The organism is Citrobacter sp. Cb031 (assembly GCF_030336725.1).
GTDB lineage: Bacteria > Pseudomonadota > Gammaproteobacteria > Enterobacterales > Enterobacteriaceae > Citrobacter > Citrobacter braakii.
The window spans coordinates 1,031,859-1,073,121 of record NZ_JAOWDA010000034.1 but is presented as its reverse complement, the minus strand read 5'-3'; the positions used below and the strand labels follow the sequence as shown (position 1 = coordinate 1,073,121).

Annotated in this window: 36 protein-coding genes, 2 tRNA genes and 2 pseudogenes (1 of these 40 running past the window's edge); 26 read left to right on the top strand and 14 right to left on the bottom strand. The window is 50.5% G+C overall.

Going from position 1 to position 41,263, the window contains the following annotated elements:
- Positions 1-79: 79 nt before the first annotated feature.
- The 3 genes and pseudogenes from OGV93_RS21790 to OGV93_RS21780 form a co-directional block, all read right to left on the bottom strand.
- Positions 80-172, bottom strand: a pseudogene (locus tag OGV93_RS21790) (Arm DNA-binding domain-containing protein); the annotation flags it as partial.
- 180 nt (positions 173-352) lie between these two features.
- Positions 353-428, bottom strand: a tRNA-Asn gene (locus OGV93_RS21785).
- A gap of 117 nt (positions 429-545) precedes the next feature.
- Positions 546-2,015, bottom strand: coding sequence for an EmmdR/YeeO family multidrug/toxin efflux MATE transporter (locus OGV93_RS21780; RefSeq protein WP_278249402.1), 1,470 nt, complete (start codon positions 2,013-2,015; stop codon positions 546-548).
- 160 nt (positions 2,016-2,175) lie between these two features.
- Between OGV93_RS21780 and OGV93_RS21775 the strand changes: the two genes are divergently transcribed.
- Positions 2,176-2,251: transfer RNA gene (locus OGV93_RS21775), tRNA-Asn, on the top strand.
- A gap of 98 nt (positions 2,252-2,349) precedes the next feature.
- Here OGV93_RS21775 and fhuE read toward each other — a convergent pair.
- Complete coding sequence (gene fhuE, locus OGV93_RS21770; RefSeq protein WP_287110134.1) at positions 2,350-4,536, bottom strand: ferric-rhodotorulic acid/ferric-coprogen receptor FhuE; 2,187 nt, start codon at positions 4,534-4,536, stop codon at positions 2,350-2,352.
- A 347-nt stretch (positions 4,537-4,883) separates the two neighbouring features.
- Between fhuE and hinT the strand changes: the two genes are divergently transcribed.
- From hinT to OGV93_RS21730, 8 genes are all read left to right on the top strand, one after another.
- Positions 4,884-5,243, top strand: a complete 360-nt coding sequence (gene hinT / locus OGV93_RS21765) for a purine nucleoside phosphoramidase (RefSeq protein ID WP_016156204.1) — start codon at positions 4,884-4,886, stop codon at positions 5,241-5,243.
- A 2-nt stretch (positions 5,244-5,245) separates the two neighbouring features.
- Positions 5,246-5,620, top strand: a complete 375-nt coding sequence (locus tag OGV93_RS21760; protein ID WP_019076489.1) for a YcfL family putative periplasmic lipoprotein — start codon at positions 5,246-5,248, stop codon at positions 5,618-5,620.
- A gap of 13 nt (positions 5,621-5,633) precedes the next feature.
- Complete coding sequence (gene lpoB, locus OGV93_RS21755; protein ID WP_016152673.1) at positions 5,634-6,275, top strand: penicillin-binding protein activator LpoB; 642 nt, start codon at positions 5,634-5,636, stop codon at positions 6,273-6,275.
- The gene (gene thiK / locus OGV93_RS21750; RefSeq protein ID WP_287110132.1) at positions 6,256-7,080 is read left to right on the top strand and encodes a thiamine kinase; all 825 of its coding nucleotides are present in this window, start codon (positions 6,256-6,258) and stop codon (positions 7,078-7,080) included. The genes lpoB and thiK overlap by 20 nt, the downstream gene beginning before the upstream one ends.
- A 10-nt stretch (positions 7,081-7,090) precedes the next feature.
- Complete coding sequence (nagZ, locus tag OGV93_RS21745; protein WP_016152675.1) at positions 7,091-8,116, top strand: beta-N-acetylhexosaminidase; 1,026 nt, start codon at positions 7,091-7,093, stop codon at positions 8,114-8,116.
- Positions 8,117-8,137: 21 nt separating this feature from the next.
- A complete protein-coding gene (ycfP, locus tag OGV93_RS21740; protein WP_003030817.1) occupies positions 8,138-8,680 on the top strand; it encodes an alpha/beta hydrolase YcfP in 543 nt (180 codons plus the stop codon).
- A gap of 236 nt (positions 8,681-8,916) precedes the next feature.
- Positions 8,917-10,221 (top strand): NADH-quinone dehydrogenase, encoded by a 1,305-nt coding sequence (ndh, locus tag OGV93_RS21735; RefSeq protein ID WP_016152676.1) that lies wholly within the window; start codon positions 8,917-8,919, stop codon positions 10,219-10,221.
- Positions 10,222-10,388: 167 nt separating this feature from the next.
- Complete coding sequence (locus OGV93_RS21730) at positions 10,389-10,928, top strand: glycine zipper 2TM domain-containing protein (RefSeq protein ID WP_003030814.1); 540 nt, start codon at positions 10,389-10,391, stop codon at positions 10,926-10,928.
- 57 nt (positions 10,929-10,985) lie between these two features.
- Here OGV93_RS21730 and OGV93_RS21725 read toward each other — a convergent pair whose 3' ends face one another.
- Together OGV93_RS21725 and comR are read right to left on the bottom strand one after the other, a co-directional pair.
- Positions 10,986-13,166 carry a TonB-dependent siderophore receptor gene (locus OGV93_RS21725; protein WP_287110130.1) on the bottom strand — a complete coding sequence of 727 codons (2,181 nt, stop codon included), beginning with the start codon at positions 13,164-13,166 and terminating at the stop codon, positions 10,986-10,988.
- 254 nt (positions 13,167-13,420) lie between these two features.
- Positions 13,421-14,056 (bottom strand): TetR family copper-responsive transcriptional repressor ComR, encoded by a 636-nt coding sequence (comR, locus tag OGV93_RS21720; RefSeq protein ID WP_016156207.1) that lies wholly within the window; start codon positions 14,054-14,056, stop codon positions 13,421-13,423.
- A 243-nt stretch (positions 14,057-14,299) separates the two neighbouring features.
- Here comR and bhsA point away from each other — a divergent pair, with 243 nt between their 5' ends.
- The gene (gene bhsA / locus OGV93_RS21715) at positions 14,300-14,557 is read left to right on the top strand and encodes a multiple stress resistance protein BhsA (RefSeq protein ID WP_029139491.1); all 258 of its coding nucleotides are present in this window, start codon (positions 14,300-14,302) and stop codon (positions 14,555-14,557) included.
- Between the two features lie 85 nt (positions 14,558-14,642).
- On the opposite strand, the gene ldtC is transcribed toward bhsA, so the two are convergent.
- The 3 genes from ldtC to OGV93_RS21700 all read right to left on the bottom strand — a co-directional run bounded on the left by ldtC (position 14,643) and on the right by OGV93_RS21700 (position 20,386).
- Positions 14,643-15,608, bottom strand: coding sequence for a L,D-transpeptidase LdtC (gene ldtC, locus OGV93_RS21710; RefSeq protein ID WP_049041343.1), 966 nt, complete (start codon positions 15,606-15,608; stop codon positions 14,643-14,645).
- Positions 15,609-15,756: 148 nt separating this feature from the next.
- Complete coding sequence (gene mfd / locus OGV93_RS21705; protein WP_016152681.1) at positions 15,757-19,203, bottom strand: transcription-repair coupling factor; 3,447 nt, start codon at positions 19,201-19,203, stop codon at positions 15,757-15,759.
- A gap of 118 nt (positions 19,204-19,321) precedes the next feature.
- Positions 19,322-20,386 carry an acyltransferase family protein gene (locus OGV93_RS21700; protein ID WP_287110128.1) on the bottom strand — a complete coding sequence of 355 codons (1,065 nt, stop codon included), beginning with the start codon at positions 20,384-20,386 and terminating at the stop codon, positions 19,322-19,324.
- Positions 20,387-20,647: 261 nt separating this feature from the next.
- Between OGV93_RS21700 and lolC the strand changes: the two genes are divergently transcribed.
- The 5 genes from lolC (at position 20,648) to cobB (ending at position 25,675) form a co-directional block, all read left to right on the top strand.
- Entirely contained in the window at positions 20,648-21,847 is a 1,200-nt protein-coding gene (gene lolC / locus OGV93_RS21695) for a lipoprotein-releasing ABC transporter permease subunit LolC (protein ID WP_003030806.1), read from the top strand.
- Positions 21,840-22,541 (top strand): lipoprotein-releasing ABC transporter ATP-binding protein LolD, encoded by a 702-nt coding sequence (lolD, locus tag OGV93_RS21690; RefSeq protein WP_003832278.1) that lies wholly within the window; start codon positions 21,840-21,842, stop codon positions 22,539-22,541. Before lolC ends, lolD begins: the two co-directional genes overlap by 8 nt.
- Positions 22,541-23,785: a lipoprotein-releasing ABC transporter permease subunit LolE gene (gene lolE, locus OGV93_RS21685; protein ID WP_016152683.1), complete on the top strand. Its 1,245-nt coding sequence runs from the start codon at positions 22,541-22,543 to the stop codon at positions 23,783-23,785. Before lolD ends, lolE begins: the two co-directional genes overlap by 1 nt.
- A gap of 141 nt (positions 23,786-23,926) precedes the next feature.
- Positions 23,927-24,838: an N-acetylglucosamine kinase gene (nagK, locus tag OGV93_RS21680; protein WP_016152684.1), complete on the top strand. Its 912-nt coding sequence runs from the start codon at positions 23,927-23,929 to the stop codon at positions 24,836-24,838.
- Between the two features lie 15 nt (positions 24,839-24,853).
- Positions 24,854-25,675 (top strand): Sir2 family NAD+-dependent deacetylase, encoded by an 822-nt coding sequence (gene cobB, locus OGV93_RS21675; RefSeq protein WP_016152685.1) that lies wholly within the window; start codon positions 24,854-24,856, stop codon positions 25,673-25,675.
- Between the two features lie 51 nt (positions 25,676-25,726).
- Here cobB and potD read toward each other — a convergent pair whose 3' ends face one another.
- Both potD and potC read right to left on the bottom strand, forming a co-directional pair.
- The gene (potD, locus tag OGV93_RS21670) at positions 25,727-26,773 is read right to left on the bottom strand and encodes a spermidine/putrescine ABC transporter substrate-binding protein PotD (protein WP_029139492.1); all 1,047 of its coding nucleotides are present in this window, start codon (positions 26,771-26,773) and stop codon (positions 25,727-25,729) included.
- Positions 26,774-26,800: 27 nt separating this feature from the next.
- Positions 26,801-27,580, bottom strand: coding sequence for a spermidine/putrescine ABC transporter permease PotC (gene potC / locus OGV93_RS21665; RefSeq protein ID WP_003030794.1), 780 nt, complete (start codon positions 27,578-27,580; stop codon positions 26,801-26,803).
- 238 nt (positions 27,581-27,818) lie between these two features.
- On the opposite strand from potC, the pseudogene OGV93_RS21660 reads away from it, so the two are divergent.
- Positions 27,819-27,926 (top strand): annotated as a pseudogene (locus OGV93_RS21660) (antitermination protein Q); the annotation flags it as partial.
- Between the two features lie 139 nt (positions 27,927-28,065).
- Here the strand turns inward: OGV93_RS21660 and OGV93_RS21655 are convergent.
- Positions 28,066-28,278 (bottom strand): KTSC domain-containing protein, encoded by a 213-nt coding sequence (locus OGV93_RS21655; RefSeq protein WP_016152687.1) that lies wholly within the window; start codon positions 28,276-28,278, stop codon positions 28,066-28,068.
- A gap of 552 nt (positions 28,279-28,830) precedes the next feature.
- Between OGV93_RS21655 and cspE the strand changes: the two genes are divergently transcribed.
- The 3 genes from cspE (at position 28,831) to OGV93_RS21640 (ending at position 30,173) form a co-directional block, all read left to right on the top strand.
- Positions 28,831-29,043, top strand: coding sequence for a transcription antiterminator/RNA stability regulator CspE (cspE, locus tag OGV93_RS21650; RefSeq protein ID WP_005127641.1), 213 nt, complete (start codon positions 28,831-28,833; stop codon positions 29,041-29,043).
- Positions 29,044-29,471: 428 nt separating this feature from the next.
- On the top strand, positions 29,472-29,660 hold the full coding sequence (gene ymcF / locus OGV93_RS21645) for a cold shock small protein YmcF (protein ID WP_071600303.1): 189 nt from the start codon (positions 29,472-29,474) through the stop codon (positions 29,658-29,660).
- A 342-nt stretch (positions 29,661-30,002) separates the two neighbouring features.
- Complete coding sequence (locus OGV93_RS21640) at positions 30,003-30,173, top strand: hypothetical protein (RefSeq protein ID WP_223307937.1); 171 nt, start codon at positions 30,003-30,005, stop codon at positions 30,171-30,173.
- 203 nt (positions 30,174-30,376) lie between these two features.
- Here OGV93_RS21640 and OGV93_RS21635 read toward each other — a convergent pair whose 3' ends face one another.
- The gene (locus tag OGV93_RS21635) at positions 30,377-31,462 is read right to left on the bottom strand and encodes an FUSC family protein (RefSeq protein ID WP_047359316.1); all 1,086 of its coding nucleotides are present in this window, start codon (positions 31,460-31,462) and stop codon (positions 30,377-30,379) included.
- 826 nt (positions 31,463-32,288) lie between these two features.
- Here OGV93_RS21635 and OGV93_RS21630 point away from each other — a divergent pair.
- The 5 genes from OGV93_RS21630 to OGV93_RS21610 all read left to right on the top strand — a co-directional run bounded on the left by OGV93_RS21630 (position 32,289) and on the right by OGV93_RS21610 (position 33,898).
- Positions 32,289-32,519, top strand: coding sequence for a DUF2514 family protein (locus tag OGV93_RS21630; RefSeq protein WP_146086843.1), 231 nt, complete (start codon positions 32,289-32,291; stop codon positions 32,517-32,519).
- 283 nt (positions 32,520-32,802) lie between these two features.
- On the top strand, positions 32,803-33,015 hold the full coding sequence (cspG, locus tag OGV93_RS21625; RefSeq protein ID WP_016152690.1) for a cold shock protein CspG: 213 nt from the start codon (positions 32,803-32,805) through the stop codon (positions 33,013-33,015).
- 10 nt (positions 33,016-33,025) lie between these two features.
- Positions 33,026-33,214 (top strand): cold shock small protein YmcF, encoded by a 189-nt coding sequence (gene ymcF, locus OGV93_RS21620; RefSeq protein WP_100250067.1) that lies wholly within the window; start codon positions 33,026-33,028, stop codon positions 33,212-33,214.
- Positions 33,215-33,287: 73 nt separating this feature from the next.
- Positions 33,288-33,518, top strand: coding sequence for a hypothetical protein (locus tag OGV93_RS21615; RefSeq protein WP_019076503.1), 231 nt, complete (start codon positions 33,288-33,290; stop codon positions 33,516-33,518).
- Positions 33,519-33,724: 206 nt separating this feature from the next.
- Positions 33,725-33,898 carry a GnsA/GnsB family addiction module toxin gene (locus OGV93_RS21610; RefSeq protein WP_016152691.1) on the top strand — a complete coding sequence of 58 codons (174 nt, stop codon included), beginning with the start codon at positions 33,725-33,727 and terminating at the stop codon, positions 33,896-33,898.
- A 261-nt stretch (positions 33,899-34,159) separates the two neighbouring features.
- On the opposite strand, the gene OGV93_RS23880 is transcribed toward OGV93_RS21610, so the two are convergent.
- On the bottom strand, positions 34,160-34,276 hold the full coding sequence (locus tag OGV93_RS23880; RefSeq protein ID WP_350185928.1) for a YnaM/YnfT family protein: 117 nt from the start codon (positions 34,274-34,276) through the stop codon (positions 34,160-34,162).
- A gap of 318 nt (positions 34,277-34,594) precedes the next feature.
- On the opposite strand from OGV93_RS23880, the gene OGV93_RS21605 reads away from it, so the two are divergent.
- Together OGV93_RS21605 and OGV93_RS21600 are read left to right on the top strand one after the other, a co-directional pair.
- Complete coding sequence (locus OGV93_RS21605; protein ID WP_175299807.1) at positions 34,595-34,759, top strand: YnfU family zinc-binding protein; 165 nt, start codon at positions 34,595-34,597, stop codon at positions 34,757-34,759.
- Between the two features lie 156 nt (positions 34,760-34,915).
- Positions 34,916-41,263, top strand: the 5' portion of a protein-coding gene (locus OGV93_RS21600; RefSeq protein ID WP_287110125.1) for a GH36-type glycosyl hydrolase domain-containing protein. Its footprint extends 2,235 nt past the window's final position; 6,348 of the gene's 8,583 nt are visible here — the first part of the coding sequence; its start codon is at positions 34,916-34,918; its stop codon lies beyond the right edge, outside the window.

The window sequence follows — 41,263 nt, the reverse complement described above, 5'->3', positions numbered from 1 at the left end:
TAGCGATCTCCTTCGTTGGCAGATTGATTATGCCGGATGATCTCTAAATGTGGATGGCACGATTATGCGGGATACTTACAGTAACACGGAGGAACATACCAAAGCCATCGGTTAGTTTATATTCCTTCTCAAGGGGTTTTGCATTTTTTGCTTTAATATCAGTTAGTGACATGAAAACACCCCCTCGATTGTTGGTAAAAGGCAAATCGAACCAGCATTACCAGCATTTTTACCATCAAAATGATATGGCTTCGAGTGGTTTTTAGTGAACGAGGGTGAACGTGAAAGAAGGGATAACCAACTGATAGAAATGCAGAAAGCAGACGTCAGTGAACGTCTGCTTCCCTTAAATTGGCTCCTCTGACTGGACTCGAACCAGTGACATACGGATTAACAGTCCGCCGTTCTACCGACTGAACTACAGAGGAATCGTGTGAACGAGGCGAATATTAGCGATGCCACTCAGCGTTGTCAAAGCCTGAATAGATAAATGCGATCGTTTGCTGAAATATTCCCCATTTCGCCGCTTATTCAGACGCAACCGGTTATTTTATGCACTTTTCACGCTCGGGACGAGGGTATTTCCATAACCAGCGGCCTGTAACCATACGCCAGTAAAATAACGCGGCGCGCACGGCCCAGTCGAAGAACATCCCTAACCAAACGCCGACTACGCCCCATCCTAATACAATTCCCAAGGTGTAACCCGCCACAACGCGACAGCCCCACATGCCCAACATCGATACCCACATCGCAAAACGCACATCACGTGCGCCCTTAAACCCTGATGGTAGCACCCAGGATGCTGCCCATATCGGCATAAACGCTGCGTTGAGCCAAATTAGGATGACTATGACCTCTTTTACATCCTGATCGTGGGTATAAAATGAGGCCATAACGCCGGCAAAAGGGGCGGTTAGCCAGGCGATGGCGGTTAAGCCGATTGTTGATAGCCAGAATATATGGCGTAACTGGATTTCCGCTTGGGCAATCTGACCATTTCCCAGACGCCTGCCGGTAATGATTGTCGACGCGGAGCCTAAAGCATTCCCCGGCAGGTTGATGAGCGCGGCGATAGAAAAGGCAATGAAGTTTCCGGCAATTACGCTGGTTCCCATGCCGGAGACAAACATTTGCGTTAACAGTTTACCGCCATTAAATAGCACTGACTCAATACTTGCCGGAATACCGATCCCCATAACTTCCCAGATAATGGCGAGATTGAGCGGCTTAAAATAGCTTTTGAAGGGAATTCGCAGCGCCGGATTAAAACCAATCATCAGCACCCAGATAATGGCGAACGCACCGATGTAGCGTGAAATGGTCAGCCCGAGTCCTGCCCCCACAAATCCCAGCCCTTGCCAGGAAAAGACCCCGTAAATCAGGATGCTACTGATGATGATATTTAGAATATTCATACCGCCATTAATCAACAGCGGAATTTTGGTATTTCCGGCTCCGCGGAGTGCGCCGCTACCGATCAAAGCAATGGCTGCCGCCGGGTAGCTGAGCACCGTTAGTTCCAGATAGGTGAGTGCCAAAGCCTTAACATCGGGGGTTGCTTCACCGGCGACAACGTCAATAATCTGTTCACCAAAATAGTGAATGACCGCTGCCAGCGCGGTAGCAAAAATCGTCATGATCACCAGCGATTGTCTGGCTGCTGCCCTTGCCCGTCGACGATCACGTTTTCCCAGGCTAAATGCTACCACCACCGTTGTTCCCAGATCGATGGCGGCAAAAAACGCCATGATGACCATGTTGAAACTGTCGGCGAGACCAACGCCAGCCATTGCTTCTTTTCCCAACCAGCTAACAAGGAAGGTACTCAGTACGCCCATCAACAGTACACAGGTGTTTTCCAGAAAAATGGGGACCGCAAGCGGAGTGATTTCGCGCCAAAAGAGAACCTTATAACTCTTGCGTTTGGCATACCAGGGCGTGCGGGAAGCGACCTGGCGTAAGGCAGCGGAGACGTTCAAAGTGGACCTTAAAGAAGAAAGTTGAAACCTCATTTCAAATGATGAGGGAGAATCCAAAAAGCTGCAAAGTTTTTTCCATTTAAAATGTCTGGAAATGCAACAAACTGTCGAGAGAAGCATCAATTGAAACTTATTCGGGGAAATGGGGTTTGACAAAAATTTTTTCGCCGCTAAGATAAGCCTCCACAACGATTCCTCTGTAGTTCAGTCGGTAGAACGGCGGACTGTTAATCCGTATGTCACTGGTTCGAGTCCAGTCAGAGGAGCCATATTTAAGAAGCCCGCTTAAGGAAACTTAAGTGGGCTTTTTGTGTTCTCAGTCCAATGCATCCACCTGACGAGCAGGTGGAGCGTGATGTGTTTCGAATCAGAACTGATAGCTGGCGGTGACGCTGACGTTGCGCGGCTCGCCATAGACGATAGATCCGTCGACATTGGTGTCGTAGGTTTTATCGAACAGGTTATTGAGGTTACCCTGCACAGAGAAATTTTTCGTCACCTGATAGCGAGTGAATAAATCGACCAGGGCGTAGCTTCCCTGTTCCGCACGGAATGTGCCAAACGGCGTGACCGTATCGCTATAAACACGATTCTGCCAGTTAACCCCACCGCCCACGGTCAGTTCCGGCATGGCTGGCAGGCGATAACGGGTAAACAGTTTTACTGTGGTACGCGGTAGGTTCGGGTTTACCGCATTGCCTTCGTTGTCTTCAGCAACATAGCGTGTCGCGCCGAACGTCATCTGCCAGTTATCGGTGATCGCACCGTTAACTTCGAATTCGACCCCTTTGCTGACCGTTCCATCCATCGCTCTATAGGCCGTGTCGCCATTGCTACCGGCAATTGGTACGCCGGTTGATTGGCCCACGTTATCCTGTTCAATGCGGAACACCGCGAGGGTGGTGGTTAAACGGCTGTTCATCCAGTCGGACTTCAGGCCAAGTTCATAGTTATTGCCGGTAATTGGGGAGAGATATTTACCGGAACTGTCGCGCTTGTTCTGCGGCTGGAAGATTGAGGTATAGCTGGCGTACGTAGACCAGTTATCGTCAATGTCATACACCAGGCCCGCATACGGCGTGGTATGGTTTTGTTCCATGCTGTAGGCGAGGGTGTCGATACGCCAGTTGGTATAACGCGCGCCGACAATCAAATGCAGTGGGTCGGCCAGCGAAATACGTGTTGCGGCGTAGAGCGATTTCATGTGCGTGGTATCGTCCTGGGCCAATGACTGCGGGTTCCAGTTGGTTTCCGGGAAGTTACCATCGAAGGTATAGAAGCTGCCGATTTCGTTGGGGAATACGTTCGCCCACGCGCTTTCGTAACGGTTATTCTGTTTACTGTAGCTGCCGCCCAGCATCAGATTATGCTGACGACCAAACAGGTCGTAACCGCCGTCGGCGAACAGATCGACGGCATCTACCTTACGCTTGCCGCTGTTCCAGCCGGTACCTCCGACGTAGTCATAGCCCGGACCATAGCTGCCATACGGGCCAATCAGCGTACCATCGGCTTTATTGACATAGGCATCGACGTACATCATTTTACTGTCAAACTTGACCTCGGAGTGGGTGGCATTCATTGTCGCCTGCCAGGTATCGGCAAAACGTTGCTTGATGGTGACAAACACTTTGTTGAAGTCTTTATCGTTGTACGCCCAGTCCGGCGCAGTGCTGCGCGAGCGGTCATAGTTGTTTTTGCTGCCGTCGGTATTCCAGCGCGGCAATCCACCCCAGGTTGGGCTGTTGATATCAATGCGCTGGTATTCATAACCCGCAGACAGGCTGGTGGTGTCGCCCAGATCGGCATCGACAATCCCGGAGAAGAACATTTTTTCGCTATTGTAGCGATCAAGCCAGGCGTCGTTATTCTGGTAGCCCGCCACGATGCGCCCGCGCACGTTGCCGTCTGCCGTGAGCGGGCTTTGCAGATCGGTCACATATCGTTGTTTATTCCAACTGCCATATTCCGCAGAAACATTACCGGTGAACTCGCGGCTGGTGGCATGCTTACGGATCATATTAATCGACGCTGAGGGGTTACCCGTCCCGGTCATTAGCCCGTTTGCGCCACGGACAACTTCGACACGCTCAAAAAGGGCCGTGTCGGAAAGGGCATCACCGAGATTCCAGCGGGATTCAAAATAGGTCGGAATCCCATCGACCATATAGTTATCAATCTGAAATCCGCGAGAGTAATAGCTACTGCGATCTGAATCCGCCTGACTTCTGCTTATCCCCAACGTGTTGTCCATCACATCGCCCAGCGTTTGCAGTTGCTGATCTTCCATGCGCTGCTGACTGATAATACTGACTGATTGCGGAATATCGCGCTGCGTCATCTGCATTTTGGTGCCAGCAGTCGTTGATTTGATGCTGTAATCCTGCTCCTCGCTGGATGTAGTTGGAGCAGAGCCCTCAACGATAACCGTCTCTTCAGCAGGGGCTGCGAGGCTGGTGGAAGGCAATAGTGCTAACGTGATGCAGGCTGCCAGTACAGAAGGGGCAAGCCCAGGTTGGCGTTGGTCATCCCCGTTGTGTGTTGTGAAAGACATCGAAAAGTCCTTGATAATTATTAATATTAAGTTCGAATCACTGAGGTTGCGATGAACTTTTTGGTTGTAAATTATTAAGTTTACATTGAATGCAAATGCGAAATATACGCATTCACATTCAATGTGTAAACAGATGCTACGGCATAAATGAAATGTTGTTTCAGTACTATGCTTAAGCAATAGCGACGGGAAATGGTTATAAGAACAACAGTGGCAGGGCTTTTTGCTTAAAAAATCGAGGGTTAAAGTTGAAAGAGCGTGAGTAACTCGCTCATACTCTATACTCGCAGAGTGACCCGGCGTAGCATGGCATAACGCTTGGGCTGTTAATGAAAAAGGAAAACGTCGTGGCAGAAGAAACTATATTCAGCAAAATTATCCGTCGTGAAATTCCGTCAGATATCGTGTACCAGGATGAACTGGTCACTGCGTTTCGTGATATTTCCCCTCAGGCACCTACGCACATTCTGATCATTCCTAACGTCCTGATCCCGACCGTCAACGATGTGACGGCGGAACACGAGCAGGCGTTGGGTCGCATGATCACCGTAGCGGCGAAAATCGCCGAGCAGGAAGGCATTGCTGCGGATGGGTATCGTTTAATTATGAATACCAATCGTCACGGCGGTCAGGAGGTGTATCACATTCATATGCACCTGCTGGGTGGACGTGCGCTGGGTCCAATGCTTGCGCATAAAGGTCTGTAAGCATGACCAGAGGATGCATTGCACTTTCACTGAGCTTGCTGCTACTGGCTGGCTGTCGGGCACATCCTGAAATTCCGGTAAGTGATGAACAGTCGCTGGTGATGGAATCAACGATTCTGGCGTCGGGCATTACAGCAGAACAACCGACGTTAACCACGTCTGATATTCAGGCCTCAGCATCCTCGCGACTTTATAACGAAAGACAAGAACCCGTTACCGTTCATTATCGGTTTTACTGGTATGACGCCAGAGGACTGGAAATGCATCCTCTGGAAGCGCCACGCAGCGTGACTATCCCGGCTCATTCGTCGGTGACGCTGTACGGCAGCGCCAATTTTTTGGGGGCGCACAAGGTTAGACTTTATCTTTATTTGTAAGGGGTGAATCTTGATGATCAAAATGAATCGCTACGCACTGATTGCCGCGCTGGCGATGTTTCTCTCTGGCTGTGTGGCGCAACGTGAGCCCGCCCCCGTAGAGGAAGTGAAGCCGGTGCCGGAACAGCCCGCGCAGCCGCAACAACCGGTGCCGGTTGTACCAACGGTGCCAAGCATACCGCAGCAGCCGGGTCCGATTGAGCACGAGGACCAAACGGCGCAGCCGACGCCACGTCAACGTCACTATGACTGGAACGGAGCTATGCAACCGATGGTCGGCAAAATGCTGCAGGCTGACGGTGTCAAAGCGGGAGGCGTTCTGCTTGTTGATAGCGTGAATAACCGGACCAACGGCTCGTTGAATGCCGGTGAAGCTACCGAGACCTTGAGGAACGCGTTGGCGAATAACGGCAAGTTTACCCTGGTTTCCGCCCAGCAGTTGGCTGTCGCCAAACAGCAGTTAGGTTTGTCGCCGAACGACAGTCTGGGAACGCGCAGCAAAGCGATTGGTATCGCCCGTAACGTTGGCGCACAGTATGTGCTCTATTCCAGCGCCTCCGGCAACGTCAATTCGCCGGCCCTGCAAATGCAATTAATGCTGGTACAAACTGGCGAGATAATCTGGTCAGGTAAAGGTGCCGTACAGCAACAATAACCGGCTAACGCGCGACGAGGTGTTGTCGCGCTATTTCCCGCAGTATCATCCCGTCGTAGCCAACCAGAGCGGCCTGAGCGGCGGGAGCTGCATCATCGAACACGATACCCACCGCTTAGTGTTGCGCTGTCATCACGACCCTGACGCGCCGGAATCGCATTTCTTACGCCACTATCACGCGTTAAAGCATCTGCCTGAAAGCCTTGCGCCGCGCCCCCGCTTTTATATACGAGGGTGGATGGCGGTCGACTATTTTCACGGTAAGGTTGAATCCATATTACCGGACGCCGACGAACTCGCTGGCTTATTGTATCATCTGCACCAACAACCCCAATTGGGCTGGCGAATCAGTCTGCTGCCGCTACTCGAACAGTACTGGCAGTGTGGCGATCCGGCGCGTCGCACGCCATGCTGGTTGCGAGCGTTGAAGCGGCTCAGGAAAAGCGGTGAGCCTCGACCTTTGCGTCTGGGGCCTCTGCATATGGATGTCCACGGTGACAACATCGTACGTACAGTATCAGGACTGCGGCTGATTGACTGGGAATATGCCGGAGACGGTGATATCGCTCTGGAACTGGCGGCGGTTTGGGTCAACGACGAATCTCAGCACCAACGGCTGGTTAGCGCCTACGCCCAACGAGCGCACATTGAACAAAACGCGCTGTGGCGGCAGGTCAGACGATGGCGGCCCTGGGTCATAATGCTGAAAGCGGGGTGGTTTGAGTATCGCTGGCGACAAACTGGCGATCGACAATTTATCAGGCTGGCCGATGAAACCTGGCGGCAGCTAATAATGAAAGGATAAGGAGAGCAGTGTGGGCCCAGTAATGTTGGATGTCGAAGGGTATGAGCTGGACGCTGAAGAGCGTGAGATTCTGGCGCATCCGCTGGTAGGTGGGTTGATCCTCTTTACCCGAAATTATCATGACCCGGAACAGTTGCGTGAATTAGTGCGCCAGATTCGCGCGGCATCACGCAATCATCTGGTGGTGGCGGTAGATCAGGAAGGCGGCAGGGTACAGCGTTTTCGCGAAGGATTTACGCGTCTGCCTGCGGCCCAATCCTTTGCTGCGCTGCACGGTCTGGAAGACGGCGGCAATCTGGCTCAGGACGCAGGATGGCTAATGGCAAGCGAAATGATCGCAATGGATATAGATATCAGTTTTGCGCCGGTGCTGGATGTGGGGCATATCAGCGCGGCGATTGGGGAACGCTCTTACCATGCCGATCCGCGGAAAGCGCTGGCTATGGCGACCCGCTTCATTGACGGTATGCATGCTGCTGGCATGAAAACTACCGGTAAACATTTCCCCGGGCATGGGGCTGTGACGGCGGATTCGCATAAAGAAACCCCAACCGATCCACGTTCAGAAGCCGAAATTCGTGCAAAAGATATGTCCGTGTTCCAGACATTGATTACGGAAAACAAACTCGATGCCATTATGCCTGCGCATGTCATCTACAGTGACGTGGACCCGCGTCCGGCGAGCGGTTCGCCACACTGGCTGAAAACGGTGCTGCGTCAGGAGCTTGGTTTCGATGGCGTCATTTTCTCCGATGATTTGTCGATGGAAGGGGCGGCGATTATGGGAAGCTATGCGGAGCGTGGTCAGGCATCGCTGGATGCGGGTTGCGATATGATCCTGGTCTGCAATAATCGTAAAGGCGCGGTCAGTGTGTTAGATAATCTGTCGCCGATCAATGCAGAACGTGTTACACGTTTGTATCATAAAGGTTCATTTTCACGTCAGGAACTGATGGACTCGGCACGCTGGAAGACGGTAAGCGCCCAGCTCAACCAGCTTCATGAGCGCTGGCAGGAAGAGAAAGCAGGTCATTAACGCAAGTTTGGCGAGGATGCGATGATTATCTATTTACACGGTTTTGACTCTAACAGCCCGGGCAACCACGAAAAGGTGTTGCAGCTGCAGTTCATCGACCCGGATGTCAGGCTGATTAGCTACAGTACGCGGCATCCTAAACATGACATGCAGCATCTACTGAAAGAAGTGGACAAAATGCTGCAGCTTAATGTGGACGACCGTCCGCTGATTTGTGGCGTGGGGCTCGGGGGATATTGGGCTGAACGGATTGGTTTCCTGTGTGATATTCGTCAGGTAGTGTTTAATCCCAACCTGTTCCCGTATGAGAACATGGAAGGAAAAATCGACAGGCCTGAAGAGTATGCCGATATCGCGACAAAATGCGTGACCAATTTCCGCGAAAAGAATCGCGATCGCTGCCTGGTGATCCTGTCACGTCATGATGAAGCGCTCAATAGTCAGCGTTCGTCAGAAGAGCTGCATCATTTTTACGAGATAGTCTGGGACGAAGAGCAGACGCACAAGTTTAAGAATATCTCCCCGCATTTGCAGCGCATCAAAGCGTTCAAGACGTTAGGTTAATCCTCAATGAACGTGTAAAAAACCAGCCTTCGGGCTGGTTTTTTTGTTCTTAAAGTTCGTGTTGTCTATCTTTTCAGCATCAAAACTTGATACACATCAATTTTGGTATGACCAATGCACCGTTCGTGTTATTCTCACTCTCGAAGAACATTTTCATTATCGTAACTTGTTGTTAATTAAAGGCTATGCTTATAACTTTTAATTAACAATTGGTTAATAAATTTAAGGGGGTCACGTTGACTACACCATTAAAAAGAATCGTGATTGTCGGCGGCGGTGCTGGCGGACTGGAAATGGCGACACAGCTGGGTAAAAAGCTGGGACGCAAGAAAAAGGCCAAAATCACGCTGGTGGACAGAAACCACAGCCATTTATGGAAACCGTTACTGCATGAAGTCGCGACGGGTTCCCTGGACGAAGGCGTGGATGCACTGAGCTATCTGGCGCATGCCCGTAACCACGGTTTCCAGTTTCAGTTGGGTTCGGTGGTGGATATCGATCGCGAAGCGAAAACCATTACTCTTGCCGAGCTGCGCGATGAGAAGGGCGAGCTGCTGGTTCCTGAGCGCAAAGTCCCGTATGACACGCTGGTGATGGCGTTGGGTAGTACCTCCAACGATTTCAATACGCCGGGCGTCAAAGAAAACTGCATTTTCCTGGATAACCCGCATCAGGCGCGTCGTTTCCACCAGGAGATGCTGAATCTGTTCCTGAAGTATTCCGCGAATCTGGGCGCTAACGGCAAAGTAAATATCGCCATTGTCGGCGGCGGTGCGACGGGGGTTGAACTCTCAGCCGAGCTACACAATGCGGTAAAACAGCTGCACAGCTATGGTTACAAAGGGCTGACCAACGAAGCGCTGAACGTTACGCTGGTAGAAGCCGGTGAGCGTATTCTGCCTGCGTTGCCGCCACGTATTTCCAGTGCTGCGCATAATGAGTTAACCAAACTGGGCGTACGCGTACTGACCCAGACGATGGTAACCAGCGCTGATGAAGGCGGACTGCATACCAAGGATGGCGAGTACATTGAAGCCGATCTGATGGTGTGGGCTGCGGGGATCAAAGCGCCAGACTTTATGAAAGACATTGGCGGTCTGGAAACCAACCGTATCAACCAACTGGTGGTTGAGCCGACTCTGCAGACCACGCGCGATCCAGACGTGTACGCGATTGGCGACTGCGCTTCCTGCGCTCGCCCGGAAGGTGGTTTTGTGCCGCCGCGCGCTCAGGCTGCGCACCAGATGGCAAGCTGCGCAATGAACAACATTTTGGCGCAGATGAACGGCAAGCCGCTGAAAGCGTATCAGTACAAAGACCACGGCTCTCTGGTTTCACTTTCTAACTTCTCTACCGTGGGTAGCCTGATGGGTAACTTGACCCGTGGTTCGATGATGGTAGAAGGGCGTATTGCGCGCTTTGTGTACATCTCACTGTACCGCATGCACCAGATTGCTCTGCACGGTTACTTTAAAACCGGTCTGATGATGCTGGTTGGCAGCATTAACCGGGTGATCCGCCCGCGTCTGAAACTGCATTAATACGGCTTATGGCGTCGGATGTTTGTACTTATCCGGCGCCTTCCTTCAGAGTTCTCCGAATCATCCTGCCTTCGCTCCTCCTCGTGCTATTTTCATCCGTAATCTGATTGGCATTCCTTACCTTCTGTTGCAAAGTTGTTGCTAATAGCAAAAAAGGAGGAAGTCCCGTGAATAAATCTATGTTGGCGGGTATAGGGATTGGCGTAGCTGCTGCGCTGGGTGTTGCAGCGGTGGCCAGTCTTAACGTTTTCGAGCGTGGCCCACAGTATGCTCAAGTTGTCTCTGCAACACCGATTAAAGAGTCGGTAAAAACACCGCGCCAGGAGTGTCGGAACGTGACGGTCACGCACCGTAAGCCGGTACAAGATGAAAACCGTATCGCGGGATCCGTGCTGGGTGCGGTTGCTGGTGGCGTTATCGGCCATCAGTTTGGCGGCGGACGCGGTAAAGATATTGCTACCGTGGCCGGTGCTTTAGGCGGCGGTTATGCAGGTAACCAGATCCAGGGTTCGATGCAAGAAAATGATACGTACACTACTACGCAGCAGCGTTGTAAAACGGTGTATGACAAATCTGAAAAAATGCTGGGCTACGACGTGACGTACAAAATTGGCGATCAGCAGGGGAAAATCCGTATGGATAAGGACCCCGGCGCGCAAATTCCGTTGGATAACAACGGACAGTTGGTACTAAATAACAAAGCGTAAAATAGCATTATCCTGAACATTAGCCCCCCATTCGCTCAGGCTGGGGGGCTTTTTTTATCAGAAGGTTAAGGCGTAGTTCAGACCAAACGTGCGGCCCCGGCCCTTGTATTCATACAGTGACGGGCTACCGTAGGTGGGGCTGTACAGCAGTGGCGCACGTTGTCCCCACAGCGTGGTGTACTCTTCATTCAGCAGGTTTTCCACGCTAAAGGTCAGTTTACCCAACGGGAGCTGATAGCTGCCGATAAAGTCCATCGTGTTATAGCCGTCCAGCTTATTGCCGCTGGCGTCCGTCAGATCAAATGTTTGCTGGCTCTGTACACGCAATGTCCACGGTTCAGGTGCCCAGCCGACCCACGCGGTGGCTTTGGACGGGGAAGCCAGGGTGACATCCCATTTCTGCCACTTACCGTTTTGCTTCACTTCCGATTTAATGACGTTGAAGTTGCCGCCCAGACTCCAGTCCGTATCCGCAATGAAATAATCCACCGCACCTTCAAGGCCATAAATACGGCGATCATCAGGCTGGACGTTAATGGTCATATCGCTACGGTTGATAACGATCGATTTATCCGACGTAGAGTAGTAAGCGGCCAGCTGCGTGCGCAGACTGTCGCCAGTGTAGCGCCATCCCAGTTCGTAGGAGTTAACTTTAATCCCCTCCAGGCGTGAGTCCGCCACGTTGACGCTGCGCTGGAGCTGGTAATGATCGCCAACCAGGGAATAGGTGCCGTTACCGTAATATTTCCCCGGGTCCGGAAGCTCCACGCCCTGAGAGAAGTTAAACCATGTCTGCTGACGGTCGGTCAGGTGGGCGAGAATACCGGCGTTAAACAGGAAATTATCGTAATCGGTTTTACCGCCAGGAATGGTATCGGCGGAGTTTGCCAGACCGGTGGCAATTCCCTGTTGTTGGGCATAGCCCACGAAATCATCCACCCTGTTTTCGGTCCATTGATAGCGCACACCGCCGCTGAGGGTAAAGATGTCGTTAATGTCATAGCTGTTCTGCAGGAAAGGCGCGAAGTTGGTGATGCTGTAACCGGGGTAACGCCCGGTGGTATAAGCGGTTCGGTTGTCCATACCGCCGGAGGGCAGGGACCAGGCCAGATCGAAGAATTTCTGATTGGAATCGAAGGTTTCGTGATCGGCATCGACACCCCACGTCAGCTCCCAGTTGTCCATCAGCTGGCTGTTGAGGGTGATTTTGGCACCAAACTGGTCTGTGTCCTGCTGCGATGCGGAGAAACTGGTGACCTTGCCTTTGCTTAGCGTAGGGAAGGGGTAGAATTTTAGCGATTCGTCACGGTAATAGATTTGGCTGACCAGGTTCTGGCCGAAGAAATCCGCGTCTGAATACTGCAGGCTGATCAGATGACGCTCGGTGCCGGGAATACGATCGGAATTCAGTCCGCTGCTGGTATAAGCCTTACCGTTTCCCGTCACGGCGGACATGTTCTCGCCAAGATCCAGTCCGTAATCGTCATCCCCCTGGCTCTTATAATACTGCGTAACCAGTTGTAACTGACGGTTGTCGTCAAGCTCAATCGTTCCGGTGCCCATCACGTCCAGACGATCGGAGTGCTGCAGGCCGGTTTGGGTGTTATCCAGCAGCAGGGCATCGTGATTGCCGTCATACCAGCCGCCAAACCGTTGATACGCGACGGACATACGCCCGGAAGCGCGATCGGTTCCTCCGCTCACCGCCGCGGCAACGCGTTCATCATGATCGTTACTGTTATTGAAGCCGCTTTTACTCCCCAGTTCGAGTTCTACTTCACGCTCCGGCTGGCCTTTTTTGGTGACAATGTTGATTAACCCACCGGTACTGCCGCCGCCATACAGTGAGGTTGCACCTGAGATGACTTCAATGTGTGCGATGTTAAACGGGTCAATAGAATCCAGTTGGCGACTGTCAGTACGCGAGGAGTTCAGACGGACACCGTCTATCAGTACTACGATGGCACGACCGCGCATATTCATGCCGTAGTTTGTACGCCCCTGGCTGCTGACATCGATTCCTGGGATTAACTGAGCAAGAATATCTTTGAACTCTTTCCCCCCCTGAACCTGCTGTTCAATCTCGCTTCCTTCAATAACCCAGGTCGTTTGCGCCATTTCTGCCACGGTGCGTTGACTACGGTTGGCACTGACGATGAGGTTATCTTCCTCAGCCGCGATGGCTGGGAGAGTTAAAGACAACAAGAGAGGATTGAGCACCCAGAGACGCTTATGCATTCGTATTCCTTTTAAAAAGAGTCGATCTGTTTTTGTTATGGCGGTAGAGAAACCGATGGTTACATTGTGAAACAGGCGTTAAAACAAATGCGAATATTGCTGATAATAATTGTTGTTATCAATACATTTTACAAAAAATGATCGGATAAGATGCTGAAAACACTGAATAATGTAGGGGTAATCCGCGGGAATCTAACCGGGGGCTTAATCAGCTCCCGGTGGTGTCAGTGCTGCGGGGAAATAGCGGGAAAGGGTTAAACTTTGATAAGTTCAGGCCACAGTCGCAGAGTCGTGTGTGCGATCTGCATCAGTTTTTCAAACGTCGCGCCTTCACGGGCGCTGATCGACATACCCTGTAAAATACAGTTCAGGTATTCGGCCAGTTTTTGCACGTCGCAATGGGCCGGAATTTCGCCTCGTTGCTGGCGCTGGTGAAGGAACTGGGTAAGCGTCTGTTCCTGCATTGCATGGCGGGATTTCACCGTGTGCGCAATATCCCGGGAAGAGGCCGCCAGTGTCGCGGATGTGTTAATCATGAAACATCCCGCCGGGGTGTCTTTACTGGTAAAGCAGGTCGCTATTGCGGTGAAATAGTCTTCCAGCGCGCACTCAAGACTTTTTTCTTCACAAAATAACTGGGCTTCATGTTTCGCCGCGAAGCGGGTGATGTAGCGGTCCAGTACGGCACGAAACAACCCCTCTTTATTGGTGAACTCCGCATACAGCGTGGGCGCTTTTGCGCCGGTTGCTTCTACCAGATCGGCGAGCGATGTCGCTTCATACCCGTGCTGCCAGAAGAGTGTCATGGCCTTATCAAGCGCGGCTTCCCTGTCGAACACTTTTGGTCGGCCACGGCTTTTTTTAGCACAACCTGTCATTTCAGTTGTCATGGCGCCGATGTACCTTTGTTGGGTTTATTGAATAACCATTATAAAAATATTCGACTGCACACTCCAGCGGATTAGCGATAAAAATAATTTAACGCTATTGATATGAAAAATAAGGTCTTTGTATTTTATATAACGATCATTACAAAAAAATGTTGACGTGTGACCTGGATCACATCTATGATTTACCTATCGATCGTTAAGTTAATCTTTGCGACACACATTCATCTGCTAAAGGTCACTATCATGAAAAACGTAAAAACTCTGTTTGTTGCTGCTGTTCTTAGCTCACTCTCATTTGCAAGCTTTGCTGCCGTTGAAGTTCAGGCCACACCTGCGGGCCAACAGAAAGTCGGTACTATTTCTGCGAATGCGGGGACTAACTTAGGTTCTCTGGAAGATCAACTGGCGCAGAAAGCGGATGAGATGGGGGCGAAGTCTTTCCGTATTACTTCTGTTACCGGTCCTAACACCCTCCACGGGACTGCAGTTATCTACAAATAAGATTTAACCCATCGCAATGCCACTGCGAGTTAAATAAAAAACCCCCGCGGAATAAAATCCAGCGGGGGTTTTTTATGCGCTGAGTTTACAGCGGTTGTTGAGCAACGTCGTGATGACGGGTGACATCGACCGGCATGCCTGAGCGAATCTCCATCGCATGTTCCATGACGGCAGGGTCCGTTTGCGCCGCATTCTTAAACGTCTGCATGGATGCGTTCAGCACGATCGGCAGCAATTGCGGGTCGTCATTGATTTTTTCGGACAACGGCTGGTGTACTTCAACCAGGCGCACGCCGTTAGGTTCAACAGATGCTTTGATTGGCGTATTGATAATATTGACCTTGGTTCCTGGCTTCACCTGACGGAACAGGGTTTCGATATCACCGTCGCGTAGACGAATACAGCCGGAACTGACGCGCATTCCGATGCCAAAATCAGCATTGGTTCCGTGCAGCAGGTACACACCGCCGTATGCCGCTAAGCGAATGGCATGATGGCCCATCGGGTTATCCGGCCCGGCAGGCACCACGGCAGGAAGGTCGATCCCGTTCGCTTTGTATCGCGCGCGGATATTTGCCGTAGGCGTCCAGGTCGGGTTGGCACGTTTATCAGAGATGGTGGTTACCATTGTGGGCGTCAGCGTGTCACCGCCTAACTGGCCAATACCAATAGGATACACGGTCACCGAATTTGTCCCCGGCTGGTAATAATAAAGACGCAGTTCGGCGAGGTTGATAACAATGCCTTCGCGCGGCGCGTCCGGCAGCAGGGTTTGCAACGGAATAGTCAGCACGCTGCCAGGTCGTGGTACGTAAGGGTCAACGCCGGGGTTGGCCTGTAGCAGCGCCAGAAAGCCGACATTGTATTTTTTCGCAATCGCTTCCAGAGAACCGCCATTGTCTTCGACAACGTGAACGGCATTCTGACCCACCACGCGGCTTCCCGGTGGCGGCAGCGGCCAGGTATTTGCCTGGGCCGGAAGTGCTAACGCGAAGGTCGCGGCAAGCGTAAAAAATGCTAACCAGCGAGAGAGTCGTTTATTGTTTAACATCACCATAAATCCATTGTTTTTACGTGGTTTTTATTATGTAAAAGTAAACAAGAATTATGGCGGTTTGCAGTGTCGGGAAGTGCAGGGAAGTGCAAAGAGTTTGTAAATTCATCAGGCCGGGTGAGTGGAGGACTCACCCGGCTTGACGCTAGGCTACGGCGTTCTCTTCAAGCTGGCGCATAAACTGGCGAACCCAGTCGATCCGTGCTTTACGCTCGCCCAACTCCTGCATGAATTTCAGGCGTGTTGGACCATCCAGACGGAAGTGTTGCGGTTGTTTTTGCAGTAAACCAATTAGCCAGACCGGGTTAACGTGGTTTTTCTCGGCAAACTCAATAGTACCGCCTTTTTCATTGCCTTCGAGCTTTCTGATCCCCAGTTTCTGTGCCTGCTGGCGTAAACGGGCAATATCCAGCAACGTCCGGGCCGGGTCGGGCAGCAGGCCAAAACGGTCTATCAGCTCGACCTTAATTTCTTCCAGCTCGGTTTCGCCTTTCGCACTGGCAATGCGCTTGTAGAACGACAGTCGCGTGTTGACATCCGGGATATAGTTATCCGGCAGAAGCGATGGCATGCGCAGTTCGACTTCGGTTTGCTGGCTGGTGAGATCTTCCAGCGACGGTTCACGCCCTTCTTTGAGCGCATCGACAGCGTTTTCCAGCAGCTCCATATACAGTGAGAAACCGATGCTTTCCATAGAGCCACTTTGATCTTCGCCCAGCAGTTCCCCTGCGCCACGAATTTCGAGGTCGTGGGTCGCCAGCGCAAAACCTGCACCTAAATCTTCCAGCGAGGCGATGGCTTCCAGGCGTTTTTGTGCGTCGGTGGTCATCGCTTTTGGATGCGGCGTTAGCAGCCAGGCGTATGCCTGATGGTGTGAGCGTCCCACACGACCCCGTAGCTGATGCAATTGTGCTAAACCGAAGTGGTCAGCTCGTTCAATGATGATAGTGTTGGCAGTGGGAATGTCGATCCCGGTTTCGATAATGGTGGTACACACCAGCACGTTAAAACGCTGGTGGTGGAAATCGTTCATCACGCGTTCCAGCTCGCGCTCGCGCATTTGCCCGTGGCCGATACCAATGCGCGCTTCCGGCACCAGTTCCGCTAATCTGTCAGCGGTTTTCTGGATATTTTCGACGTCGTTAAAGAGATAATAAACTTGTCCCCCGCGCATAACTTCACGCAGGATAGCCTCGCGTACCACCAGGTTGTCATATTCGCGCACGAAGGTTTTGACCGCCAGACGACGAGCGGGCGGTGTGGCGATGATCGACAGATCGCGCATGCCGCTCATCGCCATGTTGAGCGTGCGTGGAATTGGCGTTGCTGTCAGAGTCAGAATATCCACATCCGCGCGCATTGCCTTGATACGCTCTTTGTGGCGAACGCCGAAACGGTGCTCTTCATCGACAATCAGCAGCCCCAGATCTTTTAGCTTCACATCCGCTTGCAGCAGTTTGTGAGTGCCGATGAGAATATCGATTTTACCTTCGGCAACCTGCTCCAGAATCTGCGCTTGCTCTTTGGCGCTACGGAAACGGGACAGCATCTCAATGCGTACCGGCCAATTGGCAAAACGGTCGCGGAAGTTGTCGAAGTGCTGCTGAGCGAGCAGGGTGGTCGGTACCAACACGGCAACCTGCTTGTGATTCTCTACGGCGAGGAAGGCGGCACGCATTGCGACTTCGGTTTTACCAAAGCCGACATCGCCACACACCAGGCGGTCCATGGCCAGCGGTTGACACATATCGCTGAGTACCGCGTTGATCGCCTGCGCCTGGTCGGGCGTGGTTTCAAACGGGAAGCTGTCGCAAAACAGCTGGTACTGTTCACGGTCATGCTTAAAGGCAAAGCCTTCTTTCGCTGCGCGCTGGGCATAAATATCCAGCAGCTCTGCCGCGACATCGCGGACTTTCTCAGCGGCTTTCTGTCGGGCGCGTGACCAGGCATCGCCGCCCAGTTTATGCAGCGGCGCATTCTCTTCCGCGCCGCCGGCGTAGCGGCTTATCAGATGCAGCGACGACACCGGCACATACAGTTTGGCGTCGTTGGCATAGGTGAGCATCAGGTATTCACCGGTGATGCCGCCCGCTTCCAGCGTGGTCATACCGGCATAGCGACCCACGCCGTGCTCCAGATGAACCACTGGCTGACCGGGATGCAGCTCCGCGAGGTTACGAATTAACGTATCCGGGTTGATGGTGCGACGAGAATCCTGGCGGCGACGCGCCACACGTTCACCGAGCAGATCGCTTTCACAAATCAGCGCCAGATTGCGTTTGCTATCGATGAAGCCGTGCTCGGCTGAGCCAATCATCAGATAACGACCGTTGTCTACGGCTTCGTCGAGTCGCAATATCCGCTTCGGCGCGACTTTGATGCGGGCGAGCAGTTCGCCTAGCGCTTCCCGGCGTCCTTCACTTTCCACCGAGAAAATTACCGGACCGGTAAAGCCTTCAAGGAATTTACGTAATGCATCTAACGGTGCTTTTTGCTGTGCCTGAACGGCGATATCCGGCAGCTTCTGGAACCCGAGGTTGGTATTCGCCGCTTTCTTCGGCAGACTCTCGGTTTTCAGCTGAACACGCGGCCAGCGTTTAAGTTCAGAAAACAGCTCATCAACCCGCAGCCACAGCGATTCCGGTGGCAGAAGCGGGCGCATCGGATCAACGCCGCGATTCTCAAAGCGTGACAGGGTATCGGCCTGGAAGCGTGCAGCGCTGGTCTCGATATCGCCAGTATTTACTAATAACGTATTGGCGGGGAAGTAACTGAACAGCGGCGGCAGCGGCTCGCTGAAAAACAGCGGCTGCCAGTATTCAATCCCCGTAGGTAACGTGCCTTTGCTGACCTGTTGATAAATATGCTCGGCGTCGCGTTTCACCTCAAACGTATCACGCCACTGACTACGGAACAGCTCAATGGCCGTTTTGTCAGTCGGGAATTCGTGTGCGGGCAGCAAATTAATGGCATCGACTTCTTCCAGCGTGCGCTGAGTGTCAGTATCAAACAGACGCAGGCTGTCGATTTCGTCATCAAAGAAATCCAGACGATAAGGCAATTCGCTGCCCATCGGGAACAGATCTAACAATGCGCCACGCGTGGCGTATTCGCCGTGTTCCATGACCTGATCAACATGGCGATAGCCAGCACTGTCCAGTTGTTCGCGCAGGGCGTCGCGCGAAAGCCGCTGGCCTTTTTTCATGACCAGCGCATGACCGTGCAGATAGCTGTGCGGACAGACACGCTGCATCAACGTATTTACCGGAACGATCAGTACGCCGCGCTGCATGGCGGGCAGTTGATACAGCGTGGAGAGCCGTGAGGAGATAATCTCCTGATGGGGAGAAAAGCTGTCATAGGGAAGCGTTTCCCAGTCGGGCAGGTTCATCACCATCTGGTCAGTAAACTGACGAATTTCATCATGCAGACGCAAAGCATTTTGCATGTCCGGCGCGATCAGCACCACTGGACCCGCGTGACGTTCGGCGATTTCGGCGACCAGCGTTGCGCAGGCGGCACCCGTAAGCTCACCCAACTGGCGCTGATCGGAAGCGCCCGTTGGGAGCGTGTAACGATGTTGTTCAGGCATTCGGTTGTCAGGATCTCATTTAGATATACATCTGATAAGCAATGTTCTTTATTATCCGTGATCGTTTCTCATAAGCAAATTGATTCGCCCCCGAATGGGGGCAAAAAGCGCGTAGGGGTTAGCGCGAGGCGAGCGATAAAGAGGGCGGGGAAAAGAGCAGATCGGCCACGGTTTTTTGTGAAATCTTACGCACCAGCAGGCCAAACAGGGTGCACAGCAGCAGACAGGCGAACGGATACACCAGTAGCAGGGCCAGCTCTACGTATGCAGGCCAGGCGGCATGATTGATTTTGGGGATAAGCGTTAAGCTGAACAGCTCAACCAGAATACGGTGTGTGGTGTAGATGGCAATGGTATTGGCGCCAATCACGCTTAACGGACTGGACGCGCGCATGCCAAAGTGGAGCTCGAACTGATAAAACAGCTTCATGATCAACACAATGGAAAGGAGAGAAAGCAATAGCGAGACATTTGCCAGCCACGCGACGACGGCGACGATTGTGCAACCCAGAACAATGACCGCATGACGGCGCAGGGGCACCTCCTTGATCCACGCCATCAACATTGCGCCAAACCATGCGCCGAGGCTATACCAGGGCAAATTGCGAATCACGCTGTTCATTCCCCACCACGGGGTCGGGAAAAAATTGATCGCCACGCTCAGCGCCACAACTAATGCTAACAACGGTATCGCCCAACGGCTGAAAATTTTACACAGAACAAAATAGACAATCAGCGCGTACAGATACCACAGGCTGGTGCTGGCGGTCAGCATCCCGTGGGTAAAACCCGCAATCGAATCCGCATAAGCGGCGTTGGCGGCATGGGTCAGATCGCGCTGCGGGGCGAGCCAGTTATTGAGCGCCACCAACGCCAGCCATTGCACCACACCCCAAAGCACCAGCACCCAGGCGATACTCCAGATCCGTTTATCCACGCAGGTTGTCCACGGGACGTTATCGATGTAGCGACGGATCAGATACCCCGAAATAAAGAAAAACACCGGCATGCGAAACGGTGCCAGGTACAAATTGAGGTAAATCCAGCATTTGCTCAACACCTCTGACAGTGGATGCTGAAAGGTGGTGAGGTGCGGGTAAAATGTGATCACTGAGTGGTAAATCACCACCAGGCAAATGCATAACCCCTTGATTTGATTAATCCATAGTTCTTTTTTATTCATTGAGACGGCGCATCCATATTGATTGCAATAGCCTGCCATCCTGCGCAACCTGCTGTGCGCTGTAATGCGTAACTGTCTGCATTTTGTTTTTTTAGGATAAAGGTCAGGGATCAGGGTTGAAGGGAAGAGGGACAACTTTAGCGGTTTGATTTATTTATACTTTTAAGAATAGTGCTGACGAACACTTACGGTTCAGTCATTTACCCATTCCGCTTTCGCTTATATACTCGTGACTTTGCTAACAGCAACCAGACGGATTTCATGTACCAACCTGTCGCTCTATTCATCGGCCTGCGTTATATGCGTGGGCGTGCAGCAGATCGCTTCGGTCGCTTCGTTTCCTGGCTCTCCACCATTGGCATTACTCTCGGGGTAATGGCGCTGGTTACGGTGTTGTCGGTGATGAACGGTTTCGAGCGCGAGCTGCAAAACAATATTCTTGGCCTGATGCCTCAGGCCGTCCTCTCGTCTGAACAGGGTTCCCTAAACCCGCAACAGCTGCCGGAAAAAGCGGTGGTGTTGAACGGCGTCAACCGCGTCGCACCGATAACCACGGGGGATGTGGTACTGCAAAGTGCGCGTAGCGTGGCAGTCGGCGTGATGCTGGGTATTGACCCGGCGCAAAAAGATCCATTAACGCCATATCTGGTCAATGTGAAGCAAACAGATCTGCAGCCGGGTAAGTATAATGTCATCCTCGGAGAGCAGCTTGCCGGGCAACTGGGTGTTAATCGTGGCGATCAAATTCGCGTGATGGTGCCCTCAGCCAGCCAGTTTACCCCGATGGGGCGTCTGCCGAGCCAGCGTCTGTTTACGGTAATTGGCACCTTCGCCGCCAACAGCGAAGTCGACGGCTACCAGATGCTGACCAACATCCAGGATGCGTCACGTTTGATGCGTTACCCGGTGGGCAATATTACCGGCTGGCGTCTGTGGCTGAACGAACCGTTAAAGGTTGATACGCTGAGCCAGCAAACGCTGCCGCAAGGCACCAAATGGCAGGACTGGCGCGAGCGCAAAGGGGAATTGTTCCAGGCCGTGCGTATGGAGAAAAACATGATGGGGCTGCTGCTTAGCCTGATCGTGGCGGTGGCGGCATTTAATATTATTACCTCGCTGGGTCTGATGGTAATGGAGAAGCAAGGGGAAGTGGCGATTCTACAAACGCAGGGGCTGACGCCGCGGCAGATAATGATGGTGTTTATGGTTCAGGGGGCCAGTGCCGGGATTATCGGCGCGCTGCTGGGCGCGGTGCTGGGCGCATTACTCGCCAGTCAACTGAACAACCTGATGCCAATTATCGGTGTGCTTCTGGATGGGGCTGCGCTGCCGGTCGCCATTGAACCGCTGCAGGTTATCGTCATTGCGCTGGTGGCGATGGCCATCGCGCTGCTGTCTACGCTTTATCCTTCCTGGCGCGCTGCCGCCACTCAACCCGCTGAGGCTTTACGTTATGAATAAGATCCTGTTGCAATGCGACAACCTGTGCAAACGCTATCAGGAAGGCACAGTGCAGACCGATGTACTGCACGATGTCAGTTTTTGCGTCGGTGAAGGTGAGATGATGGCGATTGTCGGCAGCTCCGGTTCCGGTAAGAGTACGTTGCTGCATCTGTTAGGCGGGCTGGATACGCCAACTTCCGGCGATGTCATTTTTAGCGGTCAGCCGATGAGCAAACTCTCGTCGGCGGCGAAAGCGGAACTGCGTAATCAGAAGCTGGGCTTCATTTATCAGTTCCACCATCTGCTGCCGGACTTTACCGCGCTGGAAAACGTGGCGATGCCGTTGCTGATCGGCAAGAAAAAACCGGCTGAAATCACCGAGCGCGCACGGGATATGCTGAAAGCAGTAGGGCTGGACCATCGTGCCAGCCATCGTCCGTCTGAACTGTCAGGCGGTGAACGCCAGCGCGTGGCCATCGCTCGTGCGCTGGTGAATAACCCGCGCCTGGTACTGGCGGATGAGCCAACGGGTAACCTTGATGCGCGTAACGCGGACAGCATTTTCGAGCTTCTGGGTGAGCTGAACCGCTCTCAGGGCACGGCATTTTTGGTGGTGACACACGATCTGCAACTGGCGAAGCGCATGAGCCGCCAGCTTGAAATGCGCGATGGTCGCCTGACGGCTGAACTGAGCCTGATGGGAGCTGAGTAATGGCTTCGCCTTTATCGTTATTGATTGGTCTGCGTTTTAGCCGTGGTCGGCGGCGCGGCGGCATGGTCTCGCTGATTTCCGTGATTTCCACCGTTGGCATTGCGTTGGGCGTCGCGGTGTTGATCGTCGGCTTAAGCGCCATGAACGGATTTGAGCGTGAGCTTAACAACCGTATTCTGGCCGTGGTGCCGCACGGTGAGATTGAAGCCGTGAATCAGCCGTGGAACAACTGGCAGGAAGCGCTCGACAAGGTACAGAAGGTACCAGGCATTGCTGCTGCGGCGCCTTATATTAACTTTACCGGGTTGGTGGAGAGTGGGGCGAACCTACGCGCAGTGCAGGTGAAGGGCGTTGATCCGCAGCAGGAGCAGCGTTTAAGCGCGCTACCCTCGTTTGTGCAAAACCACGCATGGGATAATTTCAAAGCGGGTGAGCAACAAATCATTATTGGTAAGGGAATTGCCGATGCGCTGAAGGTGAAGCAGGGCGACTGGGTATCGATTATGATCCCTAACGCCAGTGCGGATCATAAGTTACAGCAGCCTAAACGCGTGCGTTTGCACGTCACGGGGATCCTGCAACTGAGCGGTCAGCTCGATCACAGCTTTGCCATGATCCCAATGGAAGATGCGCAGCAATACCTGGATATGGGATCCAGCGTTTCCGGGATCGCGCTGAAAGTGAACGACGTGTTTAACGCCAATAAGCTGGTGCGAGACGCGGGTGAAGTCACCAATAACTATGTGTACATTAAGAGCTGGATCGGTACTTATGGTTATATGTATCGCGATATCCAGATGATCCGCGCCATTATGTATCTGGCGATGGTGCTGGTGATTGGCGTGGCCTGTTTTAATATCGTTTCCACGTTAGTGATGGCGGTAAAAGACAAAAGCGGCGATATTGCGGTATTAAGAACCCTTGGGGCTAAAGATGGCCTTATCCGTGCCATTTTTGTCTGGTACGGCCTGCTGGCGGGGCTGTTCGGTAGCCTGATAGGCGTCGTCATTGGGGTGGTTGTCTCGCTGCAACTGACGCCGATCATTAACGGGATTGAGGCGCTTATCGGCCATCAGTTCCTGTCCGGCGATATCTATTTCATTGACTTCCTGCCATCGGAATTACACTGGCTGGATGTGATTTACGTGCTGGTGACAGCACTCGTGCTGAGTCTTTTGGCAAGTTGGTATCCGGCGCGTCGCGCCAGCAATATTGATCCTGCGAGAGTACTTAGCGGCCAATAACAATATATACACGAAAGCATTCATGCGGCGGTAAGGCGGCAAACCGAAATCTCCATGAGCATAGATAACGATGTTACTGGAGGGTGAGGGCGCAGCCAACCCCAAGGCATCTTGAAGGATGACGTGTATCAAGGAGCGGTGATGTATTACGGATTTGACATCGGCGGGACCAAAATTGCGCTGGGCGTATTTGATAAGCAACGTCGTTTGCAATGGGAAACACGCGTCCCTACGCCTCGCGACAGCTATGACGCTTTCCTTGATGCGGTCTGCAATCTGGTGACGGAAGCGGACCAGCGGTTCGGCGTTAAAGGTTCGGTCGGCATCGGCATTCCTGGCATGCCGGAGACGGAAGACGGCACGCTGTATGCGGCCAACGTTCCTGCTGCCAGTGGTAAGCCACTCCGCGCCGATCTCAGCGCTCGCCTTGACCGCGATGTGCGTCTGGATAACGATGCTAACTGTTTTGCCCTCTCCGAAGCCTGGGATGACGAGTTCACCCAATATCCACTCGTGATGGGGTTGATCCTCGGCACCGGTGTTGGCGGCGGTCTGGTGCTTAACGGGAAATCCATCACCGGGCGCAGCTATATCACCGGCGAGTTTGGTCATATCCGTTTGCCAGTCGATGCGCTGACGTTGATGGGCTTTGATTTCCCATTGCGCCGCTGCGGGTGCGGTCAACTGGGATGCATCGAAAGCTATCTTTCCGGCGGTGGATTTGCGTGGTTGTATCAGCATTACTACCATCAATCGCTGGATGCCCGTGAAATTATCGCGCTGTGGGAGCAGGGTGATGAACAAGCACGTGCCCATGTTGAACGCTATCTGGATTTGCTGGCGGTGTGCCTTGGGAATATCCTGACTATCGTCGATCCTGATTTGGTGGTGATTGGCGGAGGCTTGTCGAATTTTACCGCTATTACGACGCAACTGGCGGACCGACTGCCACGTCATCTGCTGCCGGTTGCCCGGGTGCCGCGTATTGAGCAGGCGCGACACGGTGATGCGGGCGGGATGCGCGGAGCCGCTTTCCTACATCTTACCGATTAATACAAAGAGGTTGTTATGCTGTCGCGCCGGGGTCATCGGTTAAGCCGCTTTCGTAAAAATAAACGCCATATGCGCGATCGCCTGCGTCAACGAATCTTTTTCAGAGACAGAGTGGTGCCTGAATTGATGGAAAAACCAAGAGTGTTGGTACTGACGGGAGCGGGAATCTCCGCTGAGTCAGGAATTCGAACCTTTCGCGCGGCGGATGGTCTCTGGGAAGAACATCGGGTAGAGGACGTTGCGACTCCGGAAGGATTTAGTCGTAATCCGCAGCTGGTCCAGTCGTTTTATAACGCCCGTCGTCATCAGTTGCAACAATCAGAAATCCAGCCTAACGCGGCGCATATCGCGCTGGCAAAACTCGAAGCCGAGCTGGGTGACCGTTTTTTACTGGTGACGCAGAACATTGATAACCTGCATGAACGTGCGGGCAGCCAGAACGTAATCCATATGCACGGCGAACTGCTCAAGGTTCGCTGTTCGCAAAGCGGGCAGATTCTGGAGTGGACTGGCGATGTGACTGCGGAAGATAAATGCCATTGTTGCCAGTTTCCGGCGCCGCTGCGCCCGCACGTGGTGTGGTTTGGTGAAATGCCGCTGGGCATGGATGAAATTTATATGGCACTGGCAATGGCCGATGTGTTCATTGCGATTGGTACATCGGGCCATGTATACCCGGCAGCGGGGTTTGTGCATGAAGCTCGACTACATGGGGCGCATACGGTAGAGCTAAATCTCGAACCGAGCCAGGTAGGAAGCGAGTTTGAAGAGAAGTATTACGGTCCGGCAAGCCAGGTGGTGCCTGAGTTTGTTGAGAAATTATTGAAAGGACTGTGATTTTTTTGCCCGATACGCGCAGCGCCATCGGGCATTCCTTACAACGCTGAATTAACGTCCTGCTTTCAGCTTCTGATAATACTCTTCATAGATAGCGCTGGCGGAACCGACATCGTTCTGCCATTCCCCTTTGTTGATGGTTTCTGCATCAGGGTAGAGGGTTTTATCGTTCGCGACTTCAGGGCTTAACAGCTTACGTGCTGCCAGGTTTGGCGTCGGATAACCGATGGTTTCCGCAACTTCTTTCGCCACGTCCGGGCGCAGCAGGAAGTTAATCAGCTTCAGCGCACCTTCTTTATTTTTTGCGTTTGCTGGAATAGACAGGCTGTCCATCCAGAAAATCCCACCTTCTTTCGGCCATACCACTTCCAGCGGTGTACCTGCCTGACGCGCAACATACGCGGAGCCGTTCCACACCATCCCCAGATTGACTTCGCCTTCCATATACGGGTTGGCCGGGTTGTCAGAGTTAAATGCCGCGACGTTAGGCATCAGCTTCTTCAATTCGTTATAGGCGGCTTCAATCTCTTTAGGATCGGTGGTATTGCCGGAGTATCCCAGCTTGCGCAGCGCCATCTGGAACACTTCTCGCGCATCATCCGTTAACAGCAGGCTACCTTTGTACTCCGGTTTCCACAGATCGGCCCAGCTGGTTACTGTTTTCGGGTCGATGGCATCGCTATTGATGCCAATGGCCGTCGCACCCCAGATATACGGGATAGAGTAGTCATTGTTGGGGTCGAATGGCTTGTTGAGCATTTCCGGATCGAGGTTGTGGAAGTTGGTCAACGTCGACTTGTCGATCTTCTGGATCATGCCTTCTTTGCGCATTTTATCGACGTAATAGGTGGACGGAACCACCAGATCGTATGCGCCGTCTTTATAGGTTTTGAGCTTGGCGTACATGGTTTCGTTCGACTCGTAGGTCGAATAGATAACCTTAATGCCGGTCTCTTTGGTGAACTGCTCCAGCAGTCCAGGCGGGACATACTCGGTCCAGTTATAGAAATAGAGCGTGTTGTTGTCATTAGCGTGAGCGGCGCTCATGCCCAGTGCCAGAGCACCCGCCGCGAGCAGGTGGCGTGACCATTTTTTCATCATTTAACGTCCCCTGAATTAAGGGCCTTAGCGGCCCTTGGTTTTATCACGTGCAATAAGCTGGCTGGCAATCACCATAACCAGCGACAGAACCAACAAAATGGTCGCCAGCGCGTTCACCTCTGGTGATACGCCGACTTTTACCATTGAGTAGATTTTTAACGGCAAAATTTCATAACCAGGCCCGGTGACGAAGGACGACACGACGACATCATCCATCGACAACGTAAAGCTCAGCAACCAGCCGGCAGCCACTGCAGGCATTGCCAGAGGCAGTATAATCTTGCGCAGAATAGTCACTTCACTGGCGCCAAGATCTTTGGCGGCTTCAAGCATTCGTACATCAAAACCTTTCAGACGTGAGTAAACCGTCACCACCACAAAAGGTAGACAAAAAGTGATATGCGAGAACAGCAGTGACCAGAAACCCAGTTGAATGCCGATCAGCATAAACAGCACCAGCAAAGAAATCGCCATTACGATATCCGGCGACATCATCACCACGAACAGCATGCCGCTGACAAACGGTTTACCGCGAAAACGGTAGCGGTACAGTGCAACCGCTGTGAGTGAGCCGATCAGCGTGGCAAACGTGGCGGATAGCACCGCCATCGTCAGCGAGTGTTGCGCTGCCTGTAGCAGGCTGTCGTTGTTCATCAGCAGGCCGTACCATTTGGTGGTAAAACCCTGCCAGTTGATGCCAAAGCGCGAGCTGTTAAAGGAGTTCACAATCAAAATAATGATTGGAATATACAGATACGCGTAGATGGCGGTCATAAAACCGCCTCTGAGCAGCCGACCGATCATTCGCGTTTCACCTTCTTGTTCAGAAGGCGCGATGTTTTCAGAGTATTGAAAATAATCAACTTTTTCTCTTCTCCAAAATCTCTCCAAAACTTCCCGCCAAAACAGATAGCCAAAAAGAAGCAGCTATCACTAAGGCCGCGAATTTTACAACAATTTTTAGGATGATCGGGAAAAAAAGGCCATTTAAATGACCAGCTTTACTCATTGCTGACTGCGAGTGGCGGTATAGAAATCGGTTCAGGGAACAATTAGCGCAAGCTACCGCTGTGGTGGTAAAGGGGAGGTACTTGACTGCAAAGCCACGAAAGAGCATGGCGTCCCAGTGTTTGAAACCTGTGAACGCTGCAGGGAGCATGCTTAACGAAGGGTAACGAAATTGACGGGAATAGTGGTTTTTTGGATATCAATTTCCTGGCCCGGTGGTAACAAAAAACAGAAAACACCAGAACGGCGTTTTACGCTATCTACAGCGTAAATTTCTTGAATCACCCTGTTTTACGACACAAGAATTTACCTTTAATGACACCGTCAAAGAAACGGCCTTTAGATTGCACTGTGAGAAAAGAGTTATAGATGCTTTCAGGAACACCCACATACTGGAAAGTTGAAGAATTTACGAACCCAATCTCCAGTATCTTTTCTAATGGGTAGTAACCAATAAATTTTATTTTTGATGAAATCATTGCCTGTCGTTGCATTTTTTCTCCTTCAAATTTTTTAATTTTCCTTCTCTGATAATACACTGATATGAAACAAAAGGAGCATAGTTTTGTAAATGTTATGGCTGTTTCAGAATTTACTGGTTGGATGAAATGATTTTCTTTGTTGCTTTAATTTCCTGAACTGCGAAAAATAGCACGAAAATTCGTTGCTGGATTTTTACGGATTGAAACGGGATTTCCTTTAAGTGACTGATAAATATATTCTATTTTATTTTTCGTTATCCTAGGGACGACCGGCTGTATGTTATTGCTAGTGAACAGAACTCATTGATTATGCTGTCTCAGTTTCCATTTCTAAGATTTTGCGAAAAATTAAATGAAAAAATAACTTGCTATTGTTTGTGGGGTGTGTGATTAATGAGGGGTTGGTTAGGTACACAGACCCATTAAAGCGGTTTAGTAAAGCAGTTCTCATCTCAAGCATTATCCACAGATAATCCTTTCTTTTGAGCCTTCTTATCGTTACTAATTAGATTGTGTGCGAAGCCCTTTTCGCCGTAAGGCTACATAGAATTTAAGGAATTACCTGTGTCTAATAAAATGACTGGTTTAGTAAAATGGTTTAACGAGTCTAAAGGTTTTGGTTTTATTACCCCTGACAATGGTAGTAAAGATGTGTTTGTACACTTCTCTGCTATTCAGAGTGGTGGCTTTAAAACGCTGAATGAAGGCCAAAAAGTTGAGTTCAGCATTACTGCTGGTGCAAAAGGGCCGTCAGCTGAAAACGTTGTAGCTGCCTGATATTTTTCCTGATGTAAACTAATATACGATAGCGAAGACGGTGAATGCCTGAGTAGATATATTAGTTTTTCAGAAACTCAACATCTGTCGACATAAAGCTGAACAGATGTCTGAGTCTAATCATTGGGTGGAACAGTTGAAATGATTATTTTATGAATGTCATTTGTTGTTTTACCTCTGTTGTTTTTCTTGCACGCTTAAGTGCATTCGTAAAAGCTAACAACATCCCAAAAATCGCTGGTGCTATAATATAAAGAAAATTATATTATTTTAGATTCCTCATGTGAACTGATAAGAAATATTTATTTTTTATTGCTTTTAATAGTGAGTTGTAACCTGATACTGAAAACCAAGAGAAACTATTAGTTAAATAGATCTTTTGGATATCACTGCGGTAGTGAGTGTTGTAGCAAATAAAGGCTAACATCATGACCGACCATATTTATTTTAAGTGCCCTTGTTGTCATGGGTCACAGTACAGAACTTCCCATTTTGATGTGACTGAGAAAAATCCCTTTGGTGCAAAGTGTATTTTTTGTAAATCCTCAATGATCACACCTGATAACTATGCGCCATATACTTCCAGTAAATCAAATGAACAGGTGTTGCGAAAGTAACATTTGGCTCTGACCTTCCAGTTAAGGCGGCAAGATTCATTATCATTGCCAGGCACTGGTTTAAGTCCAACAAGGGCCGTCAGTCTGCTACTATCTCATCGAATTGAGCGGGCGACTTTTGAACTTGCAGGAGACGAGGGTTTGATCCTCTATGGTTACACCATGAATAAAAACCTCGTTCTAACGGGGTTTTGTCATTTCAGGGTTATCCGTGCAACATACAAGTAAGCTGGGCAAAGAATTGTATTTTTTGTTTTGCTATTAACATCATGTCTGATGTGTAACGGTATTACTAATAACCATATAAAGGGCAACGCATTGAGAATCATACAAAACCATATTATGGCCCAGGAAATTGGTGAAACAGTTATCCAGCTACTTGAAAATGGAAAAAGGGTTACGACAGGGAATATCATTGATTTGATCGAACGGAAAAGTCATGCCTTGCACGGTCAAAAGGCCGATGAGATAAGAGAAATATTGATATTTATCAGGAAAAAATCTGTTCTGTAAACGAGTTATAAATCACCTACGGTGCTCACGGATTATGGTTTCTCAATCAAAGACCTACTGAGAGGCATCCAGCCTGGTAGTGCAAAACTCTTCTTTTCTGGCCCACACAATAGAATGGGCCTTTTTCATTACTAAAAGATAGGTTGTGATATCTGGACGGTGTGAGGCAATAATGATTACATATTTGTCGATTGACATTGAAATTAATTATTTTCTGTAAGCGCTTTTGTGATTAGGGTTGATAGTGCTTCAAGTTGGATAGCAAGTTGAATGCTCAACCAGACATATCCGTGAACGGCGCTTTCAATGATTTCCTCGCCCTCATTGGCGAGTAAAAGACAATGCAACTCTTTAGTAATTTCGAGAAGATGCTCGCTATTTGATGCTATCGGCGTTGGGTTTCCTTCATGCAAGGCATGTGCGAGGGTGTTGAGGGTGCTACGGGTCATTTGTTCCATATCTGACAGCGTGTGAGTATTCAATATGAGAAATCGACTGCCACGAGATGCCCAGTGGGCATTTATCTGAAATTTTTGCGCTGCTATCATATCGCGGGTTATCGATTGAATATCTTCAAGTAGACTCTTCGCAATCTTTGTTTCTTTATTTACTGGTGTAATAAGGCTGCGCATTTTTACTACATTATTCAGCGCTCGCGTTTGAAGTTTGGCCATTCTCGGGGGCGCAAGAACGTTTCGGGAGACTCCCGCAGTTGTTATTTTTAGATAATCAGAAAGAAAGTCAGCAAGTTGTATACGCCAGTTAATGAATGCTCTTTGGGGAAAAATGCTGGTAAACAACATCGCCAGAATGCATCCTATAATAATGTTGGTGCTTCGCCACAATGCTGTTTGTAAGTCTCCTGCAGGAGCGCTGCTGACAACCGCTAGCGTGATACCAATCAATAATGCGGCATAGGGACGTTTACTCATGGCCAGAAAACCACAAAGGAAAGCTGCGCATCCACACCACAGCATCATCATAGTGAGAGAGTACATTTCAATGTGTAATGCGATGATCCCCAAAATCGCACCCCCTACAGTTCCCGCCATACGTTCAAGTGCCCTGGGTATCACATTGCCCATGTAACTAATTGGTCCCATGACCACAACCAGTGTAATCAGGGGCCAGGAGTGGTCTGGTAAATTCAACATTCTTATCAGTAAGAAAGTTATAACAAATGCTAAAGCAATACGGATCCCATGAACTACACGATAGTTGCGGTAGATCTTAAGTTCTAAAGGACTTATCGGTTTATTCCGTTCAATGGAAAAAATATTGTTTTTCATTGGTTAAAATCTTTAACATAGACAGAATTATAAAGAATGTTCAGATATACACTGAAAAAATAATCTCGTCTTACTTTTTTAACTTATAAAAAAGGAGGGCGATGCCTGACATAGGTTATTGTTAATCAATTGCTAATGCAGTAGAGAAAGAAGACGTAATTTTTAATACCCACATTATCGTTGGATTTGCCATTATGGTGGTAAGCGGTTCTACACATATTGAGTGGCCCATGACTTAAATTCAACATGTTGACTTTGACAGATATTAAAAAGTTGTGGACTTCCAAAATACTGGTTAGCATGTTTAAAACGTTTTCTTTTTCAGGTTGTTATAAGGCTAAGCAAAACAGGTCAGATGGTTTCTGTGCACGGCTTTATATCAGCAACGGTATCATTATATTTATAACATATACACTTTGATGAGCTAAGGCCCGGACCAAAGCTCATGAGATATAAGTTCTGGTTACATTAGATGGAAGCAGTACACAACCTATTCATGTGTTATCGAAAAGCAACTACGTAAACAGAAAGTGCAAGTGCGAGAAATATCCAGTATTGAGAATGGTAATGGAAAAGTTTGAGCATAAATATCCTCCACAGATTCGGTTCCTAATTAATGGCAGATTTAAATGTCAACAACAAACAAAAAAGCATGGGTATTGATTGTTTGATTGTTTCATATTGTTTCAGTGGTGCTCTATGACGGTGCGTTTGCACCAACAATAAGATTCTTGCATTGTTATGGTGAGCTTAGTGTCAGCCGGGCATTAAGACACGATCAATCTACTGATAAATATAACCCAGACAGCCATATGCGGCTTTTTCTATCCTGTCTGTCACTCTTTGCCAGCTGCACACCGATGCAACAAAGCTTGCCCGCCGCCTGAATGCCGCAAAGCACACTGGAAATCTTGCCGTTCCTGCCAAAAGCAAAACAGCTGGAGCTGACGTTGTAATCCTCTCTGACATGCTCGGAAATTTCGTGGTAGACGCTAAATATTATGCTGAGATGGAGGAAATACGACTCTTCCGTGAGTCAAAATCCCTGAAAACTTAGGGTGATAGATAAAGGTCTTAAGCAGCATGACATAATTTTCGATTTAAGCTATTTAAATTCATTTTTGTGATAAGAATCATGTGCGATTTCCCTATAAAACTAAATCTTGCTATGTTTGGTTAATCATGCGTTAATGAATTCTTGGTTTGTAACGAATTTATCTAAAGCAAGTGCTGTAATAATTTTATTTCTTGTTCCTGTTGAGACTTCCTTGCTGGCTTTTCTCTCTGATGATTTTTTCGGACCATTCTGCCCAAGGGCTTACTCAAGAAAGGTAATAATTATGTCTAATAAAATGACTGGCTTAGTTAAATGGTTCAATCCTGAAAAAGGTTTTGGGTTTATCACCCCTAAAGATGGCAGTAAAGATGTGTTTGTACACTTTTCTGCTATCCAGAGTAATGATTTCAAGACGCTGAATGAGAATCAGGAAGTTGAGTTTAGTGTTGAACAGGGACCTAAAGGCCCCTCAGCAGTTAATGTCGTGGTTGTATAAGGTAACTGTTATTACACATCATATTCACTTCAGATGCCCGTGTTGCCACGGATCTCAGTACAGAACGTCGAGCTTTGATGTTACTGAAAAAAATCCTTTCGGAGCAAAATGTATTTTTTGCAAATCGATAATGATTACATTTGACAATGTTGCGCTATACATTCGTTCTGGTCAGACTTCGTTAGATTTTAGAAAATAAAGTTCAGGTTCCTTATGGAGCCTTTTTTGTATGCTAAACCGTTCATCTTTGTACGAACCATCACGGTATCATTATGAAAAAAGTAATCGTTTTTTTTAACTCAGAACCGGCAGTTGTTGTATCCGTAATGAAGGGAATTACTTCGATAATGCGTGAGTTTCCCAATGGGGAAAAAGCACACCTGTCCGTGATGTCAGCAGGATTTCCATCTCTGACAGGAGACCATAAAATAGTTTATGTTGCCTCTGATCGCGATGTCAGTTCCGAAGAGATTCTCGAGGCAGCATCGAAGCTTTTGAAGTGACATCTGATTGTTTCTTTACCGACCGAGATAGTAGTCCAGTGGTTTGCAGATTTTTTGCGCTTTTCTTGTATGAAGATTGGACTGCAACCTCTTGATTATTGAGTCTTTCCATTCTATCTTTTAAACATGTCAGCGCTGTTATAAGTGCTCCACGGGGAATGTTACATACTTGGCGTTGATACGTTAGAGATCAAGAGAGGTAAATAATGAACGTCGAAGAGTTAAAAACAAAAACTGAAGCGGATATTTCTGAATTCATTACAAAAAAAATTGTTGAACTCAAAAAAAAGACAGGAAAAGAAGTTTCCGACATCCAGTTTACTGCTCGTGAAAAAATGACTGGGCTTGAAAGCTATGATATTAAAATTACATTGATCTAATCGTTAAAAACCCAGCTTGAATGAAAAGCATTATCTTAAAAGGTAATGCTTTTTTATTGCTGTCAAAAAATTTGGATGTTGTCAAAACCTTCATTTTTAATCATAGAGACAAGTCCTGACTTTTTAATGGGGCCTGTCCGATGCCAGCCCGCGCTATCGGGCTACTGCTGGCTCAGGGCAGGGAATGCACTTGTCGGAAATTTCGTGGTCAGTGTGTATCACATTGAGGGGAGTGGGATGACGTAGTAGCCTGCGAATGGGTTAATTATCATTTCGGTCGGGATTGTTAGATAACCCAACTCCTACTTTTACCGCAGCAAACAACATAATGCACAGAGCGGTAATGACGGTAAATACCAATGAAAGGCTGGTAATCATAAATTTTCTTCATTTCAGATGGATTTGATTATTAGACTAAGGCATAAAGGAAAAGTTCAAGGTAAATATCATAATATTTTCCGGAAAAAATATCGAAGCGGGTGATTGTATACCAGAGCGGGCTGCAGGGAGCCGTATCCAAGAGTGGCGGATCAACGGTCTCAACGGCCCCTGTGGCTGCAAATATCTATCTTGGCAAACGTCGTCATCTACCCTGTGATATCCCCCTTTTGGATAAAAAATAGGAAGATAAATTAAATGGTTAAATTTTATCCAAACGTGGTACAGTGAATCTCATTCATCGAAAGGGTAATCATCATGTCTCTCATCGATTACGCAATGAAGTACCTCGGTGGCGTATCGACGACTACTGTCATCTGCCCGGCCTGCGGCTTACGTTCATCCCAATCTATTTCTAAAATTCGCCTTAAGCAGACAATGCTGTGCCCTGGCTGTAAAACACTGTTTGTTTCACCACGATAACCCTGACACTTAGTTGCACCTAAACCCGGTGTTCTATACTTAAGTCAAATCCCGGCAGCTGTTAAATCCCTGATGCCTTACGCCCATCCTGAGAGAACGTTTCTGAACTGATTTCGCAACTGCTCCTGCATGCTAACTCTGCATCAGAGCAATGCTATGAAAATGAACCCCAGGGCGTGGTTTAACCGCTCCCATATTCCGATGAATGCTACCGAAAGCGTAACGTTTTCGGCGAACGATCCTGCCGGTGAAAGCACTCTGCAGTCAGAACTCTTTTCGACCGCCCAGATGGAACGCTACGGTCAGAAGCTCGCACGGACCCATAAATTATCGCCGGATAAACATCCTTATTATCTTCTAAAAAGACTCGGCGAGAATGAGGCCATCATTACCCAAAGCTGTTATGAGCTTAACGCGGGTAAAAAGACCAGCATCATGCCTGCCGGGGAGTGGTTGCTGGACAATTATTATCTGATTGAGGAACAAATCCGCACTGTCCGCCAGCACTTGCCGAAAAGCTTTGGTAAAGGTCTCCCGTCGCTGATGTCGCCGCTGAATTGCCCACGAATTTACAATATTGCATCAGAGGCCATTGCTCACGGTGACGGGCGCTGGGATGCTGCCAGCCTGACCAGCTATCTCACCGCCTATCAACAGGTGACCCCGCTGACATTAGGTGAAGTCTGGGCGTTACCGGGAATGCTGCGCCTGGCGCTGATTGAAAATCTTCGTCGTATCAGTATCGAAGTGATCAAAGCGCAGCAGGACAGAACGCTGGCTGATATGTGGATAACAAAGATTTTCGGATGTGCAGAGAATGCCCCTGGCGATTTAATCATGGTGGTTGCCGATATGGCACGCTCCCGACCTACGTTAACCAGTGCGTTTGTCGCAGAGCTGGTGCGGCGCCTGCAGGGGCATGGCAATGCGCTGTCGTTACCTCTGACCTGGGTTGATCAGTGCCTTCGGGAACAGGGGATCACCACCGACGTTCTCATACATAATTTCAATCAACAGCTTGCCGCCAGCCAGCTATCTGTCAGTAACAGTATCGCGGGTCTGCGATTACTGAGTGAAACGGATTGGGCTGATTTCGCCGAAACGATAAGTGTCGTCGAACAGGCATTACGCAATGATCCTGCCGGTATCTATCCTCGGATGCACTTCAATACCCGGGATCATTACCGGCACGTTGTTGAGGTCCTGGCCAGAGACAGTGGTCTCAGCGAGCCTGAAGTTGCTGACAGGGTGCTGACGCTTTCAGGAAACAGTGCTCCGGATACACTGGAACATCATGTTGGTTATTATCTCGCAGGCGAAGGTCGGCAGGCGCTGGAAATTCATCTGTTAGCAGACACCTCAAGGCTCATGCGCTTGCGGCACAGTTTCAACAGAATAACCCTGCTGTCATGGCTTGGAAGCCTGGCGTTGTTGACAACCGCAATGACCGCGGCAATTTTGCACGAAACAGCCATGCAGGGCGCAGACTGGCTGTTAATCGCGGTGATATTCCCTCTGATTATCGCTGTAACTCAGTTGATGAGCGATTTACTCAGTGACGCCACCACCCGTTTTCGCGTTCCTCGCCCCTTGCCGCGGATGGATTTCTCAACCGGCATTCCCCCTGACAGCGCCACCCTGTTAGTCATCCCCTGCATGCTGACCAGCCACGCAAGTTTCAGCCAACTCCTCACCAGTCTTGAAGTCTGCTGGCTGGGGAATGAAAACGAAAATCTCAGGTTTGCGCTGCTCACTGATTTCGCTGATTCTGCAAATGAACCCTCGCCGGAAAGCCAGATGCTGCTCAGACAGGCGATCGCCGATACGCAGGCGCTGAATCGCCGCTATCCCTCCAGCCGCCCACGTTTTTACCTGCTACACCGCCAGCCTGAATGGAACCCCGCGGAAGGAACGTGGATGGGCTATGAACGCAAGCGGGGAAAACTGGCGTTACTGAACAGCTGGTTGCGCCATCCGGGGACACAATTCGTCAGCGTTGCAGACATGCCTGCTAACCTTTTACCGGGCCAAATTAAATACGTCATTACCCTGGACAGTGATACGGTGCTGCCGCGCGATACGGCGCACAAACTGGTCGCGACGATGGCGCATCCGCTGAATACGCCAGAGTATGATCCGGTACGCCAGAGGGTTATCAAAGGATTTGGCATTTTACAACCCGGCCTTGCGGAGGAGATACCACGCAACGGTCAGGGACGTTACGCCGCCATGCGCAGCAGCATACCGGGCAATAATCCCTATTCGATGATGTCTTCGGATATCTATCAGGATCTTTTTGGGGAAGGATCGTTCGTGGGCAAAGGGATTTACGATGTTGACATTTTTATGCAGGCCACGGCCAACACCTGCCCGGAAAACCTGGTTCTCAGCCATGATCTACTCGAAGGATGCTATGCACGTTCGGGTCTGCTCAGTGAGGTGTTACTCTATGAACAGTACCCGAATAATTATCTGTCGGATGTTGCACGCCGTTCACGCTGGATCCGGGGTGACTGGCAACTGCTTAACTGGCTGAAACCACGTGTCAGAAGAGCCGATGGAACCCGGACCAGGAATCCGCTGACCGCGCTTTCTTACTGGAAATTACTCGATAATCTGCGTCGCAGTCTGGTCGCCCCCTCATTACTGGTATTGCTGTTCTTCACCCTGCTTGGGGTACCTAATCCGGTTTACTGGCTGGGCGTACTGTCGCTGATATGGCTGTTGCCAACCATCCTCTGCATCACCCATGACCTGCTGCATAAACCTCTGCGTCGCCGCCTGAAGCCGCATCTGTTACTGGTAGGGGCGGGCGCGCTGAAGCGTTTGTCAGGTATCGGCCTTAATTTTGCGATACTGCCGCATGAAGCCGGATATTCGCTAAAAGCGATCGCCGTGACGTTATGGCGATTGGGGATCAGTAGGCGTCACCTCAGCCAGTGGGTCAGCCACAGCCAGGACAGCAATCAGGCCGGACCCACTGTCGCGCGTTTTTATCAGGCGATGTGGCTGAATGTTGCATGTGGTGTGATGCTGATAATACTGACCGGACAATTTGCTCCGCAACTGCTGGGGATTGCGTTGCCGATCGGTTTGTTATGGTGTGTGGCACCGCTGCTGATGAGCTGGCTGAGTCGTCAGCCTGCGCGTAAGGTGTTTTCGCCCAATCCGGAACAAAAACAGCTGTTGCGCCAGACAAGCCGTGAAATCTGGGCGTTTTTTGAAACCTTTGCCACAGAAAAAGAGAACTGGCTTCCGCCTGATAATTACCAGGAAATACCGCAGCCGACGGTGGCCCATCGAACTTCTCCTACCAATATTGGCCTTTCCCTCATGGCTAACCTGACGGCATGGGACTTTGGCTACCTGCCCGGCGGGGAAGTGCTCCGGCGCGTGTCGCTCACGCTCGACACAATGGATAAAATGGAGCACTACCGAGGCCATCTCTACAACTGGTATGACACTCGTACGCTGGCCCCCCTCAGCCCACGCTATATCTCAAGCGTTGACAGCGGCAACATGGCAGGGCATTTGTTGACACTGCGTGCAGGGCTGTCAGCCATGCGTCATCAGCCAGTTTTAAACCGCCAACAGATACTGGCAGGGCTGAACGATACGCTGGATATTCTGGAAAAACAGTGGGGTCAGAACCCGCCTGACAGCTTGCGGTTGCTGCGAAAACACTGCCTGAGCGCGGTGTCGCTCTCTCCGCAGACATTTTTCAGCGAGCTGAAAAATATGCGCACCCAGTGCAATCACCTGAACACGTTATGCCATCAGGGATCTCCTCTTCAGATGCGTTGGGCAGGACATCTGGAGCATCAACTGGTTCAGCTTTGCCATGAGTGGTCGCTACTGCTTGGCTGGTTACCTGCATCCTGGAACGAACAGACGCTGCCGACTTTGTGCGAGCTTGCCCGCGCAACATTTACTGGTGTAGGAACCCCCCCGGCGTCAGCGACGGAGCAGGCCCGGATGCGACTCAATATTATCACTGAACTTGAACAACGGCTGGATGAGCATGCCCGGATGGATTTCGCCTTTCTGTACAGCGAAGCAACCAGTCTGCTCAGTGTTGGCTATAACTGTGACACGAATATGCCTGACAAGAGCCACTACGATCTTCTGCCGTCTGAAATCCGCCTGACCAGCTTTCTTGCCATTGCCACTAATCAACTGCCTCTTAAAAGCTGGTACGCGCTTGGGCGACTGTTCACCACCATTGACAATGAAACCGCCCTGATGTCATGGAGCGGGTCAATGTTTGAATACCTGATGCCGAATCTGGTAATGCCCACCTGGCCAGGCAGCCTGCTCGATGAAATGAGTCAGTCGGCGGTAATGCGCCAGATTCATTGGGGGAAAGAACGCGGAGTACCGTGGGGCGTTTCAGAGTCTGGTTATCATGCTTTTGATGTTCAGCATAATTATCAATATCAGGCATTTGGTGTGCCGGGTCTCGGCCTGCGCAGGGGGCTTGCCGATGACATGGTAGTCGCCCCTTACGCCACACTGCTGGCGTTGATGGTCTCCCCACAGAAAGCCTGTGAGAACCTGTTCAGGCTGCAAAAAAATGGCGCACATGGTGAATACGGTTTTTATGAAGCGCTGGACTATACTCCCTCACGCCTCGCAACCGGTCAGCTCTATGCGGTGGTTCAGTCCTGGATGACGCATCACCAGGGCATGGCGTTTCAGGCGCTGGCTCATGTGCTACTTGACGCCCCGATGACTGAACGCTTCATGTCCAGTACGGTCTTCCGCTCAGCGAGCCTGCTGTTACAGGAACGCGTGCCGGATGCAGTTGATCTGTACAGTCCGCGCCGTCATTTTGAATCTCATGAGGGCAGGGTCAAACCCGTTCGCTATGAACCCCGTATTTTCTATGGCGTGGACACGCCGGCCCCGGATATTCAACTGCTGTCCAACAACCATTATCATCTGATGTTGACCACGGGCGGCGGCGGCTATAGTCGCTGGAATAATATTGCGCTTACGCGCTGGCGCAGTGATACCACCCGCGATAACTGGGGAGCATTTTGCTATATCCGCGATATACAGACGGGGAATGTGTCGAGCAATACATGGCAACCGACAGCCCACACCAGCGGGCATGACGAGGAAGTGATATTCACCGATGCGAGTGCTGAATTCAGACGCTCTTTCGATGGGCTCAGCGTCAAAACTCAGGTTGTGATCTCCCCGGAGGATGATATTGAGTTGCGACGGCTCACACTGATTCATCGTGGTCGCCAGCCCCGCTCTCTGGAACTGACAACCTATGCCGAAGTAGTACTGGCGCCTGAAGCCAGCGATCTGGCACACCCGGCATTTAGCAATCTGTTTATTCAGACGGAACTGGATCCTGAGCGTGACGCTATTCTTTGCCACCGGCGCCCGCGTTCTCCGGGTGAAGCGAGTCCCTGCCTGTTTCACATGATGGTGGTGCATGGCGATAACCGTCATAACGTTTCGTTTGAAACAGACAGGGCAAAATTTCTTGGTCGTGGCAGAAACCCTGCGGATGCCCAGGCAATAAAGGCAGGCGGGGCGCTCAGCAACACGTCGGGGTCAGTGCTGGATCCGATCCTGGCAATACGCCACACCATCACTCTGCAGCCGGGGCAGCCGGTCACGATTGATATCATTTATGGCATCAGCGAGACCCGCCAGCAGAGCCTGGCGTTGCTGGAAAAATACCGCGATTACCCTATCGCTGATCGCGTCTTTGAACTGGCCTGGTCTCACAGTCTGGTGGTGTTACGCCAGATGAACGCCAGTGAAGATGATGCCACTTTGTTTAATCGTCTTGCCAGCGCGGTGCTTTACCCTGTCCAGGAGCTGCGCGCCGAAGGCCAGGCGATCAGCCGCAACCGGCGTGGTCAGTCCGGTCTGTGGGGCTGGGCAATTTCAGGCGATCTGCCGATAGTGCTTCTCAGTATTACCAGCGAGGAAAGTATTGCCTCAGTGACCACACTGATTCAGGCGCACCGTTACTGGAGACAGAAAGGGCTGGATGTTGATTTGGTTATCCTGAATAACAGTCCCGGCGGCTACCAGCAGGGCTTACAAAATCAGATTATGGACTTAATTTATGCCGGGTCTGAAGCCAGTCTGCTGGACAAAACGGGCGGTATTTTTGTTCGTAATGGCGAGCATCTCTCTGCTGAGGATAAGTTGCTTTTGATGAGCGTGGCCTGTCTTTATCTTGATGACCGCACAGGCAGTATCAATGAGCAGCTTAATCAGCGTACTCACACCCTTAAACCTCAGGCCAGAGCACTCATTCCACGAGCTGTGCGCGAGCGTAATCAACATACGGACTGGAGCCCCGATATCAGTCAGTTATGCCATTTCAATGGGTACGGTGGATTTTCTCAGGATGGTCGGGAATATCAGATTGTCCTGCGCGAAGATGCGCAGACACCGGCTCCCTGGTCAAACGTACTGGCAAATGCCCGTTTTGGCACTGTGATTTCAGAGGCGGGACAGGCCTACTCCTGG

Bases quoted from the DNA above. Each gene is read 5' to 3' on its own strand.
- OGV93_RS21780 (WP_278249402.1), bottom strand. From the start codon at position 2,015: ATGAGGTTTCAACTTTCTTCTTTAAGGTCCACTTTGAACGTCTCCGCT.
- fhuE (WP_287110134.1), bottom strand. From the start codon at position 4,536: ATGTCTTTCACAACACACAACGGGGATGACCAACGCCAACCTGGGCTT.
- OGV93_RS21760 (WP_019076489.1), top strand. From the start codon at position 5,246: ATGACCAGAGGATGCATTGCACTTTCACTGAGCTTGCTGCTACTGGCT.
- lpoB (WP_016152673.1), top strand. From the start codon at position 5,634: ATGATCAAAATGAATCGCTACGCACTGATTGCCGCGCTGGCGATGTTT.
- ycfP (WP_003030817.1), top strand. From the start codon at position 8,138: ATGATTATCTATTTACACGGTTTTGACTCTAACAGCCCGGGCAACCAC.
- OGV93_RS21725 (WP_287110130.1), bottom strand. From the start codon at position 13,166: ATGCATAAGCGTCTCTGGGTGCTCAATCCTCTCTTGTTGTCTTTAACT.
- comR (WP_016156207.1), bottom strand. From the start codon at position 14,056: ATGACAACTGAAATGACAGGTTGTGCTAAAAAAAGCCGTGGCCGACCA.
- bhsA (WP_029139491.1), top strand. From the start codon at position 14,300: ATGAAAAACGTAAAAACTCTGTTTGTTGCTGCTGTTCTTAGCTCACTC.
- ldtC (WP_049041343.1), bottom strand. From the start codon at position 15,608: ATGTTAAACAATAAACGACTCTCTCGCTGGTTAGCATTTTTTACGCTT.
- mfd (WP_016152681.1), bottom strand. From the start codon at position 19,203: ATGCCTGAACAACATCGTTACACGCTCCCAACGGGCGCTTCCGATCAG.
- OGV93_RS21700 (WP_287110128.1), bottom strand. From the start codon at position 20,386: ATGAATAAAAAAGAACTATGGATTAATCAAATCAAGGGGTTATGCATT.
- lolC (WP_003030806.1), top strand. From the start codon at position 20,648: ATGTACCAACCTGTCGCTCTATTCATCGGCCTGCGTTATATGCGTGGG.
- lolD (WP_003832278.1), top strand. From the start codon at position 21,840: ATGAATAAGATCCTGTTGCAATGCGACAACCTGTGCAAACGCTATCAG.
- lolE (WP_016152683.1), top strand. From the start codon at position 22,541: ATGGCTTCGCCTTTATCGTTATTGATTGGTCTGCGTTTTAGCCGTGGT.
- nagK (WP_016152684.1), top strand. From the start codon at position 23,927: ATGTATTACGGATTTGACATCGGCGGGACCAAAATTGCGCTGGGCGTA.
- cobB (WP_016152685.1), top strand. From the start codon at position 24,854: ATGCTGTCGCGCCGGGGTCATCGGTTAAGCCGCTTTCGTAAAAATAAA.
- potD (WP_029139492.1), bottom strand. From the start codon at position 26,773: ATGAAAAAATGGTCACGCCACCTGCTCGCGGCGGGTGCTCTGGCACTG.
- potC (WP_003030794.1), bottom strand. From the start codon at position 27,580: ATGATCGGTCGGCTGCTCAGAGGCGGTTTTATGACCGCCATCTACGCG.
- OGV93_RS21655 (WP_016152687.1), bottom strand. From the start codon at position 28,278: ATGCAACGACAGGCAATGATTTCATCAAAAATAAAATTTATTGGTTAC.
- ymcF (WP_071600303.1), top strand. From the start codon at position 29,472: ATGACCGACCATATTTATTTTAAGTGCCCTTGTTGTCATGGGTCACAG.
- OGV93_RS21640 (WP_223307937.1), top strand. From the start codon at position 30,003: ATGGCCCAGGAAATTGGTGAAACAGTTATCCAGCTACTTGAAAATGGA.
- OGV93_RS21635 (WP_047359316.1), bottom strand. From the start codon at position 31,462: ATGAAAAACAATATTTTTTCCATTGAACGGAATAAACCGATAAGTCCT.
- cspG (WP_016152690.1), top strand. From the start codon at position 32,803: ATGTCTAATAAAATGACTGGCTTAGTTAAATGGTTCAATCCTGAAAAA.
- OGV93_RS21615 (WP_019076503.1), top strand. From the start codon at position 33,288: ATGAAAAAAGTAATCGTTTTTTTTAACTCAGAACCGGCAGTTGTTGTA.
- OGV93_RS21610 (WP_016152691.1), top strand. From the start codon at position 33,725: ATGAACGTCGAAGAGTTAAAAACAAAAACTGAAGCGGATATTTCTGAA.
- OGV93_RS23880 (WP_350185928.1), bottom strand. From the start codon at position 34,276: ATGATTACCAGCCTTTCATTGGTATTTACCGTCATTACCGCTCTGTGC.
- OGV93_RS21605 (WP_175299807.1), top strand. From the start codon at position 34,595: ATGTCTCTCATCGATTACGCAATGAAGTACCTCGGTGGCGTATCGACG.